We start from the raw sequence: 56662 nt of genomic DNA, 5'->3' as shown, positions 1-56662 counted from the left end.
ATGGGGCCGGCCTCCGGCGCGTCGATCGATGCCGTCGCCTTGGTTTCCACATCGTGGATCAGGTAACCGAAATTGTCGTTTAAACAGCTGAAAGTACGAATTTCGGCAGCCATGACGTCTCCTTCGCGCTCAGCCCCGGCAGACAAATATGGCGTTAAGGTTGCGCAGGCAATGCAATATTCAGCGCGCAGCGGCGGCCTTGCGCATGTTACATTGCCGTCATGAGCATCGACGTCGTCGACCTCCGCGAGTTCTATTCCCGTCGCCTCGGGATTGTGGCGCGGCAAATGATCAATCGCGGCATCAGGGAGCGCTGGCCGCGCGCCGAGGGCCAGCGCGTGCTCGGCATCGGCTATCCCACGCCCTATCTCGGGCTGTTCCGCGAGGACGCCGAGCGCTGCCTCGCCTTCATGCCGGCGGCCCAGGGCGTCCTGAAATGGCCTACGGGGCGGCCGGCGCTGGCCTCGCTGGTGGATGAATTCTCGCTGCCGCTTCCCGATTCCGCGGTCGACCGCATCCTGCTGGTCCACGCGCTGGAGATGTCGGACGATCCGGCTGCGCTGCTGCGCGAGGTGTGGCGCGTGCTGTCGCCGTCCGGCCGCGTCATCGCGGTGATCCCGAACCGGCGCGGCGTGTGGACGCGCAGCGACAATACGCCGTTCGGCCACGGCCGGCCCTATTCGCGCTCGCAGATCACGGATCTGTTGCGCCAGACCTGGTTCACGCCGACCGCCTGGGGCGAGGCGCTGTTCATGCCGCCCTATGCCGGCGGCTGGGTGCTGAAATCAGCGCAGATGTGGGAGCGCGCCGGGGCGGCGCTGTCGCTGCCGTTTGCCGGCGTGCACATCGTCGAGGCCACCAAGCAGGTCTATCGCGCGATCCCCGCCAAGCGCGAGCGGGCGCGGCTGATTCCGTCGTTGAAGCCGGTGCTGGTGCCATCCTCGACGGTGACGCGCAGCTAGCTTCACCTCTCCCCGACGGGGAGAGGTCGGATTGCAAAGCAATCCGGGTGAGGGGCCGCTGTGTCCGGTGAGACCGTAACCCCTCACCCGGATCGCCTCTATCGACGCGATCCGACCTCTCCCTACGGGAGAGGTGATCCGTGCCTGCGGCTCTCACCGATACGGCCAACGTACATCGCTAAAAAACAAATCGTCCCGGCGCGAGGCCGGGACGATGCAGATCAGAAAATCAGAAGAAGCTTACTCGCCGGGCGCCAGATCGTCGCTGGATGCGGCCGGAGCGGCTTCGCGCTCGGGGCGCGGGCCATGCGGCCGGCGCCGCCGGCGCGGAAAGCGCTCGCCGCCACCACCACCGCCCTCGAAGCCGCCCTGACCGCCAACATTCACTTGCGGCTGCGCGCCGGTGATGAAGGAGGGCAGGCGATCGACGCTGCCGGCATCGGCGATGACGGGCTGCGGCTGGTTCGGCGGCATTGGCTGCGGCTGATATTGCGGCGGCTGCGGACGATGGTCGCGTTCGCGGTGCTCGCGCGGCTGCTGGTTGTCGCGCTGGTACGACGGCTGGTTGTCGCGCTGCTGGTGATCACGCTGATGATGATCGCGCTGGCCGTCGCGGTCGCGCGTGAAGGGCTGCTGCTGCGGTTGCGGGACGAAACCCGGCTCCTGGCCGAAATTTGAGAAATTCTCGCCGTCGTCTTCGCCGTCGTCGCTATTGCTGCTGATGGGCTCGTCGCCGCGCGGCTGCTGGTTCTGGCGGAACTGCTCCTGGGCGGCCGCGATCAGGCGGAAATAATGCTCGGCGTGCTGGTAGTAGTTCTCGGCTGCAACGGGATCGCCCGAGGAGCGCGCGTCGCGCGCGAGCTGGAGATACTTTTCAGCGATATGCGAAGCCGTGCCGCGGATCTTGATATCGGGTCCGTTGGACTCGTAGACCCGGGTCATCGGGTTCTGGCCGCGCCGGTTGTTGTTATTGTTGTTGTTGTTGTTGCGGTTGCGCATCCGCTGCTTGTTCTGACCGTTTCTCATGTCCTGCCTTTAATTCCAGCCCTAAAGGTTGCACGCATTACTGATTGCTGAGAGTGACCTGATGACAGCGGTTCACATCGCTCGCGCGCATCGCACGCGAGAAGCGGCTTGAACCCTGCCAATGTTCGTCGACCGTCGCGTTCAACAAAGACGCGTTCCCCACCCGCCAGCATTCATCGCCAGCGAACCCATTCATTTTGCCTGCCAAAACAAGCCCTGGTTTCTTGCGTTAGTCTTCGCGCGCAATATCAGGCTTTCGTTCACTTTGCGGTCGGAAAGCTGCGCACCTCAATGGGCCATCGCGCTTAACAGGACCTGCGGCTTGGAACCTAAAATCAGTGAAGCTCTCGCTTCGAGAGCCCGGCTTTCGCCCGTAGGTGTACGGGGCCGACACCGATGTGTTGAGTAGAAGGTAGTCGTTCCCAAGGGATATTCCAAGTGGTTTTTACAGGCCAATCCGGCTTTTATGGGGGCATTTTTCGGGCCGAAACGGCCCGCGGGATACCCGCCAAATCGGCCTTGGCCGGCCTGTCCACCACCAACGCCGCAGCCGTCATCAGGGTTTCAATATTTCGGGCCTGGCCCTGTCCGGCCTCGACGATCAGCGCTCCGCCGGGAGCGAGACGCTCGGCCGCCTGCGGGATCAGGGCGCGGTAGGCGTCATATCCGTCATTGCCGCCGTCGAGCGCCAGATGCGGATCGTGCGCGCGCACCTCGATGCTCAATTTCGGAATTTCGGCGGAGGGGATATAGGGCGGATTCGACACGATGAGGTCGAACGGGCCATGAAGCGCCGCCAGATAGGAGCAGGCGACGAAGGCGGAGCGGTCGGCAAGGCCGAGGGCTGCGGCATTGCCCCTGGCGGTCTCGAGCGCGTTCAGGCTGAGATCGGTGCCGACGCCGAAGGCGCCGGGAATATCGTGCAACAGCGCCAGCAGGATCGCGCCGGATCCGGTGCCGATGTCGGCGATGCATGGCTGGTGGATTGCCTTCTGCTCGCGGAAAAGCTCGAGCGCACGCTCGACCACCGTTTCGGTGTCGGGGCGTGGGACCAGGGTTGCCTCCGACAGACGGAACGGCAGGCCCCAGAATTCGCGCGTGCCGAGGATGCGCGCCACCGGCTCGCCCGCGATCCGGCGTTGCGCATGCTGCGCGAGCCGCGAGGCCTCCGCTTCCGTGAGGAGCCGGGCGGCCTGCGCGATCAGGCCGGTGAGATCGAGGCCGAGCGCTGCACCAAGCAGGATCCGGGCGTCGAGCTCGGCCTCATCGAGCTGCGCCGATCGCAGCTGCGCCGCCAGTGCGCGCCGTGCGCTCTCGATCGATTGTCCGGTGAAGCGGTCGCTCACGCGGGGCGTCACGCCGCCGCGCCTTGCGCGGCGAGCTGTGCAGCCTGGTGCTCGGTGGTCAGTGCGTCGATCAATTCGCCCAGCGCTTCGCCCGCGATCACCTGCGGCAGCTTGTAAAGTGTCAGATTGATGCGGTGGTCGGTGACGCGCCCTTGCGGGAAGTTATAGGTGCGGATGCGTTCGCTGCGGTCGCCGGAGCCGACCTTTTCCTTGCGCTCGGCCGAGCGCGCCGCATCGACGCGTTGCCGCTCGGCGTCGTAGATGCGCGAGCGCAGGATGTTCATGGCCGAGGCGCGGTTCTTGTGCTGCGAGCGGCTGTCCTGCATCATCACCACGATGCCGGTCGGGATGTGGGTGATGCGGATCGCCGATTCGGTCTTGTTGACGTGCTGGCCGCCGGCGCCCTGCGCGCGCATGGTCTCGATGCGCAGATCGTCGTTCTTGATCTCGACGTCGACGTCCTCGACCTCGGGCAGCACCGCGACGGTGGCAGCCGAGGTGTGGATGCGCCCTTGCGTCTCGGTGTCGGGCACGCGCTGCACCCGGTGCACGCCGGACTCGAACTTCAACTTCGAGAACGCGCCGCGGCCCTGCACCTCCGCGATGATTTCCTTGTAGCCGCCGACAGTGCCTTCGCTCGCCGAAATCACCTCGACCTTCCAGCCCTGCAGGCTCGCGAAGCGCTCGTACATCCGGAACAGGTCGCCGGCGAACAGCGAGGCCTCGTCGCCGCCGGTGCCGGCGCGGATTTCCAGCACCACGTTGCGGTCGTCCATGGCGTCCTTGGGCAGCAGCGCGACGCGGATCCTCTGGACGAGATCCTCGATCTTTGGCGCCAGCTCGTCGCGCTCGGCTTCCGCCATGCCGCGCATCTCCGCATCCGTCGCGGGATCGGCGATCAGCGCCTCGGTGTCGGCGACCTCCTTGACCGCGGCACGATAGGCCTTGACCGCCTCGATCAGCGGCGTGATCTCGGCGAGCTCGCGCGTGATCTGCACGTAGCGCTCGGAGGCGAGCTGTCCGAGCGATTCGGCCTCGAGCGAAGCGTGATGCGCGAGCAGGACGTCCAGTTTGGCTTCGGGGAGTGACGACATCGGGTAAGTCTCAAATGGCGGAAGGCGGCGAGGCAGCGGGACGCGGGCGACAGGCCCGCTACAAGGCCAGGCCTTCGGCCTCGGCAAATTCCGTCAGCTTCTGCCGGATCGAGACGCTGCCGCTTGGCGCATCCAGCAACGGGCCGAGCATCGCCTCGGCTTTCTTGGCATCGAGATCGATCACCATCGCCTTGACCGGGCCGAGCGCGGTCGCCGACAGCGACAGCGAGCGATAGCCCATCGCGATCAGCGCCAGCGCGCCGATCGGCTTGGAGGCCATCTCGCCGCAGAGCGACAGCGACTTCTTCGCCGCATTGGACTTGCGGGCAATGTCGCGCAGCGCGCGCAGGATCGGCGCCGACATGGTGTCGAAGCGTTCGGAGACCTTGGCATTGCCGCGGTCGACCGCGAACAGGAACTGGAACAGATCGTTGGAGCCGACCGAGATGAAATCGACCTTCTTCAGCAGCTCGTCGAGCTGATACAGCAGCGCCGGCACCTCGACCATGGTGCCGATGTCGATGCGCTCGGGCAGCGTATGGCCGTGCTGGCGCAGATAGGTGAGCTCGCGCTCGACCAGCGCCTTTGCCGAATCGAACTCGGCGACCTCCGAGATCATCGGGAACATGATGCGCAGCGCGCGGCCGCCGCCGGCGCGCAGCAGCGCGCGGATCTGGCCGCGCAGCAGGCCGGGACGGTCGAGCCCGAGCCGGATCGCGCGCCAGCCGAGCGCGGGATTTTCCTCGATCACCGCTTCCATGTAGGGCAGCGCCTTGTCGCCGCCGATGTCGAGGGTGCGGAAGGTGACGGGCTTGGTGCCCGCCGCATCCAGCACGGTGCGGTAGAGCGCGAGCTGGTCGCTGGTGCGCGGCAGGCTCTGGCCGACCATGAATTGCAGCTCGGTGCGGAACAGGCCGATGCCGGCGCTGCCGGTGTCCTCGATATGCGGCAGGTCGATGGCGAGACCTGCGTTGATCATCAGCTCGACCTTCTGGCCGTCCTTGGTGACGCAGGGCCGGTCGCGCAGCGCGAGGTACTGCGCCTGGCGGCGGGCGCGGAAGCGCACGCGCTCGGCGAAGGCTGCCTCGATCTCCTGCGACGGGCGCACATAGATCGAGCCCGAGGTGCCGTCGACGATGATGGCATCGCCGGGATCGGCGATGCCAGGCGCGTTCGGCACCTCGCCGACCGCAGGGATTCCGAGCGCGCGCGCCACGATCGAGACGTGGGAGTTGGCGGTGCCTTCCTCCAGCACGATGCCGCGCAGGCGCTTGCGGTCGTAGTCGAGCAGCGCCGCCGGGCCCATCGCGCGGGCGATGACGATGGCGTTGTCGGGCAATTGTTCGCGTGACGGCGCATGGTCCTGGCCGACCAGCTGCCGCATCAGGCGATAGCCGAGATCCTCGAGGTCATGCAGCCGGTCGCGCAAATAAGGATCGGTCGAGCGCAGCATGCGCGCGCGGGTGTCGGACTGCACGCGCTCGACGGCCGCTTCCGCCGTGAGGCCGGTCGCGACCGCCTCGTGCAGCTTGTGCGACCAGCCCTGGTCGTTGGCGAACATGCGATAGGCTTCCAGCACATCGCGGTGCTCGCCGCCCTCGGCGACGTCGCCGCGTTCCAGCATGCGGTCGAGATCGGCGCGCAGCTTGGCGAGCGCGGTGTCCAGCCGCTTGATTTCCTTCGGCAGGTCCTCGGCGATGTAGTCCTTGATGACGACGCGCGGCTCGTGCAGCACGACATGGCCGAGCGCGATGCCTTCCGACAGGATCGCGCCGACCTTCTGCATGGAGTGGCGCGCGGCCGGCTCGAGGCCCGGCTGGGCCAGCGCCGACAATTCGCCGGAGGCGATCAGCTCGGCCAGCACCATCGCGGTGGTCTGCAGCGCCTCGAGCTCCTCCTCGACATAGGTGCGCTTGGCGCGGTTCTGCACCACCAGCACGCCGAGCGTGTTGCCGGCGCGCAGGATCGGCACGCCGAGGAAGGAGTGGTAGATTTCTTCGCCGGTCTCCGGACGGAACGAGAAGGCCGGGTGGCTCTGCGCGTCGTTCAGATTGAGCGGCGTCGCCTCGCTGGCGACGAGGCCGACCAGGCCTTCATGGGCGCTGAGCACGGTGTGGTGCACCGCCTCGCGGTTGAGACCTTCGGTGGCGTAGAGCTCGAGCGTGTTGTCGACGCGCAGCACATAGACCGAGCATACCTCGGCCACCATGTTGGCGGCGATCAGCACCACGATCTTGTCCAGCCGCTCCTGGGCCGAGACCTGCTCCGCCATGGTTTCGCGGAGCCGTCTCAACAAGACGCGGGGACCTCCCGACGCGCTCCGCATGTACCCTCAGTCTCCTCCGTCAGCCGGACCCGAAAGGGGGCCCCGGCGGCTCGCCCGATAATCCAGAAAAACAACGAATTTGCTCATCCGGCGCCGGTCCAGGCCCAAATCTTCTTCAGACTTGGCACCTGAGCCGAATCAGCACCGCCTCAACTGGGGCACAGTTTGTGGCAGCCCACCCTGTTCGCCGTATAGCGAATTGGGGCTTGTTTTGCCAAGCAAAACGCCTGCCAGACGCGAAGGTGTGTACACCTTCGCGTTTGCTGCGACCGCTAAGAGAAAATTAGCCTAAGCCTGATCGAGGCCGTAGAGCGTGTGCAGGGTCCGCACCGCAAGCTCGGTATAGGCGGTGTCGATCAATACCGAGAATTTGATCTCGGAGGTTGTAATGGCCCGGATGTTGATATTCCGTCCGGCGAGGGCCGAGAACGCCTGGGCGGCGACGCCGGCATGGCTGCGCATGCCGCTGCCGATTACCGATATCTTGGCGACGTCGGTGGCGGTATCGAGCCGGGCATAGCCGATCTTGCCCTTGGCGGCGGTAATCGTGTCCTTGGCGCGGGTGTAGTCGGCGGCCGGCACCGTGAAGGTGAGGTCGGTGGTCTTGCCGTCCTCAGAGACGCCCTGCACGATCATGTCGACGTTGATGTTGGCTTCCGCCAGCGGGCCGAAGATCGACGCGGCGACGCCCGGCTTGTCCTCGATCTGGCGCACCGAAATCTGGGCCTCGTCCTTCGAAAAGGCGATGCCGGTGACGACGTGGCTTTCCATGATCTCCTCCTCGCTGCAGATCAGCGTGCCGGGCGGCTGGTTGGCATGCGGGTCGATATCCTCGGGCTTGTCGAAGCTCGAGCGGACGAAGATCGGCATGTTGTGGACCATGCCGAGTTCCACCGAGCGGACCTGGAGCACTTTAGCGCCCTGCGAGGCCAGTTCCAGCATGTCTTCGAACGCGATCTTGTCGAGCCTCTTGGCCTTCGGCACGATTCGCGGGTCGGTGGTGTAGACGCCGTCGACGTCGGTGTAGATGTCGCAGCGGTCGGCCTTGACGGCGGCGGCGATCGCCACCGCCGAGGTGTCGGAGCCGCCACGGCCGAGCGTGGTGATCCGGTTCGTCTCGGGGTTGATGCCCTGGAAGCCGGCAATGACCGCGACTTCCTTGCGATCCCTGAAGCGCTTGATGATCTCACTGCCGTCGATGTCCTCGATCCGGGCCGAGGCATGGGCGTCGCTGGTCTTGATCGGGATCTGCCAGCCCTGCCAGGAGCGGGCCTGGATGCCCATGCTCTGGAGCACGATGGCAAGAAGGCCGGACGTCACCTGCTCACCGGAGGCGACGACGGCGTCGTATTCGCGCGCATCGTGCATCGGCGAGGCCTCGGTGCACCAGGCCACCAGCTCGTTGGTTTTGCCCGACATCGCCGAGACGACCACGGCCACTTCGTGGCCGGCGTCGATCTCACGCTTCACATGGCGTGCGACGTTGCGGATGCGTTCGATGTTGGCGACGGATGTGCCGCCGAATTTCATCACGAGGCGGCTCATGACGACGCGTGCATTCCCTCATAAGGATCAGTATGGTGGCCCGCACTGGACGGGCCTCGCGGACACCGACCGCGCGTATACATAGCGGCGGGGCCGGGGGCAAGCGGGTTCCTGCGGGGGCAGGCTCGAGGTCTGGCTTGGGGGTAATGGGTTAACCGAGATCATGGCGCGTTACATCGACGAGATCCTGCAACCGGGCGAGCGGGTGCTGTATTCGACCAATGCGCACTGGATCTTCTATTTCCCGGCGATCGTGGCCTGGATCGTGGCCCTGGCCCTGTTCGCCCTGTCCCGGCAGAGCGACATCTACAGCGTGATGATCCTGTCCCTGTTCGGCTCCGGCCTGGTGGCGCTGGCCGCCCTGTACTGGACCGTGAAGGGCTGGTTCCATCGCTTCACCACCGAGACCGACGTCACCAACCTCAGGGTTGTGCACAAGACCGGGTTCATCAAGCGCCGCACCTTCGAGATGGCGCTGGACAAGGTCGAGAGCGTCGACGTCGATCAGACGATTCTTGGACGTATTCTCAACTACGGCGACGTGACCATTCGCGGTGTCGGCGAGGGGATCGAGACGATCAGGACCATCGCTTCGCCGCTCGCCTTCCGTAGTTCGATCACCACGCGGTAGGACCGCGCGTAACCATGAGCATGCAGCAAAATACTTCCGCATCCGCCACGGCCCAGCCGGGCTCGACCGTCGACGCCGCCGAGATCGCGAAATTCTCTAAACTCTCGGCGGAGTGGTGGGACCCCAAGGGCAAGATGGCGCCGCTGCACCGGATCAACCCGCTGCGGCTCGGCTACATCCGCGACGCCGCCTGCCGCAAGTTCGAGCGCAACGTGCGCAGCCTCAACTGCCTCGGCGGCCTGCGCGTGCTCGACATCGGCTGCGGTGCCGGCCTGCTCTGTGAGCCGCTGTCACGGCTAGGGGCCCAGGTCATCGGCGTCGATCCCTCGCAGAGCAATATTGCGGCTGCAAAACTGCATGCCGACAAGAGCCATCTTGCGATCGACTACCGCTGCACCACGGTGGAGGAGATCGACCCGCGCGAGCGCTTCGACATCGTGCTGGCGATGGAGGTGGTCGAGCACGTCGTCGATGTCGGCGTTTTCCTGAAGCGCTGCGCCTCGATGCTGAAGCCGAACGGGCTGATGGTGGTCTCGACGCTGAACCGGAACTGGAAGAGCTTCGCGCTCGCCATCGTCGGCGCCGAATACGTCCTGCGCTGGCTGCCGCGCGGCACCCACGAATGGAACAAGTTCGTCACGCCCGACGAGCTGACGAAGTATCTCCTCGACAACCGCCTCGTCATCACCGAGCAGACCGGCGTCGTCTATAGCCCCTTCGCCGACAAATGGACCCTCTCCTCCGACATGGACGTGAATTACATGGTGGTGGCGGAAGGGATGGTGTGATGTTCCAAGCTGGTCACTCATGGGCGGCGTCGTCCCTGCGAACGCAGGGACCCATAACCCCAGGCGACAGTCGTTAGCCGAGACAGGCGCTCCGAGCATGTACTACGTCTACATCCTCGCCAGCCGTCATCACGGAACGCTCTACATCGGCATCACCAACTCACTCCAGAAGCGGCTGGAAGAGCATCGGAACGGCAAGGGCTCGGAGTTCGTCAAGCGATACGGAGTGTATCGGATCGTTTACACCGAGGCCTTCGAGCGAGCGGAAGACGCGATCACCCGTGAAAAGCAACTGAAGCGCTGGAAGCGCGACTGGAAGATCGAGCTGATCGAGCGGGAGAATCCGGAGTGGCGTGATCTGAGCGATCTGTTAGTTTAACACGCCGGCCGCGCCAAACCCCACCTGTCGTCCCTGCGAACGCAGGGACCCATACCGCGGAATCTATCGGCGGCGGACGGTGGTGGATGCGCGGGCTGGCAGCCTTCGTAAAACTGCTCCCTGGGGTTATGGGTCCCTGCGTTCGCAGGGACGACAGTGTGCTTGTTGCGAGAGCATCGCACCCATGACGCCCATGTGGTTGACCAGTGAGTCTGTTCCCGTCACGCTAATCAACCTACCTTCCTAACCAATCCCCCACCCATGCTCACCATCGCCAGCCTCTGGATTCCCTTCACCCTCGTTGCCGCGCTCGGGCAGGTCGCGCGCAATGCGATGCAGCGGTCGTTGACGAAGCCGCTGGGGACGTGGGGCGCGACCAATATCCGCTTCCTGTTCGGCTTCCCGTTCTCGCTGCTGTTCCTTGCCCTGGTGCTGGTCGCCACCGGCGATCATCTCGGCATGCCGCCGACCGTGTTCTGGCCGTGGCTGCTGCTCGGGGCGCTCAGCCAGATCGTTGCGACCGGCCTGATGCTGCTCGCCATGAACGACCGCTCCTTCGTGGTGACGACGGCTTACCTCAAGACCGAGGCGATCCAGACCGCGATCTTCGGCTTCGTCTTCCTCGGCGATCACCTGACGTGGCTGAAAGTGCTGGCGATCGTGATCGCGACCGTCGGCGTCGTCATCACGGCGCTGCGGCCGGGCGGTGAGAAGAGTTTTGCTGAACTCAAGCCGACCATCACCGGCCTCGTCGCGGCCGCGGCGTTCGCGCTCTCGGCGGTCGGTTTCCGCGGCGCGATCATCAACGTGCCGGGCGTGTCGTTCGTGACGGCAGCGACGTTCACGCTGGTGCTCGGCCTGTTTGTGCAGACGTTGGTGCTGACGATCTATCTGCTCTGGCGCGCACCGAACGTGTTGCGGGGCATCCTCGGACTATGGAAGCCCTCGATGCTGGCCGGCTTCACCGGCGCCTTCGCCTCGCAGTTCTGGTTTCTGGCGTTCGCGCTGACGGCCGCCGCCAATGTCCGCACGCTTGCGCTGATCGAGGTGCTGTTCGCGCAAGCCGTGGCATACTACTCGTTCAAGCAGCCGGTCTCCCCGCGGGAGCTTGCCGGCATCGCGCTGATCGTGGTTGGTGTGGCGGTGCTTGTGGGGGTGTAGCCGTCATTCCGGGGCGCCCGAAGGGCGAACCCGGAATCTCGAGATCCCGGGTCTGGTCCTGCGGACCATCCCGGGATGACGCGCTTCGCGCGTCAATTCCGGTCTTCCGGCAGCGTCGGCAGCGGCGAGACCTCGATGCCTTCGTCGATCAGCGACTTCGCCTCTTCGGGCGAGGCCTCGCCGTAGATCGGGCGGTGCTCCTTGTCGCCGTAATGCATCGCGCGGGCTTCGTTGGGGAAGCGCTCGCCGACATTGTCGGCGTTCTTGACGATGTGATCGCGCAGCTCCTTGAGCTTGGCGCGCAGCTCGCGCTCCTGCGCCATCAGCAGCGAGGTCGGTCCTGACGGCGCAGCCTCGGGCGTGGTGGTTGCGGCGGTGGGCTCCGGCGGCGGCGTGGCGGGCCCGCGGCCCTTCTTGCCGACGATGCGCGGGGCCATGATCGCCTTCTCGACCTTGGCCGACCCGCAGATCGGGCAGGTCACGAGCTTGCGCTTCACCTGCGAATCGTAGGCCGACGAGCTCTGGAACCAGCTTTCGAATGCGTGGTTGCGGTCGCAGTGAAGCGCGTAGCGGATCATGCTGATCCCCGTACCAGATGCAGATGATCCGGCCCGGCCTTGGGGTCGGAGACGCCGAAGCGGCGGCCGTGCTGGAGCGACGGGATCGCCCGGCGGGCGGTCTCGACCTTGGCCGGATCGATTTTGGCCATGATGATACCGGGCTCGACATCGCCCTCGGCGAGGATCTCGCCCCAGGGGTCGATGATCAGCGAGTGGCCATAGGTCTCCCGCTTGTTCTCGTGCAGGCCGGCCTGTGCGGCGGCGAACACGAAACAACCGGTCTCGATCGCGCGTGCGCGCAGCAGCACGTGCCAATGCGCCTCTCCGGTCTTGCGCGTGAAGGCGGACGGCACGGTGATGAAGTACGCGCCGCTCTCGGCCAGCGCGCGGTAGAGCGCGGGAAAGCGCACGTCGTAGCAGATCGTCAGCCCGACCCGGCCCCAGGGCAGGTCGGAGATCACGGCGGTCTCGCCCGGCTGGTAGTTGGCGGATTCGCGATAGCTCTCGCCGTCCGGCAGCTCGATGTCGAACATGTGGATCTTGTCGTAGCTCGCGAGCACATCGCCCTCGGGCCCGATCAGGAACGAGCGGTTGACCGCTTTTTCGTCGGAGAAACGCAATGCCAGCGAGCCGACATGGATGTGGATCTTCAGTTCCGCCGCGAGCGCGCGGTAAGCCTTCAGCGAGGCGTCGTTCTCTTCGCTCTGGAGGTGCTCGAACAGTGCCTTGCGGTTGAGCTGCATCATGTTGCTGACTTCGGGCGTCTGCACGTAGTCGGCGCCGTTGGCCGCAGCCTGCCGAATCAGCTTGGTGGCCTGCGCGAGGCTGGGCTCGGGCATCAGGCCGGTGCGCATCTGCACCATCGCGGCGGTGAAGGTCCTATTCTCGCTCATGATTCAGCCTTCACACTTTCGAGCATGCCGTCGAGCTTGCCCTCGCGATCGAGCGCGTAGAGGTCGTCGCAGCCGCCGACATGGCTGCCGCCGATCCAGATCTGCGGGAAGGTCGAGCCCTCGCCGGCGCGGTCGTACATCTCGTCGCGCCAGGACGGGTTCTTGGCGACGTCGAACTCCGCGAAGGTCGCCTTCTTGCGGGTCAGCAGCGATTTGGCCGCGGAACAATAGCCGCAGCCCGGCCTGGTGTAGATCTCGACAGCAGCGGTCATGTCTTCTGGCGCTCTCATGTCATGAATTCATTGAATTATATGGGACTTCACCGGATCTCCACAACCCGGGCAAAGACCAGCACGTCGACCTGGGCCGCTTTGGCGCGCAGCAAGGCACGGGCGCAGGCGTCCAGCGTCGCCCCCGACGTCAGGACGTCGTCGATCAGGACGATACGGCGGCCCTGCACCTCGGCCTGACGTTCGGGAGATACCTGGAATGCGCCCTGCACATTCGTGGCGCGCTGGGCCCGCGACAGGCCGATCTGCTGCTCGGTGGCGCGCACCCGGCGCAGCACCTCGCCGCGTACCTTGACGCCGCTCTGCCGCTCGATGCTTCGCGCCAGCGCTCCGGACTGGTTGTAGCGTCGCCGCCAGGCCCTTCGCCAATGCAAGGGCACGGGAATCAGCATGTCGGCCCCGGTGAGCAGCTCGCCGCCCGCGCGCGCCATCCAGCGACCCATGGCGGGCGCCAGATCGGTGCGGTCCTGGTATTTCAGCGCATGCACCAGCGTGCGCGCGACGTCGTCATAGCGTACCGCCGCGCGCGCCCGCATGTAGGCCGGCGGGCTCGCGATCGCCTCCATCGACAGCATGTCCGGGCCGGGGTCGTAGACGAAGGGAATGCCGAGCCGCGGGCAATAGGGCCGCTCGATGAACGACAATCGCGCCCAGCAGGCCGCGCAAACGCCCTCGCCATCGACCGGCTCGCGGCAGGACACGCACAAGGTCGGCAGCGCAATGTCGAGCGTCAGCCTTGCCGCGCGCGCCAGCGCGTGGCGGCCGGCCGTCCATGCGGCACGCAGAGGGGCAGTGAAGGAACGGGAAGGGGCAGCGTCGGCTTCCATGGGGGAAGGCTAGCGTCCCGATCGACGACGCTCAAGCCACGCTCTCGTGCCCCGGACGCAGCGCAGCGCCACCCTGGCGATGCGAAGCATCGTCCAGTGGCGGTGCGTTGCAGAGCCGGGGCCCATCTCACCGCATCGCACGGTGTTGCCTTCTGGGTCCCGGCTCTGCGCAGCAGCGCTAAAAGCGCTGCAGCGCGTCCGGGACACGAGAGAGGAGATTGCAATGACCAGCTTGATCGGCGTAACCAGCGGCATGGCCCAGACCCCGCAAACCCCGCCCGCTTTGTTCGATCGTGCCTTGCTGCACGCGCGGCAACGCCGTGCGCAGGCACAAGGCGCCGTGAGCTTCCTGCTCGATCGGGTCGCCGAGGACATGTCCGACCGGCTCGCCGCGGTGATGCGGGAGTTTCACGCTCCGGCCGATCTCTGGACGCCCGGTGAGGGCCTCGCGGCCTTGCGCGCGCGGCTGCCGTCACTTCAGCGGATTGCACTTGGCAAAACCGGCGAGGAAAAGCTGCCTTTCACGCCCGACAGCCTCGATCTCGTCGTCTCGGCGCTGGCACTGCAATTCGTCAACGACCTGCCGGGCGTGTTGGCGCAGGTCCGTCGTGCGCTGAAGCCGGATGGCTTGCTGCTGGCCGCGATGATCGGCGGCGACAGCCTGACGGAGCTGCGCCAGGCTTTTGCTGCCGCCGAAGCCGAATGCGAGGGCGGTGTTTCGCCGCGCGTCGCGCCGTTCGCCGATCTGCGCGACATCGGCGCGCTGTTGCAGCGCGCGGGCTTTGCACTGCCGGTCACCGACGTCGATCGTGTCGTGGTGCGCTATGCCAATGCCTTTGCACTGATGCAGGACATCAGGCGCATGGGCGCGGCCAATGTGCTGATCGAACGCCGCCGCACGCCGAGCCGGCGCGCGACGCTGCTGCGGATGGCCGAAATCTATGCCGAACGCTTTGCCGATGCCGACGGCCGCATCCGCGCGACGTTCGACATCATCTGGCTCTCCGGCTGGGCCCCGCATGCAAGCCAGCAGCAGCCGCTCAAGCCGGGGTCGGCGAAAGCGAGTCTTGCGGAGGCGGTGAAGAAGGCGGGGGAGAGCTGAGTCGCTCTCTCCGTCACTGCCGAGATCGTCGCCCAAGAATTCGATGTCGTCCCGGCGAAGGCCGGGACCCATAGCCACAGGGAGTGGTTGTGGCGCGAAGGCGGTCACTCCGAGTCCCCGTAACCACGCCTTCCTGTGGTTATGGGTCCCGGATCGGCGCGCGCTCTGGGCGCGCTTGTCCGGGACGACGATGGAGATTGAGGCGCGGTCGCTACCAACTCACATCAACAAATCAATCAAATGCGGGATCAGCGGAATGTCCGCGGGCGGCATCGGGTAGTCGCGCAGCTTGTTGGCGCGGACCCAGGCGAGAGTCTGGCCCTCGCGTGCGGTGACCATCCCCTCCCAGCGCCGGCAGATATAGAGCGGCATCAACAGGTGGAAGGTCTCGTAGCCGTAGCTCGCAAAGGTCAGCGGCGCCAGGCACGGCTCGGCGACGGTAATGCCGAGCTCTTCATGCAGCTCGCGGATCAGGCTCTGCTCCGGCCGCTCGCCGGGCTCGAGTTTGCCGCCGGGAAATTCCCAGAGGCCGGCCAGCGCCTTGCCTTCGGGGCGCTGCGCGATCAGGACGCGCTTGTCGGCGTCGACAAGCGCGCAGGCCACCACCAGTGTGAGCTTGAGAGTGGTCATGGAGACTATGACCTGTAATCCCCGTTGATCGCGACATACTCCTTGGTGAGGTCGCAGGTCATGACGCGGTCGCGGCCTTTGCCAAGGCCGAGCGAGACCTTGATCGCGATCTCCGGCGCCTTCATCGCCTCCGACACCTGCGCTTCGTCGTAGTCAGGATCGCGCGCGCCGCTCTTGGCGACGCGGATGCCGTTGAAGGAGATCGAGAGCTTGTCGCGGTCGGCCGGCTCGCCGGCCTTGCCGACGGCCATCACCACGCGGCCCCAGTTGGCGTCCTCGCCGGCGATCGCGGTCTTCACCAGCGGCGAGTTGGCAATCGACATCGCGATCTTGCGCGCCGACGCCTTGGTCTTGGCGCCTTCGACGGTGATCTCGACCAGCTTGCGCGCGCCTTCGCCGTCGCGGGCGACCTGCTCGGCGAGATTGGCGAGCACCTGGTTGAAGGCCTTGATGAAGGCCTTCAACCTGGGATCGCTGGCGCGGCTGATTTTGGGCGCACCGTGCTCGGCGGCCGCGCCCGTCGCGAACGCCAGCAGCGTGTCCGAGGTCGAGGTGTCGCCGTCGATCGTCACCGCGTTGAAGGTGTCCTCGACGCCGCTCTTGAGCAGCGCTTGCAGGGCGGCCGGCGCGATCGGCGCATCGGTGAAGACGAACGACAGCATCGTCGCCATGTCGGGCGCGATCATGCCGGCGCCCTTGGCCATGCCGTTGATGGTGACCTTGGCCTTGCCGAGCTTGACCGTCGCGGTCGCGACCTTGGGGAAGGTGTCGGTGGTCATGATCGCCTTGGCCGCGGCGAGATAGTCGCCCGGCTCGGCGGTCTCGGCCAGCCGGCCCAAAACGCCGTCGAACTTGGTCGCGTCCAGCGGCTCGCCGATCACGCCGGTCGAGGCCAGGAAGATCTCGCTCTCGCTGCACCCGACGGCCTTGGCCGCGATCTTGGCGGTCAGCGCGGTGGAGCTGCGGCCGGTCTTGCCGGTGAAGGCGTTGGCATTGCCGGAATTGACGACCAGGGCGCGCGCCTTGCCGCCCTTCAGCTTGGCGCGGCACCATTCCACCGGCGCGGACGGGCATTTCGACCTGGTGAAGACGCCGGCCACCGCGGTGCCTTTGTCCATCACCGCCAGCAGCACGTCGGTGCGGTTCTTGTAGCGGATGCTGGCCTCGGCCGTCGCAAGGCGGACGCCCGCGATCACGGGCATGTCGGGAACGTGTTTCGGGGCGAGGGGAGAGACGGAGGAGGACATCGCGGGGCGCCTTGGTGAGGTCTGGATATGCAGATGGCCGGGCATTTGCCCGGCCATTGCGACGTTAGATACTATTGGCGTCCGCGAAGTGACAGCGAATTCTTACTTCTTCGCAGGGGGCGCCATCTTGCTGTCGGAGGGCTTCGCCGCGTCGGCGGGCTTGGCGTCCGCCGCCGGCTGGTCCAGCCGCTCGACCTTGGCTTCCGTGCGCAGCTTGGCGACGTAGTCGGCCTGGGCCTTGCGGGTGACGTACTGCTCGATCTGGGCCTTGACCTGCTCGAAGTCCGGCGCCTTGCGGTTGCGCTTTTCCTCGACCTTGATGATGTGCCAGCCGAACTGCGACTTCACGGGGTCGGAGATCTTGCCCGGCTCCAGCGCGAAGGCCACCGCCGAGAATTCCGGCACCATCTGCTCCTTGGTGAAGAAGCCGAGGTCGCCGCCGTCGGCGGAGCCCGGATCCTTGGACTTCTTCTTGGCGAGCTCGGCGAAATCGGCGCCCTTGTCGAGCTCGGCCTTCACCGCCTTGGCCTCGTCCTCGGTCTCGACCAGGATGTGGCGGGCGCGCACCTCCTGCTCGCCGGTGATCTGCTTGGAGGCCTCCTCATAGACCTTCTTCATGGCGTCGGGGGTGGTGGCGGCCTTGCCCTCGTTGGCGAGCAGGCTGTCCATCAGGAGGCGGTTGCGGGCGAACGCCAGGCGCTTCTTGAACTCCTCGCTGTCGGCGACCTTCTTGTCTTCGGCAGCCTTGCTGACGATTTTCATGTCGATCAGGAAGGACAGGACGTTCTCGTCCTTGGTCGCCGGGTCCATCTGGGCAAGGCTCGGCCCGAGTTCCTCCTCGGCCATGGCCACGTCGCTCTTCTTGATTTCCGCGCCATTGACCTTCGCCAGGACCGGATCGTCGGCAGCCCGGCCGGGACCCGCGATCAGCGCCAGCGCAAGGCAGCCCACGAGGGCGGTGGCGAGCCCGAAGCGCAGGCCGGTTTTGGTTACCGGGAACGAGGTGGTCATGGAAAATCCTTATGTTGAAGCAGGGGGCTGCTCGAGCGGGGCGGACACTCGCCCAATTCAGGGGGGCTTGGCAACGCGAAAAGTCTGTCAAAATGATGAATTAGCCGCAATGCGCCCGCCGTTGACAAGGCCCTGACCGGGCCATATCTCTGCCCGGTCGCGACCATGGCGATGGCGTTTATTTTGCTGCGTTTTTGGCCGTTGAACCCAGACTTGCCCAATTCCCACCCATATGGCGGATGACCCCCCGCAGTCCGGGCTCTGGCGCCATCAGGCGTCACGGTGAGTTGATAGGCAGGCGGGTGACAACTTCTTGGCTGCAACGCGGTTAAATCGCGAACACAGGAACTAGGCATGATCGGCGCGCTCGCCCGCAAGTTTTTCGGCTCCGCCAACGACCGGCGGGTGAAGGGATATCAGTCCCGCGTCAACGCGATCAACGCGCTGGAGCCCGAGCTCATCAAGCTCTCCGACGAGGAGCTCAAGGCCCGGACCGCCGACTTCAGGAAGCAGCTCGCCGAGGGCAAGACCTTGGACGACCTGCTCGTGCCCGCCTTCGCCACCGTGCGCGAGGCCGCCAAGCGCACGCTCGGCCAGCGCCATTTCGACGTCCAGCTGATCGGCGGCATGGTGCTGCACGAGGGCGACATCGCCGAGATGAAGACCGGTGAAGGCAAGACGCTGGTGGCGACGCTTGCGGTCTATCTCAACGCGCTCGCCGGCAAGGGCGTCCATGTCGTCACCGTCAACGACTACCTCGCCCGCCGCGACTCCGGTTGGATGGGCCAGATCTACGGCTTCCTCGGCATGACCACCGGCGTGATCGTGCATGGCCTCGACGATGCCGAGCGCAAGACGGCCTATGCCTGCGACATCACCTACGGCACCAACAACGAATACGGCTTCGATTACCTGCGCGACAACATGAAGTACCGGCTCGAGGACATGGTCCAGCGGCCGCACTTCTTCGCCATCGTCGACGAAGTCGACTCCATCCTGATCGACGAGGCGCGCACGCCGCTGATCATCTCCGGCCCGCTCGACGACCGCTCCGACTTCTACAACACCATCGACGGCTTCCTGCCCAAGCTCGACAAGTCCGACTACGACGTCGACGAGAAGCAGCGCACCGTGACGCTGACCGAAGCCGGCATGGAGAAGATCGAAACCTTGCTGCGCGATGCCGGCCAGCTCAAGGGCGAGTCGCTCTACGACGTCGAGAACGTCTCCGTCGTGCACCACATCAACCAGGCCCTGCGCGCGCACACGCTGTTCACCCGCGACAAGGACTACATCGTCCGCGACGACGAGGTCGTCATCATCGACGAGTTCACGGGACGCATGATGCCGGGCCGCCGCTATTCGGAAGGCCTGCACCAGGCGCTCGAGGCCAAGGAGCACGTCCAGGTCCAGCCCGAGAACCAGACGCTGGCCTCGATCACCTTCCAGAACTACTTCCGCATGTACGAGAAGCTTGCGGGCATGACCGGTACGGCCGCGACCGAAGCGGACGAACTGTTCGACATCTACAAGCTCGAGGTCGTGGAGATCCCGACCAATCTGTCGGTCGCGCGTCTCGACGAGGACGACGAGGTCTACCGCACCCAGAAGGAAAAATACGCCGCCATCCTCGCCGAGATCGAGCGGGCGAACGCACGACTCCAGCCGGTGCTGGTCGGCACGGCGTCGATCGAGAAGTCGGAGGTGCTCGCCGAGTTCCTCAAGTCGAACGGCTACAAGCAGATCGATTTCGGCAAGGAGAACGCGCTCGACAAGCTCTATGCCGCGGCGCGTGCCGGCAAGCCGTCGAAGCTGTTCGCGGTCCTGAATGCGCGCTTCCACGAGCAGGAAGCCTACATCGTGGCGGAAGCCGGCGTTCCCGGCGCGATCACGATCGCGACCAACATGGCCGGCCGCGGCACCGACATCAAGCTCGGCGGCTCGCTCGAGATGCGCGTCCCGAAGGAAACCGCGGGCATCGAGGACGAGGCCGAGAAGGCCAGGAAGATCGAGCAGATCAAGGCCGACGTCGAGCGCTTCCGCGAGATCGTGCTGAAGGCCGAGGAAACCGTCGAGATCGAGCCGGCGAAGGGCAACAAGCCTGCCAAGACCGTGAAGAAGCCGGGGGGCCTCTACATCATTGGCTCCGAGCGTCACGAATCCCGCCGCATTGACAACCAGCTGCGCGGCCGTTCCGGCCGTCAGGGCGACCCCGGCCGCTCGAAGTTCTTCCTGTCGCTGGAAGACGATCTGATGCGCATCTTCGGCTCGGATCGCCTCGACAGCATGCTCCAGCGTCTCGGCCTGCAAGAGGGCGAGGCCATCATCCATCCCTGGATCAACAAGGCTCTGGAGAAGGCGCAGCAGAAGGTCGAGGCCCGCAACTTCGACATCCGCAAGAACCTGCTCAAGTTCGACAACGTCCAGAACGACCAGCGCAAGGTGATCTTCGACCAGCGCGTCGACCTGATGAAGGACGACAGCGTCGCCGAGACCATCACCGACATGCGCCATGCCTTCATCGACGACCTCGTCGCCAAGCACGTGCCCGAGCATGCCTATGCCGAGCAGTGGGACGTCGCCGGCCTGAAGGAAGAGCTGAAGCGCGTGCTCGATCTCGACCTGCCGGTCGACGAATGGGCCAAGGAAGAGGGCATCGCCGACGAGGAGCTGCTCAACCGCATCGAGACCCGCGCCGACGAGCACATGGCCGCCAAGGTCGCGCAATGGGGCCCCGACGTGATGCGTTACGTCGAGAAGACCATCTTGCTCCAGACGCTCGACCATCTCTGGCGCGAGCATCTGATCATGCTCGACCATCTGCGCCAGGTCATCGGCCTGCGCGGCTACGGCCAGCGCGATCCGCTGCAGGAGTACAAGACCGAGGCCTTCAATCTCTTCCAGGAGATGAGCGCGCACCTGCGCGAGGCCGTCACGGCGCAGCTGATGCGGGTCGAGATCGTCCCGCCGGAGCAGGAAGCACCCGTGCTGCCGCTGATGGAAGCGCACAAGTTCGACCCCAACACCGGCGAGGACGAGATGGCGCTCGCCAGCGTCACGCTCGGCGCACCGGCTTCCGACGCCGCCCAGCGCGATCCGAAGAACCCCGCCTCCTGGGGCAAGATCGGCCGCAACGAGGACTGCCCGTGCGGCTCAGGGAAGAAGTACAAGCACTGCCACGGGCGGTATGCGTAAGGCCTGAATGTACTTGTGAGGCGCAACACCGGCGCCTCAATCTTCACTGTCGTCGCCCGGCTTGACCGGGCGACCCAGTACGCCGCAGCTTCTCGGTTCAATCAAAGCCTTCTCTGTAATACTGGATCGCCCGATTAAATCGGGCGATGACAGTTGTGCATGTGGTGTGCAGCTCACTCCGTCGTCCTGGCGAAAGCCAGGACCCATTACCCCAGGGAGAAGTCGCGGCGCGACGCCGGCAACCGCGAGTCTTCGTCAAACCTGCTCTTGGGGTAATGGGTCCTGATCTGCGCTCCGCTCGAGACAACGCTGCGCGTTGTCGGGAGCTGCGCTTGTCCAGGACGACGATGGAATTGAATTGCCCGCCGACTCAATTCGAGCTGTCGATCAAGCTCTCCAAGAGCCGCTTCAATTCGCTCGTCGACTTGTCGCCGTAGCTCTCCAGGATGTGCTCCTCCTGGTCGACCGCGAGCGAGTTGAGCTTCTTGCACAGCACCTTGCCGCGGTCGGAGATGAACATCAGGACCTTGCGGCGGTCGTTCGGGTCCTGCACGCGATAGACCAGCGTGTCGGAGACCATGCGGTCGATCATCTTGGTCAGCGTCGGATGGTTGAGCAGCACGGCGTCCGCAAGCTCGCCCATCGAATGGCCGTTCCCGTCCGACAGGACCTTCAGGATGCGCCATTGCTCGACGGGAACACCTTCCTTGCTCAACCGCAGTTCCAGCTGCCGGTTGATCTCCCGGTTGGCTTGCGCGAGCAGGTAGGCGAGGTGTTCGGTGATCGGGGAGTTTTCTTTCGACGGTTTTGCCACGGCTAAGACTTCGTCTTGACCCAAATGAGTGAATGTCTTGCAATCAATGCTGCATCTATATGCACTTCAATTCTTGAATATTCAATATTTTCAAAATAGGATCATTGCCCAACAAAAGGGCGGAAGCCGCGGCCGCCTGCTCAATGTGCTTTCAGGTCTGGTGCCAGACAGGAGTTGGCGTGCGCGCGACGGTAAACTTCCCGGCTCACGGCGGCCCGGCGTTGCCGCCGTCTTTGCTGTTCAGGAATCTGTCGTCATCGGCATCGGCGGCCGACTTCGACCTGTCGCCGGTTGACGCGCATTTCCTGAAGCGTCGCGGCGCGCGCAACAAGCTGCGCATCGGCAATTTCCTCACCTTCACCGGCTCGCCCGGGATCTGGGGCCCGACCTCCACCAACAGCGCGATGCTGGCGGTCGCCGAGATCAACAAGCGCGGCGGCATTTTGGGCCGCGAGCTGGAGCTGTCGATCTACGATTCCGGCGGCCCGATCGACGAGGTGGTACGGCGCGCCGAGCAGGCGATCGCCTTCGACGAGGTCGACCTGATCATGGGCTCGCATATCAGCGCCGTCCGCGTCGCGCTGCGCAAGGTCACCGGCAACCGCATCCCCTACATCTACACCCCGGTCTATGAGGGCGGCGAGCGCACGCCGGGCGTGATGGCGATCGGCGAGACGCCGCGCTGGCAGAGCCGGCCGTCGATCCACTGGTTGGCCGACGTCAAGAAGGCGGTGCGCTGGTACCTGATCGGCAGCGATTACGTCTGGCCCTGGCAGTCGCATCGCGCGGTCAAGCGCTACATCAAGGAAGCCGGCGGCCAGGTCGTCGGCGAGGAATTCGTCCCCGTCGGCGAGGACAATCACGAGCCGCATCTGGCGCGCATCCGCGCCGCCAAGCCTGACGTGGTGCTGATCTCGCTGATCGGCACCGACAGCATCACCTTCAACCGCGCCTTCGCCGAGGCGGGCCTCGCCACCTCGACGCTGCGGCTGGCAGGCGCGATGGACGAGACCGTGCTGCTCGGCATCGGCGCCGACAACACCGAGAATTTGTTCTGCGCCTCCGGCTATTTCAACTGCATGGCCTCGCGCGCCAATGACGAGTTCCTCGGCGGCTATCAGGCCATGTTCGGCCCGCATGCGCCGCCTGTCGGTTCCGTCGGCCAGTCAAATTACGAGGGGCTGCGGTTCCTGGAGTCCGTGGCCAACCGTGCCGGCTCACTCGCCCTGCATCCGCTGCTGAAGGCGGCGCGCAACACCGTCTATTCGGCGGGCCGCGGGCCCGTCACCATCCGCGATGGCCGCGCCGAGATGCCGATGTATCTCGCCGAAGCGGACGGTCTCGACTTCAAGCTCATCAAGACGCTCTGAGATCCGGCCGCTCATCTGTCGCGGCGGACCTTCGAAATAATACTTGAAAAGGAAAATATTTCCGTCTGTAATATCGAGGCGAAGCCGATTGGCCCGCGCTGTGCAAGCGCGAGCGAGCGGCCTCCATTCAAAGCCAGGGATCAAGAAGCCTCAAGGAGAGCGCCGTGACAGTTGTCCTTCCAACGCCCGCCCAACTTCGCAGCGTCGCCGAGCAGTGCGGCCTCGCGCTGACCGATGACGATGTCGCCTCGTTCCGCGGCCTGATGCAGGGCTCGATCGAAGCCTACAATCTCGTCGGCGCGATGCCGGACGAAGTGCCGGAGGTGAAATATCCGCGCACGCCGGGCTATCGGCCTTCGCCCGAGGAGAACCCGCGCAACGCCTGGTATCGCAAGTCGACGGTGAAGGGCGCCGCCAGCGGCAAGCTCAAGGGCAAGACGGTTGCGCTGAAAGACAACATCATGCTCGCCGGCGTTCCCATGATGAACGGCTCGGCGACGCTGGAAGGCTACGTCCCCGATTTCGATGCTACCGTCGTCACGCGCATACTGGATGCCGGCGGGGAAATCCTCGGCAAGACGCACTGTGAATCCTTCTGCATGTCCGGCGGCAGCCACACCGGGGCGGTGGGACCGGTGCATAATCCCTACAAGATGGGCTATTCGGCCGGGGGGTCGTCCTCGGGCAGCGGCGTCGTCGTCGCGCTCGGCGAGGCCGACATGGCGATGGGCGGCGACCAGGGCGGCTCGATCCGCATGCCGTCCTCGTTCTGCGGCACCTACGGCATGAAGCCGACCTGGGGCCTCGTGCCCTACACCGGCATCATGCCGATCGAGATCTTCGTCGATCACACCGGCCCGATGACGGCGACCGTGGCCGACAACGCGCTGCTGCTCGAAGTGCTTGCCGGCGACGACGGCTACGACCCGCGCATCAAGGCGCCCAAGGTCGAGGACTACACCAAGGCGCTCGGCCAGGGCGTGAAAGGCATGAAGATCGGCATCCTCAAGGAAGGCTTTGAGCAGCCGACCGCGGAAGCCGCGGTGAACGAAAGCGTGCGCGAGGCGGCCAAGCGTTTCAAGGATCTCGGCGCCACCGTCGAGACCGTCTCGATCCCGATGCATCTCGTCGGCCCCGCAATCTGGACGCCGATCGGAACCGAGGGCATGACCCAGACCATGATGTATGGTGACGGCTATGGCCTGTCCCGCTCCGACCTCTACTCGACCTCGCTGATGGATTTCCATCGCGGCTGGCGCCGGCAGGCGGACTCGCTGTCCGAGACGACAAAGCTGTTCCTGCTGCTCGGGACCTACATCAACAACAATTTCGGTTCGCGCTATTACGGCAAGGCGCTGAACATCTCGCGTCGCCTCACCGCAGCCTACGACAAGGCTCTCAAGGATTACGATCTCCTGCTGCTGCCGACCACGCCGATGAAGGCGACGAAGCTGCCGGAGCCCACGGCCAGCCGCGAGGACTACGTCGCCCGTGCGCTGGAGATGATCGGCAACACCGCGCCGTTCGACATCACCCATCATCCCGCGATGTCGCTGCCCTGCGGCATGGTCGACGGCCTGCCCGTCGGCCTGATGCTGGTCGGCCGCATGTTCGAGGAATCCACGATTTATCGCGCCGCGCACGCTTTCGAGCAGATCGGCGACTGGAAGAAGATGTGAGCGAGGCATTGATGCAGACGGACGGAACACTGAAGCGTTTTCGAGCGAAGTGGATACCGGTTCGCGTCAAGAAAACGCGTCAAAACATAAATCTAGAGCCCCGTTCCGATTCGATCGGAACGGGAAAGGCTCTAGCGCATGGCTAACGCGTTCGTCGCGGCGTTCGAGATCCTGAGCTTTGGCGCGATCATCGTCCTGATCGTGCTGGGGCTCGGGATCATCGCCAGCATGATGGGCATCTTCAACTTCGCGCAAGGAGAGTTCGTCCTGCTCGGGGCCTACATCACCTATCTCGCCTACGCCAAAGGCCTGCCAATCTGGGCCGGCATGGTCGCGGCCCCCTTCGTGGTCGGCGCGCTCGGCTTCGTGCTGGAGGCGGTGATCATCCGCCGGTTCTACGCCGCGCCGATCGTGGCGATGCTCGGCACCTATGCGCTGGGCCTGATCATCCGCGAATCCGTGCGCGGGCTGATCGGCGGCTTCTATCTCACCGTGCCGGAGCCGATCGGGGGCTCGATCGACATCGGCGCGATGCACATCTCGGCTTGGCGCTTCACCATCATCGTCATCACGCTGCTGGTGATGGGCGGCTGTTATCTCCTGCTCTCACGCACGAGCTTTGGCCTTCGCGTCCGCGCAACGCTGGAAAATCCGTCGCTGGCGCGCGCCTCCGGCATCTCCACGCCGCTGATCTATGGCGCCACCTTTGCCTTCGGCGCGGCACTCGCCGGCCTCGCCGGCGCGCTGATCGTGCCCGTGTTCAGCCTGTTCGCCGATCTCGGCCTGCGCTTCCTGATCCAGGGCTTTGTCGCGGTCATGGTCGGCGGCGTCGGCTCCTTCATCGGGCCGGTCGCAGGCGCCGGCGTCATCGGCACGCTCAGCGCCGCGCTGCCATGGGTGATGGCGCCCGTCGTCGCCGACGTCCTCGTCTTCGTGCTCGCTATTGTCTTCATCAAATTCCGGCCGCAGGGCCTCATCGCTGGAAAAGGGGTTTAGTCACATGTTCGATCGTACGCAGCTCTCACGTCGCCGCTTCCTCTCCAATTTCGCCTTTGCGTCCGGCGCGGTCGCAACCGGCGTCGGCAGCTGGGTGATCCCGGCCCCCTGGGCCAATGCGGCCGAAGCCCCGATCAAGGTCGGCATTGCCACCGACTTGACCGGCCCGATCGCCTACGCGGGCAATGCCGACGCCAATGTCGCCAAGATGGTGATCAAGGAGATCAACGCCGCCGGCGGCATGCTCGGCCGTCCGCTCGAGCTCTATATCGAGGACACTGCGTCGAACGAATCCGTCGCGGTCGGCAACGTGCGCAAGCTGATCCAGCGCGACAAGGTCGACATGGTGCTGGGCGGCATCACCTCCTCGATGCGCAACGCGATCAAGGACCCGATCGTGGCGCGCGGCAAGACGCTCTACATCTATCCGCAGCTCTACGAAGGCAAGGAGTGCACGCCCTATCTGTTCTGCACCGGCCCGACGCCGGCGCAGCAGTGCGACGAGTTCATTCCCTGGCTGATCAAGAACGGCGGCAAGAAGTTCGCGTTGCCGAGCGCCAATTATGTCTGGCCGCACACGCTCAACGTCTATGCGCGCAAGGTGATCGAATCGAACGGCGGCGAGGTCGTGTTCGAGGAATACTATCCGCTCGATCAGGTCGACTTCTCCTCGACCGTCAACCGCATCATCTCCAACAAGGTCGACGTCGTCTTCAACACCGTCATTCCGCCGGGCGTCGGCCCGTTCTTCAAGCAGCTCTATGAAGCGGGCTTCCTCAAGAACGGCGGCCGTCTCGCCTGCGTCTACTACGACGAGAACACGCTCAACATCAACCAGGCCGCCGAGATCGAGGGGCTCGCAAGCTGTCTCGACTATTTCAAGGTGCTGACCAAGGAGAACCCGTTCGACGCAAAAATCCAGGCCGCCTACGAGAAGGATTTTCCGGGCAACTTCCTGTTCGCCGCCGGCAGCGCTGCCACCGGCACCTATCGCGGCCTCAAGCTGTGGGAGGCGGCCGTCAAGGAAGCGGGCAAGATCGACCGCGAATCGGTCGCCGCCGCGCTCGACCATGCCAAGATCGCCGAAGGTCCCGGGGGGCCGGCCGAGATGGTCCCGGGCAAGCGGCACTGCAAGATGAAGATGTACACCGCGGTCGCCAAGGGCGGGAACTACGAGATCGTCGGACGCAGCGACGGTCTGGTCGATCCCAAGGAATGCTGAGGGACGCCGTTCTTCACCTCTCCCGTAGGGAGAGGTCGGATCGCATCGCAAGATGCGATCCGGGTGAGGGGATCTGGTCCCACTGGGTGCCGCGGCCCCTCACCCGGATTGCTCCGCAATCCGACCTCTCCCCGCCGGGCAGAGGTGCAGTGTCCGCCACAAGGTGCTTTAACTCGGAATGCTGAAATCCATGGGTGCAGCTAAGCAGGCCGTCCACGCCGACATCGGTGGTGAGACAGACGTTGCGGTGGCCGAAAGCGCACCGGCCGAACGATCATCGACACGAAAAGTACTGCCGATCGTGGAGGGCGTCGTGCTTGTCGCGGCGCTGCTCGCGCCGCTGGTGCTGCAAGACTATCTCACGGTGTTCGCGACGCGGGTGATCATCCTCGCGCTGTTCGCGCTGTCGTTCGATCTGGTCTGGGGCTATGCCGGCATCATGAGCTTTGGCCAGGCCCTGTTCTTCGGCTCGGCCGGCTATGGCGTCGCGCTGCTCGCGCGCGACCTGGACATCACCAATATCTTCCTGGTGCTGCCCGCGGGCACCATCATCGGCCTCACCTTCGCGCTGCTGCTCGGCGGCTTCCTGCTGCTGGGCCGGCATCCGTCCAGCGTGATCTTCGTGTCGCTGGGCACGCTCACCGGCTCCTACGCTGCCGACCGCCTGGCGCGCGGCTGGTACTATCTCGGCGGCCAGAACGGCATTCCCTCGATCGCGCCAATGACGCTCGGTGGTTACGACTTCTCGGAAGGGCCGGCGTTCTACTATCTCGTGCTTGGCATCCTCGTCGTGGTCTATCTGCTCTGCCGCTTCCTGGTGCGCTCGCAGTTCGGCCTCGCGCTCGCAGGTCTGCGCGAGAACGAGCAGCGCATCGCCTTCTTCGGCTACAAGGCGCAGCATCTGAAAGCCATCATCTTCACCATCGGCGGCGCCGTCGCGGGTCTCGCCGGCAGCCTCTATGCGTTCCATGAAGGCTTTGTCTGGCCCAACATGGTCGGCGTCGTCGTCTCGACGCAGGTGGTGCTCTACGTGCTGTTCGGCGGCTCCGGTACGCTGATCGGCGCGGTCATCGGCGCCGTCATCGTCGAAGGCGTCAGCTTCTGGCTGTCCGACAATTACCGTGACATCTGGCCGATCATCCTGGGCGTGCTGCTGCTGCTCGTGATCCTGTTCCGGCCGCTCGGCCTGATCAGCTTCGTGCTGGGCGAGCGCGAACGGGTCGGCAGCTTCGGTGCGAAGCCCAAGGAAGACAAGAAGCAGACCGGAAAGGAGAAGCGCAATGCCGCTCCTTGAGGCCGCCGGCATCAAAAAGATCTTCGGCAAGCTCACCGCGCTCGATGGCGCGGCGCTCACCGTCGGCGAGAACGAGTTTCACGGCCTGATCGGCCCGAACGGCTCAGGCAAGAGCACGCTGATGAAGTGCATTGCCGGTGCCGAGGTGCCGACGCAAGGCAAGGTGAGCTTCATCAACACCGACATCACCGCGTTCACGCCGACCGAGCGTGCCCGCGCCGGCATGAGCCTGAAATTCCAGATCACCAGCGTGCTGCCGACGCTGACGCTCTACGACAACATCCTGCTCGCGCTCCAGGCGCAGGCCTCGCTGTTCGACCTCCTGTTCTCGCGCACGCGCGGCGCGCTGCACGACCAGGTCATGACCATGCTGACGCAGTTCCGCCTCGCCGATCGCGCCTTCGACGCGGCGGCGGCGCTGTCGCACGGCCAGCAGCAATGGCTGGAGATCGCGATGGCGCTTGCTGGCAAGCCAAAGCTGCTGCTGCTGGACGAACCGACCGGCGGCATGAGCCTGGAAGAGCGCCGCGTCACCGGCGAATTGCTCCAGCCGATCAAAAAACATTGCTCGCTCGTCATCGTCGAGCACGACCTCGATTTCATCCGCGACATCTGCGATCGCCTGACCGTGCTCGACCAGGGCAAGGTGCTGGCGTCAGGTACCGTGTCCGAAATCCAGGCCAACAAATCCGTCCAGGAGATTTATCTGCGCCGTGCCTGAATTTTTGGACATCAAGCATCTCGACGCCGGCTATGGCCGCAGCCAGGTCCTGTTCGACGTCAACCTCGGCATTCCCTGGCGTGGCGGCGTCGCCGTGCTCGGGCGCAACGGCGCCGGCAAGACCACGTTGATGAAGACCATCGTTGGCGAGCTGCCGGCGTGGAAGGGCGAGGTCGCCTTCGATGGCCGCGACATCAGCCGCCGCGCGACCCAGGAGCGCGTGCGCGCCGGCATCGGCTACGTGCCGCAGGAACATTCGGTGTTCGCGCGCCTGTCGGTGCGCGACAATCTCGCCGTCGGCTCGCTCGCGAGCAGCAAGGCCGACGCCGTCGACCACGTGCTGACCATCTTCCCGAAACTCGGCCAGCGCCTCGACCAGCCGGCCGGCACGCTCTCCGGTGGCGAGCGCAAGATGCTCGCCATCGGCCGCGCCATGCTGGGCGATCCGAAACTGCTGCTGCTCGACGAGCCGACCGAAGGCGTCTGGATCGGCGTCATCGAGGAGATCACCGAACGCCTGATCGAGCTCGCCAAGGAGATCGCCGTCATCATCGTCGAGCAGCACCTCGACCTCGCGCTGCGCGTCGCTGATTATGCCTACGTGCTGGACCGCGGAAGGGTCGCTCTGCAGGGGGAGGCGACCGAGGTGAGGGGCAATCCCGAGCTGCTGCGGTATCTGGCGCCGTAATGTAGCACTGCTCACCTGCGAGTGAGGCGGGGCACTCTCGCCCACCTCGCCCTGTCGTGCCCCGCGAAGGCGGGGCATCCAGTACACCGCGGCTTCTCGATCGATCATTGGTGCCTCTGGAATACTGGATTCCCCGCCTTCGCGGGGAATGACGGTGTCAGGCTGGAGGACCAGAGAGAACGCGCAGAGCTGCCCGCGCTCTTACTTCACCGCCCCAAAGCGGCTGTCGAACGAGTTCGACGACACCACCGGCGCGGCGCCGGCCATCTGCGGGCCACCGGCGGGATCATCCGACACCGACGGCTTCAGCGCCGGGCGCGTTGCGGCGAGGCGGGTGTCGGGCTTCGCCGGCTCGGCGGGCTTGGCGGCGGCAACAGCCGGCTTCGGCGCGTCCTTGGTCGTATCGCGGCCGGGCACGAACCGGGTCACTGCGGCCTTCAGCCTGGACGCTGCCGTCGGCGGTGTCGTGGACGTGGTGGCCGGGGCCACGGACGCGGTGGCTTGCGGCGGCGGAGCCGATGCGGTCGCGGTCGTGTCGGTGGTGCCGAGGCCCATCTTGCGGCCGAGGTTGGAGAAGAAGCCACCGCCCTGGGATTTCTCCTGGGATTTTTCCTGGGACTTCTCGGCGGGTGCAGCGGCCGCGACGCGGGTGCTGGTCGCGGGCGCGCTGACGGCGACGACCGGCTCTTCCTGCGGCGAGGACGCGGCCGCGTCGAGATTCGGCTTGGGCGGATTGACGTGGCCGGGGATCGTGCCCGGAGCCTTCGCCATCGCCAGCATCTGCAGCGTGGTGCCTTCGGCGCCCTCCGACAGGCCGGTCGAGCCTTCCGGAATCTTGGCGGCGAAGATCTTGTTCATGCCGCCGTCGATGCCGGTGTTCATGCGCGCCACCGGCGTGCCCCTGGCAACGAGCTTGGCGTACTCGGCCTGGTCGCGCGCGTCCTTCTCGCGCACGGCGCTCGCGATGTCCTCGGGGATCACATAGGCCGGGCACTTTGCGGAGGCGTCGAACACCGGATCGCGCTTGGCATCGGGCGTCTTCGCCGCGTCGAACACGTACTTCTTCTCGCAGAAATCGACCTTCGGCTCCTGCCGCGTCACCTCGAAATGATCATAGCCCTCCTTGATCATCTTCCAGAACGGCATGTTCGGATTGTTCCGGTGCTTGGCCATGTTCACCGGCGTCATCTTGAACGGATAGGCCTGCAGCTGGAACGCCTTCTGGCCGCCGAAGAAGGACTCGCGGCCGAGCGAATAGATCTCCGCGATCTGCTCGTCCGTCATGGCGTAGCAGCCGCGCGAGGAGCAATCGCCGTGCACCATCAGCTGCGAGCCGGTACGGCCCAAAGCCTTGTCGAACGCGTTTGGATAGCCCGTGTTGAACGAGAGGTAATAGGCCGACTGCGGATTCATCTGGCCCGGATTGATCGAGTAGAATCCTTCCGGCGCCTGGCGGTCGCCTTCGCGCACCTTCGGACCCAGATCGCCCGACCAGCGGCAGATCGGATAGGTCTTGAGCAGCGCGAACTGGCCGTTGCGGGCCTGCTTCCAGACCTCGAGCTCGGCTTCCTGCTTGAACAGGCGGACCAGGATCGGGGATTGCAGATCCATGTCCTTCTCGACCATCGCGGCGAGAAGCTTTGGCGGCACCGGCTGGTTGGCCTTGGCGTTGGTCGCGAGCGACACCTGATCGGTGTCGCAGCCGGCCAGCAGAACACTGGCCGTCAGCAGCGCAACCGAAGCCAAGAGCGCGCGAGCAAGCGAACGAGAAATCAAGATGGACCCCACACCGTGCCGGGCAGAGAGCGCGAACCCCAATTCTTTGGAGCATGATCCGACCGGAGATCCGGACCCGTCGTGACGGGCTTTTTCAAACCACGCTCCAGCGCTTATGCCCTGAAGCCATTAATTAAAATTCTAACCTCTGGGTCATGTGGTCGCAACCCGAGCGGGGATCACGAGCCCGTTGGCCCAATGGCATGGTCAACAGAGACTGAATGGACGCGACTTTGGGCCTTACTTGGGCCTTCCGGCCCGATCAGGACTCAGATCGCCGATTTGGGCAAAAAAAGGGTTAATGCGGGGTTACCGGGGACTCCGCGGTCTCCGTCATGCCCGGGCTTGTCCCGGGCATCCACGTTCTTCGTGCCGCGGTCAAGGTCGTGGATGGCCGGGACAAGCCCGGCCACGACGATGCGGAAGCGCCGGCGCAAAAGGGTGGTAGGGCGTTCGTGGCCCGAAAACCCGCCCGAATCAGCCCAGTTTCCGGCCGATATCGAGGAATTTCTGCCGACGCAGCTTGCGGATGGCGTCGGCGTCGAGGCCGCGGAGCTCGTCAAACGCCTTGGCGATGGCGTCCCCGGTGGTGGCGATCATGGCGGCGGGGTCGCGGTGGGCGCCGCCGACCGGCTCCTTCAGGATGCTGTCGATCACCCCGAAGCGGAGCATGTCCTGGGCGGTGATCTTCATGTTGTTGGCGGCTTCCTGCGCCTTGGTGCCGTCGCGCCAGAGGATGGAGGAGGCGGCCTCCGGCGAGATCACGCTGTAGATCGCGTGCTCCAGCATCAGCACCCGGTTGGCGGTGGTGATCGCGATGGCGCCGCCCGACATGCCCTCGCCGGTGATGATGGCGACGTTCGGCACGCCCAGCGACAGGCACGCGTCGGTCGAGCGCGCAATCGCCTCGGCCTGGCCGCGCTCTTCGGCGCCGATGCCGGGATAGGCGCCGGCCGAATCGGCGAGCGACAGCACCGGCAGGCCGAACCGCTCGGCCATCTCCATCAGCCGCACGCATTTGCGATAGCCCTCGGGCCGCGCCATGCCGAAATTATGCCGGATGCGGCTCTCGGTGGAATCGCCCTTTTCCTGGCCCATCACGCAGATCGGCTCGCCGCGGAAGCGGCCGAAGCCGGCGACCAGGGCCTCGTCCTCGCCGAACTTGCGGTCGCCGGCGAGCGGCGTGAACTCGGTGATCAGGCCCGTGATGAAGTCGTTGAAATGCGGCCGCTGCGGATGGCGCGCGACCAGCGTCTTCTGCCACGGCGTCAGGTTCGTATAGAGGTCGGCCAGCGCCTGCGCCGCCTTGTCCTCGATCCGCCCGATCTCATCACTGATGTCGGTCCCGGAGGCCGCGAGCGTCCGCAGCTCGTCGACCTTGGAGTCGAGCTCGGCGACGGGCTTTTCGAAGTCGAGATAGCTGCGCATCTGGTCTTGCATCAACTCAATATAGGGAGGACGGGGCGAGGCGGCGAAGCGGTTTCGGACCTGCGGAAAGAAGTGTAGCTTCTTCAATGAGTTGGCTTGTGGGCTTCTGGGCCGCCCGCCAAATCAATCGTGAGGCCACGGCTCTTTCTGCGGAGATGTGGCCGAAGTCAAGGCGGTTTCGGCCGTTACCCCGCTTGGGGCCCTCGTGTCCCGGACGCGCTGCAGCTCGTAGCCCGGATGAGCGAAGCGATATCCGGGGCAGGTCGTGCCTCTGGCACTGATCCCGGATGTCGCTTCGCTCATCCGGGCTACGGGAGACCTCATTTCTCCGCCAGCGGGTGCAGGTCGCGCACCAGGCTCTTCAGCCGCTCCTCGACTACGTGGGTGTAGATCTGGGTGGTCGAGATATCGGTGTGGCCGAGCAGGGTCTGCACGATGCGTAAGTCCGCGCCGTTGTGCAGCAGGTGGCTGGCAAAGGCGTGGCGCAGCACGTGCGGGGAGACCAGCCGGGCCTGCAAGCCCGAGGCGACAGCGAGCTCCTTGAGGTCGCGGGCGAAATGCTGCCGGGTCAGATGTCCGCTCTCGCCGAACGAGGGGAACAGCCATTTCGAGACGGCGAGGCTGTCTTTCTTCTTCTCCGTCTTCGCGGCTTCGGTCGCGGCGAGATAATCCGCCATCGCCTGCCGCGAGGCCTCGTTCAGCGGCACCAGCCGCTCCTTGTTGCCCTTGCCGCGCACCACGATCATGCGGGCGTCGCGCTTGGCCGCCGTGCGCGGCAGCGCCACCAGCTCGGAGACGCGCAGGCCCGTGGCGTAGAGCACCTCGAGCAGGCAATAGAGCCGCAAGGCGCGCAGCCGCTTCGAGGGCGATGCATCCTCCGCCTCGCTCAACTCCTTGGCACGGCGGAGCATGCGGTCGACATCCGCGATCGACAGCACCTTTGGCAGGCCGCGGCCGCGCTTCGGGCCGGACAGGATCGCGGCGGGATCGTCGCTGCGAATGCGCTCGTTCAGGAGGAAGCGATAGAGATGCCGCATCGCCGACAGGCGGCGCGCCACGCTGGTGGATTTGAAGCCACGCGTGTCGAGATCGGCGAGATAGTCGCGCAGCGTTTGGGTTTCGGCGCCCGCAAAATTGTGGCCGACGCGGCCCAGGAACTCGGAGAAGTCCGTGAGGTCGCGGCGGTAGGCATCGAGCGTATTGGGGCCGGCGCCCTGTTCCGCCGCGAGCATGTCGAGGAACAGGCCGGTGAGCTTGCTGTCTGAGGGCTTTGCACGCATGCCCTGGAGGCTAGCTCCTATTTCTTGAGAAACTTATCCGGCGGGATCGTCACCGTCATTTCCCGCGGCTTCGGATTGACGAAGTTCGCCAGCGCAAAGACCACGCCATAGACGATGCCGGCGATCACGGCGACGACCGTCAGGAAGCGGAACAGGCTGGGCATCGTGCAAGGTCTCGGTAAAGGTCCAGGCAGGCAAATTAACCAATGAAATCATCCAACATGTTCGCCGTTTCGTGGCAAGAGTCCTCTGGCGAGGCCCCCTTCGGGGTCGTATAGGTGGCCAAAGCAGGCCGCTTTTGGCGGCAGATCGAGCGAGACCCAGAGCGAGATCCATGTCCGACGCCGCGTTGCCGATACAAGCTTCGCCTGAGGCCGACATCCTGTCGGCGCTCGGGGCGCGCTCGATCGTGCTCGTCGGCATGATGGGGGTGGGCAAATCCACCATCGGCCGCCGCATGGCGGCCCGGCTCAAGCTGCCCTTCGTCGACGCCGACACCGAGATCGAGGCGGCGGCCGGCATGACCATACCGGAGATTTTCGAGCGCCATGGCGAGGCCCATTTCCGCGACGGCGAGGCGCGGGTGATCGCGCGCCTGCTCGACGGCGGCCCGGTGGTGCTGGCGACCGGTGGCGGCGCCTTCATGCGCGAGGAGACGCGGGCCCGGATCGCGGCGAAGGCGGTCTCGATCTGGCTCAAGGCCGACCACGATGTCATCATGCGCCGCGTCCGCCGCCGCGCCGATCGTCCGCTGCTTCAGACCGCCGATCCGGAAGGGACGGTGACGCGCCTGCTCACCGAGCGCGAGCCGGTCTACAGCCATGCCGACCTCACCATCGCCTCGCGCGACGTGCCGCACGACAAGATCGTCGAGGAATGCATCGAGACGCTCCGCGCGCATCTTTGCGGTGAGCAGGCGTCCCAGCCACCTGCCGACGTTGCGAGTGCCGTACGATGACCGCGCCCTTGAAACATTCCGATCCTGTCAACGTCGATGTCGCGCTCGGCGACCGCGCCTATGACATCGTCATCGGCCGCGGCGTGCTGGCCTCGCTCGGCGAACGGGTCGCGCGCTTACGCCCCGGCGTGCGGACGGCGATCGTGACGGATCGCACCGTCGCAAAACACTGGCTCGAGCCGACGGAAGCATCGCTCGCGGCCGTCGGAATTCCGACCTCGCGCATCGTGGTCGAGGAAGGCGAGATCTCGAAAACCTATGCCGGCCTGGAAAAGGTCAGCGAAGCCCTGATCGCCGCCAAGGTCGAGCGCAACGATCTCGTCGTCGCGCTCGGCGGCGGCGTGGTCGGCGATCTCGCCGGCTTTGCCGCCGCGATCCTGCGCCGCGGCGTCGATTTCGTGCAGGTGCCGACCTCGCTGCTGGCACAGGTCGATTCCAGCGTCGGCGGCAAGACCGGCATCAACTCGCCGCAGGGCAAGAATTTGCTCGGCGCCTTCCACCAGCCGGTGCTGGTGATTGCCGACACCGCCGTGCTCGACACGCTGTCGCCGCGGCAATTCCGCGCCGGCTATGCCGAGGTCGCCAAATACGGCGTGCTCGGCGATGAGGCCTTCTTCACCTGGCTGGAAAAGAACCACGCCGACATCTTCAAGGGCGGCTCGGCGCGCGAGCACGCGATCGCGACCTCCTGCCGCGCCAAGGCCGGAATCGTCTCGCGCGACGAGCGCGAGACCGGCGAGCGCGCGCTGCTCAATCTCGGCCACACCTTCGGCCACGCGCTGGAAGCCGCGACCGGCTTCTCCGACCGCCTGTTCCACGGCGAGGGCGTCGCGATCGGCATGACGCTGGCGGCGCAATTCTCGGCGAAGCTCGGTATGATCGGCGAGGCCGACGCGGCGCGCGTCGAGCGACATCTCGTTGAAGCGGGCCTGCCGACCCGCTTGCAGGACATCGCGGGCTTTTCGCAGGAAGGGCTTGCCGACGCCGACGCGCTGATGGCCCTGATGGCGCAGGACAAGAAGGTCAAGCGCGGCAAGCTCACCTTCATCCTGCTGGAGGCTGTGGGGCGCGCCGTGATCGCAAAGGATGTCGAGCCGGCGCCGGTGCGCGATTTCCTGAAAGAGAAGCTCGCGCAGAAGGCCTGATGCGCGGCTGAACTTCTGTTGAGTGGTTCATGGACTGGCTCGGATTCACCATCGTCGTCCTCTGCCTCCTGGTCTCGGCGTTCTTCGCCGCGAGCGAGACCGCGCTGACCGGCGCCTCGCGCGCCAGCATGCTGCGGCTCTCCAAGCAGGGTAATCACGACGCCGACGTGGTCTCGCAGCTGCTCGACATGCGCGAGCGCCTGATCGGCGCGCTGCTGCTCGGCAACAACATCGCCAATATCGGCGCCTCCGCGCTCGCCACCGCCATTTTCACATCCTGGTTCGGCGATGTCGGCGTGCTCTACGCCACCGGCGTGATGACCGCGCTGGTGGTGATCTTCGCGGAAGTGCTGCCCAAGACCATCGCCATCAACGCGCCCGACCGCATGGCGCTTGCGGTCGCGCGCCCGATGCGGCTGACCATGTATGTGCTGGGGCCGCTGCTCAAGATCGTCGAAGTCATCGTGCGCCTCCTGATGCGCCTGTTCGGCCTCGCCGGCGAGCACCAGGCCATCCTGTCGCCGACCGAGCGCCTGCGCGGCGCGGTCGACCTGTTGCATCACGAGGGCAAGTTCGAGAAGCAGGACCGCGACATGCTCGGCGGCCTCCTGGACCTGCGCGAGCTCCAGGTCTCCGACGTCATGATCCATCGCACCGAGATGATGATGATCAACGCCGACCTGCCGCCGGAGGAACTGGTGCGCGAGGTGCTGGCGACCGAATACACCCGCATTCCGCTCTGGCGCGAGAAGCCGGAAAACATCATCGGCGTGCTCCACGCCAAGGATCTGCTGCGCGCGATCCGCGCCTCCGAAGGCGACACCTCGCGCATCGACGTCTCCACCATCGCGCTGCCGCCCTGGTTCGTGCCGGAGATGCGCCCGGTGTCCGAGCAGCTCAAGGCGTTCCGCCGCCGCAAGACCCATTTCGCGCTCGTCGTCGACGAGTACGGCGAAGTCGAAGGTCTCGTGACGCTGGAGGACATTCTGGAGGAGATCGTCGGCGACATTTCCGACGAGCACGACGTCGTGGTCGCCGGCGTGCGCGCCCAGCCTGACGGCTCGGTCGTGGTCGACGGCTCGGTGCCGATCCGCGATCTCAACCGCGCCATGGACTGGCATCTGCCCGATGAAGAGGCAACCACGGTCGCCGGCCTCGTCATTCACGAGGCGCGCTCGATCCCCGATCGCGGCCAGAGTTTCACCTTCCACGGCTTCCGCTTCCGCGTGCTGCGCCGCGAACGCAACCGCATCACCGCGCTCCGTATTTCACCGGTGCCGCGCGAGGCGGAGCTGGAAGAGGCAAAGCCGAGGCGGGCCGGGACGTCGTTTTGACGTCAGAGTTTTGTACTCTGCAGCTTCCACATCGTCATGGCCGGGCTTGACCCGGCCATCCACGTCTTGCTCGCGGCACAAAGAACGTGGATGCCCGGGACAAGCCCGGGCATGACGAGGTCTTGTGCGAGGCCCTCCAGGGGAGGGTAAGCAGTTCACCCTTCCCCCGGCGCCTGCGCGTGGATGGCGAGCGCGTGCACGCTGCCCGCGAGTTCCGCGGCCAGCGCCGCATTTATCATGCGATGGCGATCGACCCGGCTCTTCCCTTTGAAGACTTGAGACACAATATAAACGCGAAAGTGCGTCTCGCCGCTCGGCCGATGGCCGGCATGGCCCTCATGCAGGTGTGACTCGTCGACGACCTGCAGGCTTTCCGGCGTGAAAGCTTCCTGCAACTTGTTGCTGATAGTGTCTCTCATAGCCATGTGTGTGCCATTCAGGTGCAGAGATCGCACTCCGTTATTTGCCGGGTTCGCAGCTAATTGCAATGTCAAGACTTGAAGGTTTTTGCATTGCGTAGTCAAAGTCAGCCATGCCGATCGATTCATCAAAGTTCTTCGACTCCATCCGCGTCAAGCCGCGGGGCAAGCAGCCCGAGGTGAAGCCGCGCGACACCGCGGTCGCGTGCGAATGGGCCGGATGCCAGAACAAGGGCGCACACCGCGCGCCGAAGGGGCGTGAGAACCAGCGCGAGTACTGGCATTTCTGTCTGAACCACGTGCGCGAGTACAACCAGAACTACAATTTCTTCTCCGGCATGAATGCCGACGCGGTCGCGCGCTACCAGAAGGATGCGCTGACGGGCCACCGTCCGACCTGGAAGATGGGTGCCAATGGCGGCAAGAAGGGTGCGGAAGCCGAGATCGATATGGCGTCCGATCCGTTCAGCATGTTCAGCGAGATCAACGGCCGCGCCAACTGGCGGAAGGGGCCGGACGCCCAGCCCAAGGCCGAGACGCGCAAGGTGATGAACGCCGAGCGCAAGGCGCTCCAGGTCATGGGCCTCGGCCCCAGTGCCACGCTCGCCGACGTCAAGTCCAAGTACAAGGCGCTGGTCAAGCAGCACCACCCCGACGCCAATGGCGGCGACCGCTCCACCGAAGACCGCCTGATCGAGATCATCAAGGCGTATAATTATCTGAAGACGGTGGTGCGCGAGGCGTAGGGCCTCGCACCGCGTCAATGTTGCGATAACCGCCGCCACACTCTCCCATGTCGTCCCGGCGAAGGCCGGGACCCATAACCCCAGGGAGAGGTTTGGGGCAGACTGGTAGTGAAAAGTCTTCCCGCGGTATTGGCACCAACATTCCATCGATAAATCACGCGGTATGGGTCCCGGCCTTCGCCGGGACGACGACGGAGTGATTAGCTCCGCCGTCAATCTCTCCGCCCAAAGCTACTTCATTACGCCTCCGGCATCGCCCCGACATACGACGAACTCGGCCGGATCAGCCGCCCCGTGCGCTGTTGCTCGCGCGCATGCGCGGTCCAGCCGGCGGCGCGCGCCACGGCGAAGATCGGCGTGAACGCCTGCCTTGGAATCGCCAGCGCATCGAGCAGGATCGCGGTGAAGAACTCCACATTCGTCTCCAGCGGCCGGTCCGGATTCTTCCTGCGCAGCGCGGCGCGGATATAGGCCTCGACCTCGCCGGCAAAGGGCAGGTCGGCGCCGTTGGAGGCGAGGGCCTCGATCGCAGTCTTCAGCACGTCGGCGCGCGGATCGCGCACGCGATAGACGCGGTGGCCGAAGCCCATCATGCGCTCGCCGCGCGCCAGCGCCGCATCCACCCAGGGCTGGATCCGCTCGCGCGAGCCGATCGCATCGAGCATTTCCAGCACCGGCTCCGGCGCGCCGCCATGCAAGGGACCGGTCAGCGCGCAATAGCCGGCGGTGACGGCCGCGAACAGGTCGGCCTGGGTCGAGGCCACCACGCGCGTGGTGAACGTCGAGGCGTTCATGCCGTGGTCGCAGACGGTGACGAGATAGGCATCGAGCGCCGTGACCTCGCGAGAGGCCGGCGCGCGCCCATGCAGCATGCGGAGCGTATCGGCGGCGTGGCTCGCGCTCGGATCGGGCGCGACCGGCTCCAGCCCCTTGGCGCGCCGGACCAGCGCGCCTGCTATCACCGGAAACGCGCCGACGATGGTCGCCTCATGTTCCAGCCCGTGCTCGGCGCGAAGGCCCGCAACGGCCGCACGAAACCCGTCGACGATTCCCATGCCATGCGTCGCCGGCAGCAGGTCGGCGAGCCGCGCGAAGGCGCGCTCGCGCGCGGTACCCAGGCTCGCCCGCACATTGGCCTCGCTCAGCGAGGTCTTGCTGGCGCCGTTCCAGAGCCGGGCGGTGACGCCCTCAAAGCTCGATTTGGTGGCCAGCCGGCCGACATGCTCGCCGGCGATGATCAGTTCGCCGCGCTCGCCGTCGACATGGCTCAGCACGGTCTCGGCCGCGGGGACGCCGTCCAGCCCGATCTGGCTTTTGGTGAGGTGGATGTTCATGGCCCAAATCTCCTGTTCTACGCACGGGGAAGGTCGGGCCTCTCGACAGGTTGATCAATCTTGATTACATAAATCAATATGAAAAATTCCGATGAGCTCTACCTCTCCGCCCGGGAGGCTGCCGCCGAGCTCGCGATCTCGCCGGCCACGCTCTACGCCTATGTCAGCCGCGGCCTGATCCGCTCCGAGCCGACGCCGGATTCGCGCAGGAACCGCTACCGCGCCGAGGACGTCCGCGCCCTGAAGGAGCGCCGGGTGCCGTCGCCGGAGCCGCGCGGGCTGCGCAGCTTCGATGCCGACCTGCCGGTCATGGACACGGAGATCTCGACCATCACCGAGGAGGGCGCGATCTATCGCGGCGTCAATTGTGTCGATCTCGCCGAGAACGACACGCTGGAGCACACGGCGACGCTGCTCTGGGACGTCTCCGGCGTCGATCCGTTTGCGCCTGATAATCAGCCCGAGATCTCCGAGGAGATGCGCACGATCGCAGGGGCCGCGCGGCGGGCGGCGCCGATCGACCGCGCCATCGCCGTGCTGGCGCTGGCCGCGAGCGCCGATCCGCGCGCCTTCACCCGCGCCCCCGATGGCCGCGCCATGGTCGGCGCGCGCATCGTCCGTCTGCTGGTTGCGACCATGCTCAATGCGGAAGCCTCGGCCGAGCCGCTGCATCAGCAGGTCGCGCGCGTCTGGGCGGCGGACAACAAGCATGCGCCCGATCTGATCCGCCGCGCGCTCGTTCTGCTCGCCGATCACGAGCTGAACGCCTCGACCTTCACCGTGCGCTGCGCGGCCTCGACCGGCCTCAATCTCTACGACGCCGTCATTGCCGGCCTCGCCGCGCTGAAGGGGCCGAAGCACGGCGGCGCCGGCGTGCTGGCTTCGCAGCTGGTGAAAACGCTGGTCGACCGCGATGTCGCTCCCGTGGTGCGCGAACGCGTCGCGCTCGGCGAGCGCTTCGCCGGCTTCGGCCACGGCGTCTACAAGCGCGGCGACCCGCGCGCGCAATCGCTGCTGAATGCGCTCTCGCGCGCCGGCGCGCCACGCAAATTCACGCGCGAAGTGCCGGAGCGGATTGCGGAGGCGACCGGCGAATTCGTCAACATCGACTATGCGCTCGCCGTGCTCGTGCACGCCCTGCGCCTGCCCGCCGGCAGCGAGCTCGCCCTGTTTGCGATGGCCCGCAGCGTCGGCTGGAGCGCGCACGCCAGCGAGCAATTGCAGTTCGGCAAGCTGATCAGGCCAAGGGCAAGGTATGTGGGGCCCGCGCCGGGGCGGAGGACCGTCGTGGCCGCCTCTAGAATGTAAGGGCGATAAAGCCTGTTTCTCAGCGTCGTCCCGGCGAAGGCCGGGACCCACCGCGGAATCTATCGATCGCGGATGGTCGGAGTACCGAACGACTAATCTTCGCCAAACCCCTCCCTGGGGGTATGGGTCCCGGCCTTCGCCGGGACGACACCTGTGGTGTGGCGACCCGTTAAGGCCGCGGCTTTGCCGCCGCGACACCACTGCCCTGCCGCCGGCGGATGATCCAGATCGCCAGCGCCAAAATGATCGCACCGCCGGTCACGGCGAGAATCCAGATGTGCTTGCCGACATGCGCGTGATGCGGCAGCCCGGCATATTCGTGCAGGGCGGACACCGCCAGCACGCCCGGCAGCACATGCGCCGGAGCCCAGACCAGGATCGCCGGGATGTTGATCGCGTAGAAGCGGGCAGGGGGCATCCCGAGCGCGCCGGCCGTGACAGGGACAAACGCGCGGATCGGCGGCACGAAACGGGCGAAGAACACGGCCCAGGTGCCGAAGCGGTGGAAGAAGCTTTCGCTCTCCTCGACCACGCGCGGATAGTTGGTCAGCGGCCAGGTGTTGAGGATCTCGCGCTGCTGCCGGTGCCCGATCCAGTAGGCCGAGCCGTCACCCAGCACGGCCCCGGTCGCTGCCGCCAGCAGCACCCAGCCGAGTTTCAGCTCGCCGCCCGGGATCAGGGCGCTGAGCGCCAGGATGATGGTCGAGCCCGGGACCACCGATCCCACCACCGGAACGGCTTCCAGAAGCGCTGCCAGGAACAGGGTCAGATAAGCCAGCCACGCGTGGGCCGAGACGAAAGCGATGAAGGGATCGAGGAATGACGTCACGTCGTCTTTCGTGGTGGGAGGGGTTACGCCGGTTCAGACCCTACATAAGTAAGGAGAGGCGGTAAAAGTGCCACTCGCGTGGGCAGGCCAGCTGGCCCGTCCGAAATTCGAGCGTGATTCGCAGGGCAGCCTTCCAAAAATCGCGTTCCTTGCCTATCTAAATGAAAAGACGACGGAACTTTGATTGGAGGGCGGGCTTCTGCCCGCACCTTGTCTCTGATAGGTTCGCAAACGCACCCAGCCGCAGCCACCGTGCAATAACTGGTCTCGGGATCGCCCGGGACCTCGGAGGATTGATGACGACCGCCGCCCTGTCCAAAGTTGAGGAAGTTTCCGGTTTGCCCGACATGAAGGTGTCGGTGCGCCAGGTGTTCGGGATCGACAGCGATCTCGAAGTGCCGGCCTATTCCGAAGTCGATCCTCACGTGCCCGAAGTCGATTCCGACTACCGCTTCGACCGCGCCACCACGCTCGCCATTCTCGCCGGCTTCGCCCGCAATCGCCGCGTGATGGTGACCGGCTATCACGGTACCGGCAAATCCACCCACATCGAGCAGGTCGCCGCCCGCCTGAACTGGCCGTGCGTGCGCGTCAATCTCGACAGCCATATCAGCCGTATCGACCTCGTCGGCAAGGACTCGATCGTGGTCCGCGACGGCAAGCAGGTCACCGAATTCCGCGACGGCATCCTGCCCTGGGCGCTCCAGCACAACGTCGCGCTGGTGTTCGACGAATACGACGCTGGCCGCCCGGACGTGATGTTCGTGATCCAGCGCGTGCTGGAAGTCTCCGGCCGCCTGACGCTCCTGGACCAGAACAAGGTGATCAAGCCGCATCCGTGCTTCCGCCTGTTCGCGACCGCCAACACGGTCGGCCTCGGCGACACCTCGGGCCTCTATCACGGCACCCAGCAGATCAACCAGGGCCAGATGGACCGCTGGTCGATCGTCACCACGCTGAACTATCTCAGCCATGACGAGGAAGTGGAGATCGTGCTGGCGAAGGCCAAGCACTATCGCACCCAGGAGGGCCGCGACATCGTCAACAAGATGGTGCGCCTCGCCGATCTCACCCGCAACGCCTTCGCCAATGGCGATTTGTCGACGGTGATGAGCCCGCGCACGGTGATCACCTGGGCCGAGAACGCCGACATCTTCGGCGATATCGGTTTCGCCTTCCGCGTCACCTTCCTCAACAAGTGCGACGAGCTCGAGCGTCCCCTGGTCGCCGAGTTCTACCAGCGCTGCTTCAACGCGGAGCTGCCGGAATCGGCGGTCAACGTGGCGCTCAGCTAAGGTTTGAGATGTCGTTCCGGACAAGTGAACTCCTGGCGGCGCGAAGCGCCGTCCGGAGTGAGCGCAGATCCGGGACCCAACCACAGGATGTGGTTGCTGCGAAGATCGGGGCCGTCAGCGTGCTCAATGACTGCGCCCTGTGGTTATGGGTCCTGGCCTTCGCCAGGACGGCGGATAGGGCGAGATGACCACCTCTAACTCCAAGTTCCGTAACAGCAAGGAAGCGCCGACCGAGCCTTTCAAGCGCTCGGTGGCCTCCTGCCTCAAGGCGATCGCGAAATCGCCCGAGCTCGAGGTCTCCTTTGCCGCCGAGCGGCCGGGCCTTGCGCCGGGCAAGGCGCGGCTGCCCGAGCCGGCGCGCAAGATGACCAAGCGTGACGCTGCGGTCGTGCGCGGCCACGCCGACTCCATCGCGCTGAAGATCGCCTGTCACGATCCGAAGCTGCATCGCAAGCTGATGCCGGGCAATCCGCAGGCGCGCGGCGTGTTCGAGGCGGTCGAGCAGGCTCGTGTCGAGGCCATCGGCGCGCGCCGCATGGCGGGCGTTGCGAAGAACCTCACCGCGATGCTCGACGATCATTTCCATCGCGGCAAGTTCGACGAGATCACCGACCGCGCCGACGCGCCGCTGGCCGATGCGCTGGCGATGCTGGTGCGCGAGCGCCTGACCGGCATGGCGCCGCCGACGGCTGCGAAGAAGATGGTCGATCTCTGGCGGCCGATTCTCGAAGACAAGATCGGCAAGCGGCTCGACCGGCTCGACGGCGTGGTCGAGGACCAGACCAGGTTCGGCGACGCCGTGCATGATCTCTTGTCGGCGCTCGAGCTCGGCGACGAGCGCAACGCCGACAGCGAAGAGAATGACGACAACGACGAGAACCGCGACGGCGACAACGACCAGTCCGGCGCCGAGGGCTCGCCCGATTCCGATGCCGCCCAGGAGATGAGCGCCGACCAGGCGCAGGCGTCGAGCGAGGAGATGAGCGAGAGCGCGATGGAAAGCGCGCAGGCCTCGACCTCAGACACGTTCGACGACGGCGAGCTCGGCGACGACGAGACGCCGGGCGAGGCGACGCGTCCGAACTCGCATGGAAAGAACGAGCCGCGCGGGCCGGAATATCACGCCTTCGCGCCGAAATTCGACGAAGTCATCGCGGCCGAAGACCTCTGTGACCATGACGAGCTGGAGCGCCTGCGCGCCTATCTCGACAAGCAGCTCGCGCATCTGCAAGGCATCGTCGCCCGCCTCGCCAACCGGCTGCAGCGCAAGCTGATGGCGCAGCAGAACCGCGCCTGGGAGTTCGATCTCGAAGAGGGCATCCTCGACCCCGCGCGGCTGTCGCGTGTGGTGACCGATCCCTATCACCCGCTGTCCTTCATGCACGAGAAGGAGGCGACCTTCCGCGACACCGTGGTGACGCTGCTGCTCGACAATTCCGGTTCGATGCGCGGCCGCCCGATCACGGTCGCGGCGACCTGCGCCGACATTCTCGCGCGCACGCTGGAGCGTTGCGGCGTCAAGGTCGAGATCTTGGGCTTCACCACGCGCGCCTGGAAGGGCGGGCAGTCGCGCGAGGCGTGGCTTGCCGCCGGCAAGCCGGCCAATCCCGGCCGCCTCAACGATCTCCGCCACATCATCTACAAGTCCGCCGACGCGCCCTGGCGCCGTGCGCGGAAGAACCTTGGCCTGATGATGCGCGAGGGTCTCCTGAAGGAGAACATCGACGGCGAGGCGCTGGACTGGGCGCACAAGCGCCTGCTCGGCCGGCCCGAGCAGCGCAAGATCCTGATGATGATCTCGGACGGCGCGCCGGTCGACGATTCCACGCTGTCGGTCAATGCCGGCAACTATCTCGAGCGGCACCTGCGCCACATCATCGAGGAGATCGAGACCCGCTCGCCGGTCGAGCTGATCGCGATCGGCATCGGCCATGACGTCACGCGCTACTATCGCCGCGCGGTGACGATCGTGGACGCCGAGGAGCTCGGTGGCGCCATCACCGAAAAGCTCGCCGAATTGTTCAGCGAGACCAACACCGCGCCCACGCAACCGGCCGGTCGCCCGCGACGCAAATTGCATTCGTGAGCACGCACTCATCCCGCCGCAGCTTCCTTGGCCACGCGGCGGCGGGATTTTCCACTTTCGCACTGTCCCGATTGGCGCAGGCGCAAGCCACGACCGAGCCGCCGCCGCGTCCGCTCCAGGTCGAGCGCGCCGTCGCCGAGCCGGTCAGCATCGAGGTCAACGCGCGGCCGATCGCCAGTTTCGAGCCGCGCGACCGTTCCCGCACGCGCTTCGGTTCGCTCGAGTATCGCAGCGGCCTGGTGCTGACTTCGCCCTATCGCGGCTTCGGCGGCCTGTCCGGCATCCGGCTCGACGCCAGGGGCGAGCGCTTCCTCGCGATCTCCGACCAGGGCGGCTGGTTCACCGGGGCCATCCGCTATTCCGGCAGCAGGATGGCCGGGCTCGACGACGTCGAGGCCGCGCCGCTGCTCAATGCCGAGGGGCGGCCGATCACGGAAAAGCGCCTCTGGTGGGATTCGGAGTCGCTGACGCGCGACGGCAATGTCGTCTATGTCGGGCTCGAGCGCGTCAACCAGATCCTGCGCTACGATTTTTCGAAAGGCGGCACGCGCGCCCGCGGCGAGGTGATCCAGGTGCCGCCCGCGTTGCGCAGGCTGCCGCACAACAAGGGGCTCGAGGGGCTGGTCTTCGTCCCGAAGGGCCAGCCGCTCGCGGGCACCCTGATCGCCTTCTCCGAGCGCGGGCTGGACGCCGACGGCAATCTGGTCGCGTTCCTGATCGGCGGTCCCACGCCCGGCCAGTTCAGCGTCCGCCGCACCGAGAAATTCGACATCAGCGATGCGGTGCTGCTGCCCTCGGGCGAACTGCTCATCCTCGAACGCAAATTCTCCTGGTTCAGCGGCGTCGACATCCGCATCCGCTCGATCCCCCTGAAATCCATCGCGCCGGGCGCGCTGGTCGACGGCCCTGCGTTGTTCAAGGCCGATCTCGGCCAGGAGATCGACAACATGGAAGGCATCGACGCCCACGTCACGCCCCAGGGCGAGACCGTGCTGACGCTAGTCTCGGACGACAATTTTTCATTGCTCCAGCGCACGCTGCTGCTCCAGTTCGCGCTGGTGGAGTGAACGTTCGCCGCCCGTATCGCGACACACCCTCATGCCTCTCCGCCGCGCCATCCTCGCCCTTGCCCTCACGCTCGCCGCGCTGTCGCCGGCCTTCGCGACGGCCGAGCACCAATATGCGAAGGGTGAATACGCCATCATCCAGGGCGGCCGCGCGCCGAGCGGAAAACTGTCGATCGCGGCCCATGGCGGCGGCGAGTTCGGCAACGACAATTTCCACGTCTATCTGATGGCCGAGCCCGGCCACCGCCGCCTTGCGGTGCTCGACGACATCAGTAGCGACAACATCCTCGACACCGCGCCGGATGCGTTCCACGCCGCCTGGTCGCAGGATTCGCGCCACGTCGCCGTCTCCTTCCGCAGCGAGCGCCATATCGTCACGCTGAACCTCTACGCCATCGACGGCCGCCGCGCGCGCCTCGTCGACGCGCCGGACCTGTTTCGCGACGTGACCGGCCGCAGCATCGATCGCAAGACCGACGGCGATATGCGCACATCGGTTCCCGCGCTGACATGGCAGGCGCCGCGGCGCTTCCATCTCACCGACTACCGCGTGTTCGTTCTCGACGACACCGCGCTCGCGGACAAGCTCGGGCCGCTCGGCAAGGCGACGACGATGAAGGATGGCCGCGCCACGATCCAGTTTTCCGCCGAGGCCGACGGCGAGCTGCTGCCCGACGGCCGCATCCGCATGGGCAAGCCCAAGGCGGGCCAGTTCGAGGAACTGGAGTAGGGGGCCGCCGTCGTCCCTGCGAACTCAGGGGACCCATACCGCGTGATCGATCGATTGCGGGTGGTGCTAATCCCGAACGACCAATCTTCGCCAAACTCCTCCCAGGGGTTATGGGTCCTGCGTTCGCAGGGACGACGGCGGAGATCGCGGCACGATCCCGTGATCATATGACGCGCGAAATGCATGGCCTCGCTAGCGGGCATGCCTCCCGCGCCGCTGGAAATCCGCCGGGCCAGCACTACACTCCCTTTAATCTCCCGCCCTCCATCCCCCGGAACTCCCCCGCATGAGCGCCCTGTTTTCCCCGATCAAGCTGCGCGGCCTGACGTTGAAGAATCGCGTCGTGGTGTCGCCGATGTGCCAGTATTCGGCCGAGGACGGCGTTCCGACCGACTGGCACTTCACCCACATCAACAATCTTTCGCTGTCGGGCGCTGCGATGTTCTGCATAGAGGCGACCCATGTGGAAGCGATCGGCCGCATCACGCCGGGCTGCCTCGGGCTCTACAGCGACGCCGCCGAAGCCGCGCTGAAGCAAATCCTCGCCTCCGTGCGCAAGCATTCCTCCACCGCGGTCGCGATGCAGCTCGCCCATGCCGGCCGCAAGGCCTCCAGCGCGCGGCCCTGGGACGGCGGCCAGCTGATCCCCGTCAGTGAAGGCGGCTGGCAGACGGTGGCGCCGTCGGCGCTGCCGCACAAGGAGGGCGAGGCCGCGCCGCTCGCGCTGGATGGCACGGGCCTGAAGCGCATCCGCGAGGCCTTCGTCGAGGCTGCGAAACGCGCCGAGCGCATCGGCATCGACGCCATCGAGCTGCACGGTGCGCACGGCTATCTTCTGCATCAGTTCCTGTCGCCGATCTCGAACAGGCGCACCGACGAGTACGGCGGCTCGCTCGCAAACCGCATGCGCTTCCCGCTCGAGGTCTACGACGCGGTCCGCGCCGCCTTCCCGCACGACAAGCCGATCGGCATACGGGTGTCGTCGACCGACTGGGTCGAGGGCGGCTGGGATCTGGCGCAGACCATCGAATTCGCCAACGCGTTGAAGGCGCGCGGCATCGACTGGATCGATGCCTCCTCCGGCGGCGTCTCGCCGCTGCAGAAGATTCCGCTCGGCCCCGGCTATCAGGTGCAGTTCGCAGACAGCCTCCGCCGCGAGACGGGAGTGCCCACCATCGCCGTCGGCCTGATCTCCGATGCCAAGCACGCCGAGGAGATCGTCGCCTCCGGCAAGGCCGACATGGTCGCGCTCGCCCGCGGCATGCTCTACGACCCGCGCTGGGGCTGGCACGCCGCTGCCGAGCTCGGCGGCGAGGTCGAAGCCCCGCCGCAATACTGGCGCTCGCAGCCGTCGACGCAGAAGGCGCTGTTCGGCAAGACGACGTTCGGGGCGAGGTGAGGCGCGTGCGAGCCGCGAGGACAGCGGCATGATCATAGGGAGTAACCCGATAGGTTTAAATTGCGAGATCGCAGCCGCCCCCTCACGCATCCGTAACCTCCCTCAGCTTCCACCTCCCGCAAAACTGGCCTAACCTTTCCACGTTCAATGCCTCACGGAGGCCCGCCATGCATTTTCGTGTTCGCAACGCTGCGCACGTGCTGGAGCGCATGGGCCTCGCGATGGCGGGGGCCGCGTGTGGGCTGTTCGTCGGCGCCTATGTCGGATCGGCGATCGCTCCGCTCACCACGCAGGGTTTCCTGCTGGTGATGATGGGCCTCGGTGCGGTCGGTTTCTATCTCGGCATCGACACGCCGCAGCAGCCCTTCGACGAGGCGCACAGCGCCATCGACGCCGCGGAATTTTTGAGCGCCGCCGGCACGCTCTGCGCCACGCTCACCGCGCTCGCCTCCGTCGCCGTCATCGTGCTGCGGCTCGATCCGCACATGGCCTGGACCTGGCTCGCTTTGTTCGGCTGGATCGCCGGCGTCGCCATGCAGATCATCGCGGGCGCGAAGGCGCGGATGCGGAAGTAGGGCGGCGCTTGTTGCTCTGGAAAAGACAGCGCCGCGAAGCACACTGCCTTCCCTCCCCCCTTGCGGGGGAGGGCTAGGGAGGGGGGTAGCCACACGGCGTGCTCTATCGCGTTGAGCGAAACTCTGTTGCCACAACCTTGCATGCGACCCGCACCTTTTGCTGGGCCACCCCCCTCCCCAACCCTCCCCCGCAAGGGGGGAGGGAGCAGAGTGGAGTGCTCGGCGGGAATTATCGGTTACGGTGACAGCTTCCCTCAAAACACCACGCCGACCCGCGTGCCGCGCTTCCAGGCGATGCGGCAGCGCTTCTTGGTGTTGACGTGCAACAGCTCGAACCGGTCGGGGATGCTCACCTGGCCGCCGAGATCGACGCAGGCCCCGCCGGGCGAATAGTCGATCAGCGTGCACGGGATCACCGGCGCGCGCGGGTCGGTGATGATCTTGGCCTGGCGCGACACCAGCCCTGCGGGCTTCACACGGGCGAACCTTCGCGGATGCATTGGCACATCTCCTCCAATTCCGCGGATAGCGCGGTGGTAGATTCCAATGATCGACGGGAGATGATGCGATCCGACTAAGGTCGGCGCGAGAATTTTAATGAAAAGTAGCGGCGAATGGAGAAAGCGGCGGTAGCGGGGTGCGGCGGCGTCGCCTCAAGCTCCGCCGTCGTCCTGGCGAACGCCAGGACCTCCGCGCGAGCGCTTGCGCTCGTCGCGATTACCCCAGGGAGTGGTTTGGCGAAGATTGGTTGTTCGGGGTTAGCGCCTTCCGCCATCGAGGGATCACGCGGTATGGGTCCTGGCGTTCGCCAGGACGACACCGGTGGCGTCGTGCGCGCCTGCCTCCATCACCGTCATTGCGAGCGGAGCGAAGCAATCCAGAATCTTGCCGCGGAGGGTTTCTGGATTGCTTCGTCGCAAGGGCTCCTCGCAATGACGCGCGTATGGCGCCAGCGCCACCTCACCCCACCCCATCTCACATTTCGCTGCGCTCCATGTGAGCCGACCCTTCCCCTCCAGGGGAGGATGGCAGTGTGCCCGGATCGACCCCCACATGCGGCGGCACCGGCATCGGCACCGTCTCGTACGTCTTCGGCAGATTCACCGGCCGGTAGTCCGGCTCCACTGCCATGCGCTTCACCACGCTCTCGTGCACATGCGCGCCTTCGGGGATCAGGCGCGGCTCGCAATCGGGGATGTAGAAGCCCAGAAACACCTTCCGCTCCGGCCACTCCTTGTACTTTGCGCTCTTCGGCAAATACTCCAGCAGGCGCCAGGCCGCCGTCATCGAATTGTGCAGCACGCCGGTCTTGCCAGTGTAGGCGGGCGGGACATACTGGAACGGCGAGTTCTTGCGCTGGACGCCCCAGGCGAGCTGGTTCACGGTGCGCGGGTTGAAGTTGAGGCCGGCCTTCGCCGCCTCCTCGATCATCCACACAAGCGGATATTTCGATTCGCCGCTCTCGGTCTCCGGATAGCCGCCGCCGACATCGCAGTGCACGCCGGCGAACCACACCTGCATGATGTCCTGCGGCTCCTTCTTGTCGTCGGGCACGAAGCGGTTGCTCCAATATTCCTGCGGCTCCCGCCATTGCTTGAGGCGGAACATGCAGCGCCGCTCGTCGATCGCGATCGCCTGCCGAAAAATCTTCACGCTCGGATTGCGCAGCGTGAAGGCGAGCTCCTCGATGCTCGGCCAGTACAGCCGGTCGGCGCGCGGCACGATCACGCTCGCCACGGTGTCCCACACCCCGATGAAATGGATGGTCGGCCAGCGCGAGGAGGTGATGCGCGCGAACTGCGCGGCGAGGTCGAACTTGTCCTGCGGCAGCGGCCCGTCGTCGTCGGAGCCGGCGTCCCTGAGGTCCGCGATGTCGTTGCCGCGCCCCGAGCCGGAATATTGCTTGTAGGCGACGAGGCCCGAGCCTGCGAGGTTGGCCTGCTCCGGCGAGATCAGCCCGACCTTGTGGATCAGCCCCGCCAGCACGCGCACGGTATAGGCGCCGCGCGAGAAGCCGAACAGATAGATCTTGTCGCCCGGCGCGTAATGCTCGACCAGGAAGCAATAGGATGACAGCACGTTGTCATCGAGCCCGTAGCCGGTGGCGAGCCCCAGCACCAGATTGACGTTGGCCTTGAGGCGGTGCCACGTCGTCGGCTCCGTCACCGTGCCGACGCCGGGATCGTAGAACACCATCTGCCGCGGCGAGGTCTTGTCGGTCTTGCGCAGGCAGCGATAGAGCTTGAGGACGTTGGAGATGTTCTCGCTGATCTCGTTGCCGGTGCCGTCGCAGCAGATGACGAGGTTCTTCGGTTCGGTCTTCGGTTCGATCTTGCGCTCGTGCTCCACAGGTCGGCCCCTCCCGGTAATGCTACCGGGGCGAGTATAGCAAAAAAGCGCGACGGGGAGGAGACGGTGGTGGGGTCATGTGTTCGCTGAGCCGAACCACAGGCCCCGCTGTCGTCCTGGCGAAAGCCAGGACCCATACCGCGTGATTCATCCGTGACGACCGGTGCTAATCCCGAACGACCGCCCTTCGCCAAACTCCTCCCTGGGGTTATGGGTCCTGGCTCCCCGTGCGCAATTGCGCACTCGGCCAGGACGACAGGAGAGGACTTGCTTTCGTCCGCTGGCCTTTGTTGAAGCTTCGGCCGACAAGAGCGGGAAGAGGCGAAGAAGCTTCTACTTCTTCTTCGCCGGCCCGAAATCCGGCTGCCAGGCCGCGTCCTTGCGGCTCGGTGCTGCAGCGATGATCTTGGTCTTGTCCTTCTTCGGCTTCTTGGTTTCGCGGTTGCCGCGTTGCTGTCCCTTGGCCATGGCGTCGGTCTCCTGTGGGGGTTTGAGTTCGTCCAGTTCGTCCGATTGCAGCACGCGTCCGCGCGGCGTGCAGACGCGCACGTCCATGTAGCCCTCGCGCAGCAGCTTCCGCGCTAGCCGCAGCGCGACGGTGGCGCTGCCGCGGCCGAGGTTGGAGCAGCCATATTCGTTGGTACCGCTGACCAGATAGGGCACGCGCATTGTCCTAGCCATTCAGGATGGCCGCCGCGCAGACCAGAAGCAGAAGGAACGGCGCGACGTCGACCTTTGGAACGATCCATTCCGAGACGCGAAACCGCGGCATCGCACGCTCCTGCAGAGCATGACAACACCATGCCCTGAACGCTGGTCTATCGGCGGGAGCGCACGTGACCCTCAGTCACCGGTCGATGCCGTTACAGGAAGTGCGGTGATAGGGTCGAGCCTACGCCCGCCCCAGGCCAATAGCGAGGACTAAAACGCCGCGCACGCACCAGATGGGATCACTGCCAGCCGAGGAGCGCGGTTCACCTCTCCCATAGGGAGAGGTCGGATCGCATCGAAAGATGCGATCCGGGTGAGGGGTTGTCGTTTCACTGTGCGGCCTCGCCTGCGCGCGGCGCGGTGACGATATTGCTGGCTATTGCCGCCCAAGGAGCGCATGCTCACGGCAAGCCGGTGTCGGTTGGGGCTCCGCTCGCAGGAAGGCAGGCGTCCATGACCATCCGTTCGCGCCGAGAAACCGTCACCTTCAGGCATCCGTTCCACATCAACGGCATCGACCGGTTGCTGCCCGCGGGCAGCTATGACGTCGTCACCGACGAAGAGATGATCGAGGGCCTGTCGTTCCCGTGCTGGCGCCGCATCGCCACCATGATCACGGTGCCGGCCGAAAGCGGGGGCGCCGGCATGACGGAAATGTTGTCGATCGGCTCGGTCGACCTCGCGGACGCGCAAGCCGCGGATGCGCAGGCCGCGCCGGCGAGCGTCGCCCAGAGGGTCGCCCATGACTGACGTCCCGGTGGATCTCGACAGGCATCGCGGCATGGCCGCCCAGAAGGCGACCGATTTGCGCCGCGCGCTGGCCGAGGTCGAGAACAATGTCAGGGAGCTGCGCGAGCGCGAGGCCGATCTCGAGAACCGCCTGATGACCGTGCCCGCCACCTCGTGGCCCGAGGCCGCGGTGAAGGCGCGCTATCTGCTCAACCTCTATGCCGCCAGCCTCTCCACCGAGGACACCCGCCACCGCGCGCTGGTGACGGCGCTGTTCGACGATTTCGCCAGGCTCAGTGGCGACAGCTGAAGGCCACCCCGGCCGGAGCGCGACAGCGACGGTGCGCACCTGGAACACAGGCGTCGTCCTGGCGAAAGCCAGGGGACCCATAACCACCGAACCGAGTTATTGTGAATATCTGCGGCCACAGCGCGCCTCCACAACGCTGACCGGGATAATGGGTCCCGGCTCCCGTGCGCAATTGCGCACTAGGCCGGGACGACGGTTGAGAATTCACGCGCCGCGGCGGCGCCGAAACCCGGCGCCAACCGCGCCAGGGTGCAATCGCGTAAGGGAGTAAGCCATGACACTCACGAGCAGCCGCTTCGTCGGCTACGAACAGGACCGGGGCATCGTCCAGTTCCTGATGCAGGACGGATCGAAGGAGATCGCCTGCGCGATCTCGACCTCCGCGATGGACTATCTCGAGCGCGGCCCGCAGGCGAGGCCCGAGCAGCGCGAAGCCCAGTTCACCCGCCTGCGCGACCGCATCGAGGCGCGCGCCGCGAGCAAGTACCGCGCGACCGAGTTCGAGGGCACCCCGCCGGGGATCGTGCTGCGGAGCATTGATTTTCGGGGGTAGGGGGAGGGGACTACTGCGGCCAGATCCTGTCCGTCTGGGGTAGGTAGCGATAGAGCTTCAAAACGTTGGAGATGTTCTCCGAAATCTCGTTGCCGGTGTCGTCACACGGATGACGACGTCTTCGGCTCGGGTTTGCGATTGTGCTCCACGGTGAGCGTCTCCGGGTGATGCTACCGGTTCCGGTTTAGTTGCAATGATATTGTATGGCACGCATTAGACGAATGTGTAATGTTTGATGGCAGCTTCATTCAGTAGATTGAGACTACTGATGTCAATCATTGTTGCTGTTGAAGACCTTCTCCTATTTGCCCCGCGATTTTTTGATGTATAGCACTTCTTTTCGGGTGGAAACCGATCCGCGGCTCTTATTGGAGCATGTATCTACCATCCGTTCGCTCGCCGACATGGAGAAAGAGGCGCTGGGGTTTTTGCCGGAGGCTGCCTATCGTGACGCGATCATGCAGCGCCGGCTATTCGGCATCTTTGCGAAGTATGCGGGTAGAGTTGAGGTCGCTGGCTTCATTCTTTTCAGCGGTGTATTTCCTCACGCGCGAGTTCAGCAGGTTGCAGTTTTGCCGTCGTACAGGCGCAATGGGATTGCCTCGGCGCTTATTAATGCTCTTGTGTCACATCTAGAAAGTCGCGGTTATTTGAATATTACTGCTGCGGTTGCTTCTGACCTGGTTGGAGCGCAAGCCTTTTATGAGAAGAAAGGCTTCATCGCCCGACGAGTCCGCGATGGAGGAGCCGCACGACAGCGGACCATAGTCTTGCGGTCGAGGGAGCTGGATACAGCCAGCTTGTTCTCGTTGATGGCGCCACCCGCTCCTGGAGACGAACTGGCCGCAAACCTAAAGCTTCGGTCACTAGGCACCTTTGAGGCCCCGTTGTATGCGATCGATCTCAATGTTCTATTCGATCTCATAAAGAGGCGCCCGCGTTCCGCTGTTGCGAATCGCCTCTTTGGTGCTGCTTTGGCGCATCGCGTGCGACTTGCTGTGGCGCCGGAATTTATTGTGGAGTTGGAGCGAACGTCACTTGGAGAGGCGTCGGACAGTACCCTTCAACTTGCGCGGCAGCTACCTCGAATTCCATCTGCGCCGAAGCTTGATGTCGATCGAGTTGCAGCCATTGTTCATAAGGCAGTCTTTGAAGAGACGGGGCTGTCGCAAGCGAATTCCAAGCAAGCGTTGAGCGATTCTCGTCACTTGGCGGAGGCCTCTCTGGCGAGAGCGTCGGGTTACATTACAAGCGATACTCACCTGCTTAATGCTCGAGAGACGCTCCTTGAGCTTGTCGGTCTCGACGTGGCTAGCTTGGATGAATTTGTGGAGTTGCTGCCGGTAGAGGACGCTAGATTGGAGCGCGGCCTTCTTCGTGGGACACAATGCGAGATAAAGGCCGTCAAACCTTCTGAAGCAAGAGCGTATCTGGTCTCACACTCTCTAGCTGGGGGCCTAGTAGAGCTTTTCTTACCAACCAGATCGACCGCTCGGCAAGTCAAAGTGCGTGCGGCACTTGAAGATGCGGAGATTGTAGGAGTTGGACTGTATCTGCCGCCACCGACGATCGATGCTGCCGCCAAGATGTTGGTGCATATTCGAGCGGATCATGTATCGTCGGAGACTTTTGCTGAACATCTTCTAGATGAGCTGGTGCGAGAAGCGAGTCATGCGGGACCAGTAACGATCGAGCTTCGAAGAATAGTGGGCCAAACGGCAGTAAATCAGGCCGCAAAGCTAAGAGGATTTTTGCCGAGCACCGATCCAGATACGCTAATCAAGGTCGCTCTAGGTCGGCCACTTACACCTAACACTTGGCTGTCTCTTGCGCGTCAGATGAGACGCAGGACCGGACTATCACTTCCAGACAATCTTCCACATGCGGCTAAAGCCGTGGAGATTCAGACTCCGGATGGAGTTTCCCTGGCGGTGAAGATGCCAGCGCTCGAGGCGGCTCTAAGCCCCACAGTAATTGCGTGGCCCGGCCGGGACGCAGTGATTGTGCCAATCGCAAAATCATTCGCTGACGATCTGTTAGGGACTGCGGATCAGTTTGCTCTGTTCGGAAGGCCACCGTCAACACAGATTTGTTCGCTGATTCGTACCCGCCGCCTTCTCCCGAGAGTCTCTCGTGGGAAACTTCCTCTTACGAAGATGGAAGAGGTGGTTGGGTAGAGATAGAGCGTCCCACCGAACTACAGTTGGACGATAGGGTGCAGACTGAGTTGCTATCTTGGGATGACACGCGGTGGGAGATATTTCAAAAGGCTCGTCAGTCTCCCCTCTTTGAGGGGCCTGTTTCACACTTCTTCGTTCGAGCGTTCTTGGCTGACGGCATTGACGAAGTGTTAGCGCATATGACGGCCATCGAAGCCGCCTTGGGGCTAAATTCAGATTACAAGAGAGCGGCTGGTCCAGTGTATCCCTCCGGCGTCGGCCGCCTTGTGTAGTTTGAGAGGCGGCCCGAGGATTTGACCTTAAGTCTAGCATTAAGGTCACGGG

General features: G+C 65.1%; 53 protein-coding genes (1 of these 53 cut by a window edge). 29 read left to right on the top strand and 24 right to left on the bottom strand.

What is annotated here, in order from left to right:
* Positions 1-113: the beginning of a hydroxyacylglutathione hydrolase gene (gene gloB, locus XI09_RS19705; protein ID WP_271568309.1), read on the bottom strand. 655 nt of this gene lie to the left of the window's left edge; 113 of the gene's 768 nt are visible here — the first part of the coding sequence; its start codon is at positions 111-113; its stop codon lies beyond the left edge, outside the window.
* Positions 114-221: 108 nt separating this feature from the next.
* On the opposite strand from gloB, the gene XI09_RS19700 reads away from it, so the two are divergent.
* The gene (locus XI09_RS19700) at positions 222-962 is read left to right on the top strand and encodes a methyltransferase domain-containing protein (protein WP_011083053.1); all 741 of its coding nucleotides are present in this window, start codon (positions 222-224) and stop codon (positions 960-962) included.
* A gap of 240 nt (positions 963-1202) precedes the next feature.
* Here the strand turns inward: XI09_RS19700 and XI09_RS19695 are convergent, their stop codons facing one another.
* The 5 genes from XI09_RS19695 to XI09_RS19675 all read right to left on the bottom strand — a co-directional run bounded on the left by XI09_RS19695 (position 1203) and on the right by XI09_RS19675 (position 8299).
* Positions 1203-1988, bottom strand: a complete 786-nt coding sequence (locus XI09_RS19695) for a DUF4167 domain-containing protein (protein ID WP_271568308.1) — start codon at positions 1986-1988, stop codon at positions 1203-1205.
* A gap of 464 nt (positions 1989-2452) precedes the next feature.
* On the bottom strand, positions 2453-3346 hold the full coding sequence (gene prmC, locus XI09_RS19690) for a peptide chain release factor N(5)-glutamine methyltransferase (RefSeq protein WP_271568307.1): 894 nt from the start codon (positions 3344-3346) through the stop codon (positions 2453-2455).
* On the bottom strand, positions 3343-4428 hold the full coding sequence (prfA, locus tag XI09_RS19685; RefSeq protein ID WP_271568306.1) for a peptide chain release factor 1: 1086 nt from the start codon (positions 4426-4428) through the stop codon (positions 3343-3345). Before prfA ends, prmC begins: the two co-directional genes overlap by 4 nt.
* Positions 4429-4486: 58 nt before the next feature.
* Positions 4487-6754: a phosphoenolpyruvate--protein phosphotransferase gene (gene ptsP, locus XI09_RS19680; protein WP_271568305.1), complete on the bottom strand. Its 2268-nt coding sequence runs from the start codon at positions 6752-6754 to the stop codon at positions 4487-4489.
* Between the two features lie 288 nt (positions 6755-7042).
* Entirely contained in the window at positions 7043-8299 is a 1257-nt protein-coding gene (locus XI09_RS19675) for an aspartate kinase (protein ID WP_271568304.1), read from the bottom strand.
* A 163-nt stretch (positions 8300-8462) separates the two neighbouring features.
* Between XI09_RS19675 and XI09_RS19670 the strand changes: the two genes are divergently transcribed.
* From XI09_RS19670 to XI09_RS19655, 4 genes are all read left to right on the top strand, one after another.
* Complete coding sequence (locus XI09_RS19670) at positions 8463-8930, top strand: PH domain-containing protein (RefSeq protein ID WP_011083047.1); 468 nt, start codon at positions 8463-8465, stop codon at positions 8928-8930.
* A gap of 14 nt (positions 8931-8944) precedes the next feature.
* On the top strand, positions 8945-9718 hold the full coding sequence (gene ubiG, locus XI09_RS19665) for a bifunctional 2-polyprenyl-6-hydroxyphenol methylase/3-demethylubiquinol 3-O-methyltransferase UbiG (protein WP_271568303.1): 774 nt from the start codon (positions 8945-8947) through the stop codon (positions 9716-9718).
* Between the two features lie 97 nt (positions 9719-9815).
* Positions 9816-10097, top strand: a complete 282-nt coding sequence (locus XI09_RS19660) for a GIY-YIG nuclease family protein (RefSeq protein WP_271568302.1) — start codon at positions 9816-9818, stop codon at positions 10095-10097.
* Between the two features lie 261 nt (positions 10098-10358).
* The gene (locus XI09_RS19655) at positions 10359-11258 is read left to right on the top strand and encodes an EamA family transporter (protein WP_271568301.1); all 900 of its coding nucleotides are present in this window, start codon (positions 10359-10361) and stop codon (positions 11256-11258) included.
* 92 nt (positions 11259-11350) lie between these two features.
* On the opposite strand, the gene XI09_RS19650 is transcribed toward XI09_RS19655, so the two are convergent.
* The 4 genes from XI09_RS19650 to XI09_RS19635 are packed head-to-tail and all read right to left on the bottom strand — an operon-like array spanning position 11351 to position 13828.
* Positions 11351-11836: a DUF1178 family protein gene (locus XI09_RS19650; RefSeq protein ID WP_271568300.1), complete on the bottom strand. Its 486-nt coding sequence runs from the start codon at positions 11834-11836 to the stop codon at positions 11351-11353.
* Positions 11833-12711, bottom strand: a complete 879-nt coding sequence (locus tag XI09_RS19645; protein WP_271568299.1) for a carbon-nitrogen hydrolase family protein — start codon at positions 12709-12711, stop codon at positions 11833-11835. The genes XI09_RS19650 and XI09_RS19645 overlap by 4 nt, the downstream gene beginning before the upstream one ends.
* A complete protein-coding gene (gene grxC / locus XI09_RS19640; protein ID WP_135175013.1) occupies positions 12708-12983 on the bottom strand; it encodes a glutaredoxin 3 in 276 nt (91 codons plus the stop codon). Before grxC ends, XI09_RS19645 begins: the two co-directional genes overlap by 4 nt.
* Positions 12984-13030: 47 nt before the next feature.
* Positions 13031-13828: a ComF family protein gene (locus XI09_RS19635; RefSeq protein WP_271568298.1), complete on the bottom strand. Its 798-nt coding sequence runs from the start codon at positions 13826-13828 to the stop codon at positions 13031-13033.
* A gap of 223 nt (positions 13829-14051) precedes the next feature.
* Between XI09_RS19635 and XI09_RS19630 the strand changes: the two genes are divergently transcribed.
* Positions 14052-14930 carry a methyltransferase domain-containing protein gene (locus tag XI09_RS19630; protein ID WP_271568297.1) on the top strand — a complete coding sequence of 293 codons (879 nt, stop codon included), beginning with the start codon at positions 14052-14054 and terminating at the stop codon, positions 14928-14930.
* A 219-nt stretch (positions 14931-15149) separates the two neighbouring features.
* On the opposite strand, the gene XI09_RS19625 is transcribed toward XI09_RS19630, so the two are convergent.
* From XI09_RS19625 to XI09_RS19615, 3 genes are all read right to left on the bottom strand, one after another.
* On the bottom strand, positions 15150-15560 hold the full coding sequence (locus tag XI09_RS19625; RefSeq protein WP_271568296.1) for a (deoxy)nucleoside triphosphate pyrophosphohydrolase: 411 nt from the start codon (positions 15558-15560) through the stop codon (positions 15150-15152).
* Positions 15561-15565: 5 nt separating this feature from the next.
* A complete protein-coding gene (argJ, locus tag XI09_RS19620; RefSeq protein WP_271568295.1) occupies positions 15566-16807 on the bottom strand; it encodes a bifunctional glutamate N-acetyltransferase/amino-acid acetyltransferase ArgJ in 1242 nt (413 codons plus the stop codon).
* Between the two features lie 102 nt (positions 16808-16909).
* Positions 16910-17818, bottom strand: coding sequence for a peptidylprolyl isomerase (locus tag XI09_RS19615; protein ID WP_271568294.1), 909 nt, complete (start codon positions 17816-17818; stop codon positions 16910-16912).
* Between the two features lie 354 nt (positions 17819-18172).
* Here XI09_RS19615 and secA point away from each other — a divergent pair, with 354 nt between their 5' ends.
* Positions 18173-21013 carry a preprotein translocase subunit SecA gene (gene secA, locus XI09_RS19610; protein WP_271568293.1) on the top strand — a complete coding sequence of 947 codons (2841 nt, stop codon included), beginning with the start codon at positions 18173-18175 and terminating at the stop codon, positions 21011-21013.
* Between the two features lie 370 nt (positions 21014-21383).
* Here secA and XI09_RS19605 read toward each other — a convergent pair whose 3' ends face one another.
* Positions 21384-21827, bottom strand: a complete 444-nt coding sequence (locus XI09_RS19605) for a MarR family winged helix-turn-helix transcriptional regulator (RefSeq protein ID WP_025576502.1) — start codon at positions 21825-21827, stop codon at positions 21384-21386.
* Between the two features lie 179 nt (positions 21828-22006).
* Here XI09_RS19605 and XI09_RS19600 point away from each other — a divergent pair, with 179 nt between their 5' ends.
* The 7 genes from XI09_RS19600 to XI09_RS19570 all read left to right on the top strand — a co-directional run bounded on the left by XI09_RS19600 (position 22007) and on the right by XI09_RS19570 (position 29797).
* Positions 22007-23197: a substrate-binding domain-containing protein gene (locus XI09_RS19600; protein ID WP_271568292.1), complete on the top strand. Its 1191-nt coding sequence runs from the start codon at positions 22007-22009 to the stop codon at positions 23195-23197.
* A 164-nt stretch (positions 23198-23361) separates the two neighbouring features.
* Positions 23362-24876, top strand: a complete 1515-nt coding sequence (locus XI09_RS19595) for an amidase (protein ID WP_271568291.1) — start codon at positions 23362-23364, stop codon at positions 24874-24876.
* A 138-nt stretch (positions 24877-25014) separates the two neighbouring features.
* On the top strand, positions 25015-25872 hold the full coding sequence (locus XI09_RS19590; protein WP_271568290.1) for a branched-chain amino acid ABC transporter permease: 858 nt from the start codon (positions 25015-25017) through the stop codon (positions 25870-25872).
* A gap of 4 nt (positions 25873-25876) precedes the next feature.
* Complete coding sequence (locus XI09_RS19585) at positions 25877-27094, top strand: substrate-binding protein (RefSeq protein WP_027545254.1); 1218 nt, start codon at positions 25877-25879, stop codon at positions 27092-27094.
* Between the two features lie 178 nt (positions 27095-27272).
* Positions 27273-28388, top strand: coding sequence for a branched-chain amino acid ABC transporter permease (locus XI09_RS19580; RefSeq protein ID WP_271568289.1), 1116 nt, complete (start codon positions 27273-27275; stop codon positions 28386-28388).
* On the top strand, positions 28375-29109 hold the full coding sequence (locus XI09_RS19575) for an ABC transporter ATP-binding protein (protein WP_271568288.1): 735 nt from the start codon (positions 28375-28377) through the stop codon (positions 29107-29109). The genes XI09_RS19580 and XI09_RS19575 overlap by 14 nt, the downstream gene beginning before the upstream one ends.
* The gene (locus tag XI09_RS19570; protein WP_092192234.1) at positions 29102-29797 is read left to right on the top strand and encodes a branched-chain amino acid ABC transporter ATP-binding protein; all 696 of its coding nucleotides are present in this window, start codon (positions 29102-29104) and stop codon (positions 29795-29797) included. The genes XI09_RS19575 and XI09_RS19570 overlap by 8 nt, the downstream gene beginning before the upstream one ends.
* A 201-nt stretch (positions 29798-29998) precedes the next feature.
* Here the strand turns inward: XI09_RS19570 and XI09_RS19565 are convergent, their stop codons facing one another.
* The 4 genes from XI09_RS19565 to XI09_RS19550 all read right to left on the bottom strand — a co-directional run bounded on the left by XI09_RS19565 (position 29999) and on the right by XI09_RS19550 (position 34445).
* Complete coding sequence (locus XI09_RS19565) at positions 29999-31573, bottom strand: L,D-transpeptidase family protein (RefSeq protein ID WP_271568287.1); 1575 nt, start codon at positions 31571-31573, stop codon at positions 29999-30001.
* 477 nt (positions 31574-32050) lie between these two features.
* Positions 32051-33013 (bottom strand): acetyl-CoA carboxylase carboxyltransferase subunit alpha, encoded by a 963-nt coding sequence (locus XI09_RS19560; protein ID WP_271568286.1) that lies wholly within the window; start codon positions 33011-33013, stop codon positions 32051-32053.
* A 308-nt stretch (positions 33014-33321) separates the two neighbouring features.
* Positions 33322-34281 (bottom strand): site-specific tyrosine recombinase XerD, encoded by a 960-nt coding sequence (gene xerD, locus XI09_RS19555; protein WP_271568285.1) that lies wholly within the window; start codon positions 34279-34281, stop codon positions 33322-33324.
* 17 nt (positions 34282-34298) lie between these two features.
* Positions 34299-34445 (bottom strand): hypothetical protein, encoded by a 147-nt coding sequence (locus XI09_RS19550; protein ID WP_035669499.1) that lies wholly within the window; start codon positions 34443-34445, stop codon positions 34299-34301.
* A gap of 170 nt (positions 34446-34615) precedes the next feature.
* Here XI09_RS19550 and XI09_RS19545 point away from each other — a divergent pair, with 170 nt between their 5' ends.
* The 3 genes from XI09_RS19545 to XI09_RS19535 are packed head-to-tail and all read left to right on the top strand — an operon-like array spanning position 34616 to position 37718.
* The gene (locus tag XI09_RS19545) at positions 34616-35239 is read left to right on the top strand and encodes a shikimate kinase (RefSeq protein WP_271568284.1); all 624 of its coding nucleotides are present in this window, start codon (positions 34616-34618) and stop codon (positions 35237-35239) included.
* Positions 35236-36384, top strand: a complete 1149-nt coding sequence (gene aroB / locus XI09_RS19540) for a 3-dehydroquinate synthase (RefSeq protein ID WP_271568283.1) — start codon at positions 35236-35238, stop codon at positions 36382-36384. Before XI09_RS19545 ends, aroB begins: the two co-directional genes overlap by 4 nt.
* 29 nt (positions 36385-36413) lie before the next feature.
* Positions 36414-37718 carry an HlyC/CorC family transporter gene (locus XI09_RS19535; RefSeq protein ID WP_092192250.1) on the top strand — a complete coding sequence of 435 codons (1305 nt, stop codon included), beginning with the start codon at positions 36414-36416 and terminating at the stop codon, positions 37716-37718.
* Positions 37719-37873: 155 nt separating this feature from the next.
* Here XI09_RS19535 and XI09_RS19530 read toward each other — a convergent pair whose 3' ends face one another.
* Entirely contained in the window at positions 37874-38143 is a 270-nt protein-coding gene (locus XI09_RS19530) for a BolA family protein (protein WP_271568282.1), read from the bottom strand.
* Positions 38144-38250: 107 nt separating this feature from the next.
* Here XI09_RS19530 and XI09_RS19525 point away from each other — a divergent pair, with 107 nt between their 5' ends.
* Positions 38251-38883 (top strand): J domain-containing protein, encoded by a 633-nt coding sequence (locus tag XI09_RS19525; protein ID WP_027545240.1) that lies wholly within the window; start codon positions 38251-38253, stop codon positions 38881-38883.
* 239 nt (positions 38884-39122) lie between these two features.
* On the opposite strand, the gene XI09_RS19520 is transcribed toward XI09_RS19525, so the two are convergent.
* Positions 39123-40217 carry a citrate synthase/methylcitrate synthase gene (locus XI09_RS19520; protein ID WP_271568281.1) on the bottom strand — a complete coding sequence of 365 codons (1095 nt, stop codon included), beginning with the start codon at positions 40215-40217 and terminating at the stop codon, positions 39123-39125.
* 78 nt (positions 40218-40295) lie between these two features.
* Here XI09_RS19520 and XI09_RS19515 point away from each other — a divergent pair, with 78 nt between their 5' ends.
* Positions 40296-41525, top strand: a complete 1230-nt coding sequence (locus tag XI09_RS19515; protein ID WP_271568280.1) for a citrate synthase family protein — start codon at positions 40296-40298, stop codon at positions 41523-41525.
* 169 nt (positions 41526-41694) lie between these two features.
* On the opposite strand, the gene XI09_RS19510 is transcribed toward XI09_RS19515, so the two are convergent.
* Positions 41695-42354 carry a DedA family protein gene (locus XI09_RS19510; RefSeq protein ID WP_271568279.1) on the bottom strand — a complete coding sequence of 220 codons (660 nt, stop codon included), beginning with the start codon at positions 42352-42354 and terminating at the stop codon, positions 41695-41697.
* A gap of 296 nt (positions 42355-42650) precedes the next feature.
* On the opposite strand from XI09_RS19510, the gene cobS reads away from it, so the two are divergent.
* From cobS to XI09_RS19480, 6 genes are all read left to right on the top strand, one after another.
* Entirely contained in the window at positions 42651-43649 is a 999-nt protein-coding gene (gene cobS, locus XI09_RS19505; protein ID WP_271568278.1) for a cobaltochelatase subunit CobS, read from the top strand.
* 184 nt (positions 43650-43833) lie between these two features.
* Positions 43834-45735: a cobaltochelatase subunit CobT gene (gene cobT, locus XI09_RS19500; protein WP_271568277.1), complete on the top strand. Its 1902-nt coding sequence runs from the start codon at positions 43834-43836 to the stop codon at positions 45733-45735.
* The gene (locus XI09_RS19495) at positions 45732-46802 is read left to right on the top strand and encodes an esterase-like activity of phytase family protein (protein WP_271568276.1); all 1071 of its coding nucleotides are present in this window, start codon (positions 45732-45734) and stop codon (positions 46800-46802) included. Before cobT ends, XI09_RS19495 begins: the two co-directional genes overlap by 4 nt.
* 31 nt (positions 46803-46833) lie before the next feature.
* Positions 46834-47532 (top strand): hypothetical protein, encoded by a 699-nt coding sequence (locus tag XI09_RS19490; RefSeq protein ID WP_271568275.1) that lies wholly within the window; start codon positions 46834-46836, stop codon positions 47530-47532.
* Positions 47533-47818: 286 nt separating this feature from the next.
* On the top strand, positions 47819-48931 hold the full coding sequence (locus tag XI09_RS19485; RefSeq protein ID WP_271568274.1) for an NADH:flavin oxidoreductase/NADH oxidase: 1113 nt from the start codon (positions 47819-47821) through the stop codon (positions 48929-48931).
* Between the two features lie 167 nt (positions 48932-49098).
* Positions 49099-49506 carry a hypothetical protein gene (locus XI09_RS19480; RefSeq protein WP_271568273.1) on the top strand — a complete coding sequence of 136 codons (408 nt, stop codon included), beginning with the start codon at positions 49099-49101 and terminating at the stop codon, positions 49504-49506.
* 254 nt (positions 49507-49760) lie between these two features.
* On the opposite strand, the gene XI09_RS19475 is transcribed toward XI09_RS19480, so the two are convergent.
* The 3 genes from XI09_RS19475 to XI09_RS19465 all read right to left on the bottom strand — a co-directional run bounded on the left by XI09_RS19475 (position 49761) and on the right by XI09_RS19465 (position 52536).
* On the bottom strand, positions 49761-50006 hold the full coding sequence (locus tag XI09_RS19475) for a PilZ domain-containing protein (protein WP_027545230.1): 246 nt from the start codon (positions 50004-50006) through the stop codon (positions 49761-49763).
* Positions 50007-50481: 475 nt separating this feature from the next.
* The gene (locus XI09_RS19470; RefSeq protein WP_271568272.1) at positions 50482-51855 is read right to left on the bottom strand and encodes a DUF2235 domain-containing protein; all 1374 of its coding nucleotides are present in this window, start codon (positions 51853-51855) and stop codon (positions 50482-50484) included.
* Positions 51856-52188: 333 nt separating this feature from the next.
* Positions 52189-52536: a hypothetical protein gene (locus XI09_RS19465; RefSeq protein WP_271568271.1), complete on the bottom strand. Its 348-nt coding sequence runs from the start codon at positions 52534-52536 to the stop codon at positions 52189-52191.
* A 483-nt stretch (positions 52537-53019) separates the two neighbouring features.
* On the opposite strand from XI09_RS19465, the gene XI09_RS19460 reads away from it, so the two are divergent.
* From XI09_RS19460 to XI09_RS19445, 4 genes are all read left to right on the top strand, one after another.
* On the top strand, positions 53020-53316 hold the full coding sequence (locus XI09_RS19460; RefSeq protein WP_271568270.1) for a hypothetical protein: 297 nt from the start codon (positions 53020-53022) through the stop codon (positions 53314-53316).
* The gene (locus tag XI09_RS19455; protein ID WP_027545228.1) at positions 53309-53605 is read left to right on the top strand and encodes a hypothetical protein; all 297 of its coding nucleotides are present in this window, start codon (positions 53309-53311) and stop codon (positions 53603-53605) included. The genes XI09_RS19460 and XI09_RS19455 overlap by 8 nt, the downstream gene beginning before the upstream one ends.
* 274 nt (positions 53606-53879) lie before the next feature.
* Positions 53880-54158 carry a DUF1488 domain-containing protein gene (locus XI09_RS19450; protein WP_011083000.1) on the top strand — a complete coding sequence of 93 codons (279 nt, stop codon included), beginning with the start codon at positions 53880-53882 and terminating at the stop codon, positions 54156-54158.
* Positions 54159-54436: 278 nt separating this feature from the next.
* Positions 54437-56335 (top strand): GNAT family N-acetyltransferase, encoded by a 1899-nt coding sequence (locus XI09_RS19445; protein WP_271568269.1) that lies wholly within the window; start codon positions 54437-54439, stop codon positions 56333-56335.
* Positions 56336-56662 lie beyond the last annotated feature (327 nt).

The organism is Bradyrhizobium sp. CCBAU 11386 (genome assembly GCF_028128955.1).
Classification (GTDB): Bacteria; Pseudomonadota; Alphaproteobacteria; order Rhizobiales; family Xanthobacteraceae; genus Bradyrhizobium.
The sequence above is the reverse complement of the archived record's forward strand: the minus strand, read 5'-3'. Positions and strand labels throughout refer to the sequence as shown.

Coding starts and splice junctions, on each gene's coding strand:
- XI09_RS19450 (WP_011083000.1), top strand. CDS start 53,880: ATGACACTCACGAGCAGCCGCTTCGTCGGCTACGAACAGGACCGGGGC.
- XI09_RS19530 (WP_271568282.1), bottom strand. CDS start 38,143: ATGGCTATGAGAGACACTATCAGCAACAAGTTGCAGGAAGCTTTCACG.
- XI09_RS19480 (WP_271568273.1), top strand. CDS start 49,099: ATGCATTTTCGTGTTCGCAACGCTGCGCACGTGCTGGAGCGCATGGGC.
- XI09_RS19700 (WP_011083053.1), top strand. CDS start 222: ATGAGCATCGACGTCGTCGACCTCCGCGAGTTCTATTCCCGTCGCCTC.
- XI09_RS19520 (WP_271568281.1), bottom strand. CDS start 40,217: ATGAACATCCACCTCACCAAAAGCCAGATCGGGCTGGACGGCGTCCCC.
- secA (WP_271568293.1), top strand. CDS start 18,173: ATGATCGGCGCGCTCGCCCGCAAGTTTTTCGGCTCCGCCAACGACCGG.
- XI09_RS19545 (WP_271568284.1), top strand. CDS start 34,616: ATGTCCGACGCCGCGTTGCCGATACAAGCTTCGCCTGAGGCCGACATC.
- argJ (WP_271568295.1), bottom strand. CDS start 16,807: ATGTCCTCCTCCGTCTCTCCCCTCGCCCCGAAACACGTTCCCGACATG.
- XI09_RS19455 (WP_027545228.1), top strand. CDS start 53,309: ATGACTGACGTCCCGGTGGATCTCGACAGGCATCGCGGCATGGCCGCC.
- XI09_RS19535 (WP_092192250.1), top strand. CDS start 36,414: ATGGACTGGCTCGGATTCACCATCGTCGTCCTCTGCCTCCTGGTCTCG.
- prfA (WP_271568306.1), bottom strand. CDS start 4,428: ATGTCGTCACTCCCCGAAGCCAAACTGGACGTCCTGCTCGCGCATCAC.
- cobS (WP_271568278.1), top strand. CDS start 42,651: ATGACGACCGCCGCCCTGTCCAAAGTTGAGGAAGTTTCCGGTTTGCCC.
- XI09_RS19675 (WP_271568304.1), bottom strand. CDS start 8,299: ATGAGCCGCCTCGTGATGAAATTCGGCGGCACATCCGTCGCCAACATC.
- cobT (WP_271568277.1), top strand. CDS start 43,834: ATGACCACCTCTAACTCCAAGTTCCGTAACAGCAAGGAAGCGCCGACC.
- xerD (WP_271568285.1), bottom strand. CDS start 34,281: ATGCGTGCAAAGCCCTCAGACAGCAAGCTCACCGGCCTGTTCCTCGAC.
- XI09_RS19670 (WP_011083047.1), top strand. CDS start 8,463: ATGGCGCGTTACATCGACGAGATCCTGCAACCGGGCGAGCGGGTGCTG.
- XI09_RS19580 (WP_271568289.1), top strand. CDS start 27,273: ATGCTGAAATCCATGGGTGCAGCTAAGCAGGCCGTCCACGCCGACATC.
- XI09_RS19650 (WP_271568300.1), bottom strand. CDS start 11,836: ATGATCCGCTACGCGCTTCACTGCGACCGCAACCACGCATTCGAAAGC.
- XI09_RS19485 (WP_271568274.1), top strand. CDS start 47,819: ATGAGCGCCCTGTTTTCCCCGATCAAGCTGCGCGGCCTGACGTTGAAG.
- XI09_RS19635 (WP_271568298.1), bottom strand. CDS start 13,828: ATGGAAGCCGACGCTGCCCCTTCCCGTTCCTTCACTGCCCCTCTGCGT.
- ptsP (WP_271568305.1), bottom strand. CDS start 6,754: ATGCGGAGCGCGTCGGGAGGTCCCCGCGTCTTGTTGAGACGGCTCCGC.
- XI09_RS19475 (WP_027545230.1), bottom strand. CDS start 50,006: ATGCATCCGCGAAGGTTCGCCCGTGTGAAGCCCGCAGGGCTGGTGTCG.
- XI09_RS19465 (WP_271568271.1), bottom strand. CDS start 52,536: ATGGCTAGGACAATGCGCGTGCCCTATCTGGTCAGCGGTACCAACGAA.
- grxC (WP_135175013.1), bottom strand. CDS start 12,983: ATGACCGCTGCTGTCGAGATCTACACCAGGCCGGGCTGCGGCTATTGT.
- XI09_RS19615 (WP_271568294.1), bottom strand. CDS start 17,818: ATGACCACCTCGTTCCCGGTAACCAAAACCGGCCTGCGCTTCGGGCTC.
- XI09_RS19460 (WP_271568270.1), top strand. CDS start 53,020: ATGACCATCCGTTCGCGCCGAGAAACCGTCACCTTCAGGCATCCGTTC.
- XI09_RS19695 (WP_271568308.1), bottom strand. CDS start 1,988: ATGAGAAACGGTCAGAACAAGCAGCGGATGCGCAACCGCAACAACAAC.
- ubiG (WP_271568303.1), top strand. CDS start 8,945: ATGAGCATGCAGCAAAATACTTCCGCATCCGCCACGGCCCAGCCGGGC.
- XI09_RS19590 (WP_271568290.1), top strand. CDS start 25,015: ATGGCTAACGCGTTCGTCGCGGCGTTCGAGATCCTGAGCTTTGGCGCG.
- XI09_RS19550 (WP_035669499.1), bottom strand. CDS start 34,445: ATGCCCAGCCTGTTCCGCTTCCTGACGGTCGTCGCCGTGATCGCCGGC.
- XI09_RS19660 (WP_271568302.1), top strand. CDS start 9,816: ATGTACTACGTCTACATCCTCGCCAGCCGTCATCACGGAACGCTCTAC.
- XI09_RS19525 (WP_027545240.1), top strand. CDS start 38,251: ATGCCGATCGATTCATCAAAGTTCTTCGACTCCATCCGCGTCAAGCCG.
- XI09_RS19575 (WP_271568288.1), top strand. CDS start 28,375: ATGCCGCTCCTTGAGGCCGCCGGCATCAAAAAGATCTTCGGCAAGCTC.
- XI09_RS19630 (WP_271568297.1), top strand. CDS start 14,052: ATGACCAGCTTGATCGGCGTAACCAGCGGCATGGCCCAGACCCCGCAA.
- aroB (WP_271568283.1), top strand. CDS start 35,236: ATGACCGCGCCCTTGAAACATTCCGATCCTGTCAACGTCGATGTCGCG.
- XI09_RS19585 (WP_027545254.1), top strand. CDS start 25,877: ATGTTCGATCGTACGCAGCTCTCACGTCGCCGCTTCCTCTCCAATTTC.
- XI09_RS19515 (WP_271568280.1), top strand. CDS start 40,296: ATGAAAAATTCCGATGAGCTCTACCTCTCCGCCCGGGAGGCTGCCGCC.
- XI09_RS19645 (WP_271568299.1), bottom strand. CDS start 12,711: ATGAGCGAGAATAGGACCTTCACCGCCGCGATGGTGCAGATGCGCACC.
- XI09_RS19625 (WP_271568296.1), bottom strand. CDS start 15,560: ATGACCACTCTCAAGCTCACACTGGTGGTGGCCTGCGCGCTTGTCGAC.
- XI09_RS19655 (WP_271568301.1), top strand. CDS start 10,359: ATGCTCACCATCGCCAGCCTCTGGATTCCCTTCACCCTCGTTGCCGCG.
- XI09_RS19560 (WP_271568286.1), bottom strand. CDS start 33,013: ATGCAAGACCAGATGCGCAGCTATCTCGACTTCGAAAAGCCCGTCGCC.
- XI09_RS19490 (WP_271568275.1), top strand. CDS start 46,834: ATGCCTCTCCGCCGCGCCATCCTCGCCCTTGCCCTCACGCTCGCCGCG.